51 protein-coding genes, 1 tRNA gene and 1 riboswitch (1 of these 53 only partly in view) are annotated in these 44214 nt (G+C 68.3%); of the genes, 22 read left to right on the top strand and 30 right to left on the bottom strand.

All coding sequences use genetic code 11. From position 1 onward, the window contains the following. The 9 genes in view from AC1DTW_RS19690 to AC1DTW_RS19730 are tightly spaced (at most 41 nt apart) and all read left to right on the top strand, a layout consistent with a single transcriptional unit that may run on beyond the window. Nucleotides 1-281, top strand: partial view of a hypothetical protein gene (locus AC1DTW_RS19690; RefSeq protein ID WP_477983074.1) — the 3' portion only. 103 nt of this gene lie to the left of the window's left edge; 281 of the gene's 384 nt are visible here — the last part of the coding sequence; the start codon falls outside the window, past its left edge; it ends in the stop codon at nucleotides 279-281. 41 nt (nucleotides 282-322) lie between these two features. Continuing rightward, the gene (locus tag AC1DTW_RS19695; protein WP_477983075.1) at nucleotides 323-559 is read left to right on the top strand and encodes a hypothetical protein; all 237 of its coding nucleotides are present in this window, start codon (nucleotides 323-325) and stop codon (nucleotides 557-559) included. Further along, entirely contained in the window at nucleotides 535-5379 is a 4845-nt protein-coding gene (locus AC1DTW_RS19700; RefSeq protein WP_477983076.1) for a zinc ribbon domain-containing protein, read from the top strand. Before AC1DTW_RS19695 ends, AC1DTW_RS19700 begins: the two co-directional genes overlap by 25 nt. Further along, nucleotides 5376-5981, top strand: a complete 606-nt coding sequence (locus tag AC1DTW_RS19705; protein ID WP_477983077.1) for a DUF2460 domain-containing protein — start codon at nucleotides 5376-5378, stop codon at nucleotides 5979-5981. The genes AC1DTW_RS19700 and AC1DTW_RS19705 overlap by 4 nt, the downstream gene beginning before the upstream one ends. Next, complete coding sequence (locus AC1DTW_RS19710) at nucleotides 5978-6772, top strand: LamG-like jellyroll fold domain-containing protein (protein WP_477983078.1); 795 nt, start codon at nucleotides 5978-5980, stop codon at nucleotides 6770-6772. The genes AC1DTW_RS19705 and AC1DTW_RS19710 overlap by 4 nt, the downstream gene beginning before the upstream one ends. A gap of 2 nt (nucleotides 6773-6774) precedes the next feature. Then, nucleotides 6775-7479, top strand: coding sequence for a DUF2163 domain-containing protein (locus tag AC1DTW_RS19715; RefSeq protein ID WP_477983079.1), 705 nt, complete (start codon nucleotides 6775-6777; stop codon nucleotides 7477-7479). Next, nucleotides 7479-7937 carry an NlpC/P60 family protein gene (locus AC1DTW_RS19720; RefSeq protein ID WP_477983080.1) on the top strand — a complete coding sequence of 153 codons (459 nt, stop codon included), beginning with the start codon at nucleotides 7479-7481 and terminating at the stop codon, nucleotides 7935-7937. The genes AC1DTW_RS19715 and AC1DTW_RS19720 overlap by 1 nt, the downstream gene beginning before the upstream one ends. Beyond that, nucleotides 7937-11071, top strand: coding sequence for a phage tail protein (locus AC1DTW_RS19725; RefSeq protein ID WP_477983081.1), 3135 nt, complete (start codon nucleotides 7937-7939; stop codon nucleotides 11069-11071). The genes AC1DTW_RS19720 and AC1DTW_RS19725 overlap by 1 nt, the downstream gene beginning before the upstream one ends. Then, nucleotides 11068-12534 (top strand): LamG domain-containing protein, encoded by a 1467-nt coding sequence (locus AC1DTW_RS19730; RefSeq protein WP_477983082.1) that lies wholly within the window; start codon nucleotides 11068-11070, stop codon nucleotides 12532-12534. Before AC1DTW_RS19725 ends, AC1DTW_RS19730 begins: the two co-directional genes overlap by 4 nt. On the opposite strand, the gene AC1DTW_RS19735 is transcribed toward AC1DTW_RS19730, so the two are convergent. Genes AC1DTW_RS19735 through AC1DTW_RS19800 form a run of 14 tightly spaced genes read right to left on the bottom strand, consistent with a single transcriptional unit; the run spans nucleotide 12531 to nucleotide 21835 of the window. Further along, entirely contained in the window at nucleotides 12531-13274 is a 744-nt protein-coding gene (locus AC1DTW_RS19735) for an SDR family NAD(P)-dependent oxidoreductase (protein ID WP_477983083.1), read from the bottom strand. The two genes, AC1DTW_RS19730 and AC1DTW_RS19735, sit on opposite strands and share 4 nt — an antisense overlap. Further along, the gene (locus AC1DTW_RS19740; RefSeq protein WP_477983084.1) at nucleotides 13271-13516 is read right to left on the bottom strand and encodes a hypothetical protein; all 246 of its coding nucleotides are present in this window, start codon (nucleotides 13514-13516) and stop codon (nucleotides 13271-13273) included. The genes AC1DTW_RS19735 and AC1DTW_RS19740 overlap by 4 nt, the downstream gene beginning before the upstream one ends. 3 nt (nucleotides 13517-13519) lie before the next feature. Beyond that, nucleotides 13520-14542: a ketoacyl-ACP synthase III gene (locus AC1DTW_RS19745; RefSeq protein WP_477983085.1), complete on the bottom strand. Its 1023-nt coding sequence runs from the start codon at nucleotides 14540-14542 to the stop codon at nucleotides 13520-13522. Continuing rightward, nucleotides 14539-14796, bottom strand: coding sequence for a hypothetical protein (locus AC1DTW_RS19750; protein ID WP_477983086.1), 258 nt, complete (start codon nucleotides 14794-14796; stop codon nucleotides 14539-14541). The genes AC1DTW_RS19745 and AC1DTW_RS19750 overlap by 4 nt, the downstream gene beginning before the upstream one ends. Next, nucleotides 14793-15017 (bottom strand): phosphopantetheine-binding protein, encoded by a 225-nt coding sequence (locus AC1DTW_RS19755; RefSeq protein ID WP_477983087.1) that lies wholly within the window; start codon nucleotides 15015-15017, stop codon nucleotides 14793-14795. The genes AC1DTW_RS19750 and AC1DTW_RS19755 overlap by 4 nt, the downstream gene beginning before the upstream one ends. Next, entirely contained in the window at nucleotides 15014-15541 is a 528-nt protein-coding gene (locus tag AC1DTW_RS19760) for a hypothetical protein (protein ID WP_477983088.1), read from the bottom strand. The genes AC1DTW_RS19755 and AC1DTW_RS19760 overlap by 4 nt, the downstream gene beginning before the upstream one ends. Next, nucleotides 15538-17559: a hypothetical protein gene (locus AC1DTW_RS19765; protein ID WP_477983089.1), complete on the bottom strand. Its 2022-nt coding sequence runs from the start codon at nucleotides 17557-17559 to the stop codon at nucleotides 15538-15540. Before AC1DTW_RS19765 ends, AC1DTW_RS19760 begins: the two co-directional genes overlap by 4 nt. 22 nt (nucleotides 17560-17581) lie before the next feature. Further along, a complete protein-coding gene (locus AC1DTW_RS19770; RefSeq protein ID WP_477983090.1) occupies nucleotides 17582-18559 on the bottom strand; it encodes a dTDP-glucose 4,6-dehydratase in 978 nt (325 codons plus the stop codon). Continuing rightward, the gene (locus AC1DTW_RS19775; protein WP_477983091.1) at nucleotides 18556-18759 is read right to left on the bottom strand and encodes a hypothetical protein; all 204 of its coding nucleotides are present in this window, start codon (nucleotides 18757-18759) and stop codon (nucleotides 18556-18558) included. The genes AC1DTW_RS19770 and AC1DTW_RS19775 overlap by 4 nt, the downstream gene beginning before the upstream one ends. After that, nucleotides 18756-19799: a DegT/DnrJ/EryC1/StrS family aminotransferase gene (locus AC1DTW_RS19780; RefSeq protein ID WP_477983092.1), complete on the bottom strand. Its 1044-nt coding sequence runs from the start codon at nucleotides 19797-19799 to the stop codon at nucleotides 18756-18758. Before AC1DTW_RS19780 ends, AC1DTW_RS19775 begins: the two co-directional genes overlap by 4 nt. Further along, the gene (locus tag AC1DTW_RS19785; RefSeq protein WP_477983093.1) at nucleotides 19796-19978 is read right to left on the bottom strand and encodes a hypothetical protein; all 183 of its coding nucleotides are present in this window, start codon (nucleotides 19976-19978) and stop codon (nucleotides 19796-19798) included. Before AC1DTW_RS19785 ends, AC1DTW_RS19780 begins: the two co-directional genes overlap by 4 nt. After that, nucleotides 19975-20154 carry a hypothetical protein gene (locus tag AC1DTW_RS19790; protein ID WP_477983094.1) on the bottom strand — a complete coding sequence of 60 codons (180 nt, stop codon included), beginning with the start codon at nucleotides 20152-20154 and terminating at the stop codon, nucleotides 19975-19977. The genes AC1DTW_RS19785 and AC1DTW_RS19790 overlap by 4 nt, the downstream gene beginning before the upstream one ends. Continuing rightward, nucleotides 20151-21083 (bottom strand): SRPBCC family protein, encoded by a 933-nt coding sequence (locus AC1DTW_RS19795; RefSeq protein WP_477983095.1) that lies wholly within the window; start codon nucleotides 21081-21083, stop codon nucleotides 20151-20153. The genes AC1DTW_RS19790 and AC1DTW_RS19795 overlap by 4 nt, the downstream gene beginning before the upstream one ends. Beyond that, entirely contained in the window at nucleotides 21080-21835 is a 756-nt protein-coding gene (locus AC1DTW_RS19800) for a NeuD/PglB/VioB family sugar acetyltransferase (RefSeq protein WP_477983096.1), read from the bottom strand. The genes AC1DTW_RS19795 and AC1DTW_RS19800 overlap by 4 nt, the downstream gene beginning before the upstream one ends. A 115-nt stretch (nucleotides 21836-21950) precedes the next feature. Between AC1DTW_RS19800 and AC1DTW_RS19805 the strand changes: the two genes are divergently transcribed. The 6 genes from AC1DTW_RS19805 to AC1DTW_RS19830 are packed head-to-tail and all read left to right on the top strand — an operon-like array spanning nucleotide 21951 to nucleotide 23907. Next, the gene (locus AC1DTW_RS19805; protein WP_477983097.1) at nucleotides 21951-22187 is read left to right on the top strand and encodes a hypothetical protein; all 237 of its coding nucleotides are present in this window, start codon (nucleotides 21951-21953) and stop codon (nucleotides 22185-22187) included. A gap of 14 nt (nucleotides 22188-22201) precedes the next feature. Next, complete coding sequence (locus tag AC1DTW_RS19810) at nucleotides 22202-22492, top strand: RNA polymerase sigma factor (RefSeq protein ID WP_477983098.1); 291 nt, start codon at nucleotides 22202-22204, stop codon at nucleotides 22490-22492. Beyond that, on the top strand, nucleotides 22489-22944 hold the full coding sequence (locus tag AC1DTW_RS19815; RefSeq protein WP_477983099.1) for a glycoside hydrolase family 24 protein: 456 nt from the start codon (nucleotides 22489-22491) through the stop codon (nucleotides 22942-22944). The genes AC1DTW_RS19810 and AC1DTW_RS19815 overlap by 4 nt, the downstream gene beginning before the upstream one ends. Nucleotides 22945-22960: 16 nt before the next feature. Further along, nucleotides 22961-23140 (top strand): hypothetical protein, encoded by a 180-nt coding sequence (locus tag AC1DTW_RS19820; protein WP_477983100.1) that lies wholly within the window; start codon nucleotides 22961-22963, stop codon nucleotides 23138-23140. Further along, entirely contained in the window at nucleotides 23137-23370 is a 234-nt protein-coding gene (locus AC1DTW_RS19825) for a hypothetical protein (protein WP_477983101.1), read from the top strand. Before AC1DTW_RS19820 ends, AC1DTW_RS19825 begins: the two co-directional genes overlap by 4 nt. Nucleotides 23371-23373: 3 nt before the next feature. After that, nucleotides 23374-23907, top strand: a complete 534-nt coding sequence (locus AC1DTW_RS19830) for a hypothetical protein (protein WP_477983102.1) — start codon at nucleotides 23374-23376, stop codon at nucleotides 23905-23907. 19 nt (nucleotides 23908-23926) lie between these two features. Here the strand turns inward: AC1DTW_RS19830 and AC1DTW_RS19835 are convergent, their stop codons facing one another. The 15 genes from AC1DTW_RS19835 to AC1DTW_RS19905 form a co-directional block, all read right to left on the bottom strand. Continuing rightward, nucleotides 23927-24145, bottom strand: a complete 219-nt coding sequence (locus tag AC1DTW_RS19835) for a hypothetical protein (protein WP_477983103.1) — start codon at nucleotides 24143-24145, stop codon at nucleotides 23927-23929. After that, nucleotides 24142-24384: a hypothetical protein gene (locus AC1DTW_RS19840; protein ID WP_477983104.1), complete on the bottom strand. Its 243-nt coding sequence runs from the start codon at nucleotides 24382-24384 to the stop codon at nucleotides 24142-24144. The genes AC1DTW_RS19835 and AC1DTW_RS19840 overlap by 4 nt, the downstream gene beginning before the upstream one ends. A gap of 27 nt (nucleotides 24385-24411) precedes the next feature. After that, complete coding sequence (locus tag AC1DTW_RS19845) at nucleotides 24412-24723, bottom strand: hypothetical protein (protein ID WP_477983105.1); 312 nt, start codon at nucleotides 24721-24723, stop codon at nucleotides 24412-24414. A 127-nt stretch (nucleotides 24724-24850) separates the two neighbouring features. Then, nucleotides 24851-25600: a hypothetical protein gene (locus AC1DTW_RS19850; RefSeq protein ID WP_477983106.1), complete on the bottom strand. Its 750-nt coding sequence runs from the start codon at nucleotides 25598-25600 to the stop codon at nucleotides 24851-24853. 152 nt (nucleotides 25601-25752) lie between these two features. Continuing rightward, nucleotides 25753-25828, bottom strand: a tRNA-Asn gene (locus AC1DTW_RS19855). A 34-nt stretch (nucleotides 25829-25862) separates the two neighbouring features. Next, the gene (locus tag AC1DTW_RS19860; protein ID WP_477983107.1) at nucleotides 25863-28016 is read right to left on the bottom strand and encodes a TonB-dependent siderophore receptor; all 2154 of its coding nucleotides are present in this window, start codon (nucleotides 28014-28016) and stop codon (nucleotides 25863-25865) included. A 58-nt stretch (nucleotides 28017-28074) separates the two neighbouring features. Continuing rightward, nucleotides 28075-28175, bottom strand: a riboswitch (TPP riboswitch). Between the two features lie 26 nt (nucleotides 28176-28201). Then, nucleotides 28202-29239 carry an NAD(P)/FAD-dependent oxidoreductase gene (locus tag AC1DTW_RS19865; RefSeq protein WP_477983108.1) on the bottom strand — a complete coding sequence of 346 codons (1038 nt, stop codon included), beginning with the start codon at nucleotides 29237-29239 and terminating at the stop codon, nucleotides 28202-28204. A gap of 7 nt (nucleotides 29240-29246) precedes the next feature. After that, on the bottom strand, nucleotides 29247-29570 hold the full coding sequence (fdxA, locus tag AC1DTW_RS19870) for a ferredoxin FdxA (RefSeq protein ID WP_477983109.1): 324 nt from the start codon (nucleotides 29568-29570) through the stop codon (nucleotides 29247-29249). A 60-nt stretch (nucleotides 29571-29630) separates the two neighbouring features. Continuing rightward, nucleotides 29631-30434, bottom strand: coding sequence for a uroporphyrinogen-III C-methyltransferase (gene cobA, locus AC1DTW_RS19875; protein ID WP_477983110.1), 804 nt, complete (start codon nucleotides 30432-30434; stop codon nucleotides 29631-29633). Beyond that, on the bottom strand, nucleotides 30434-31747 hold the full coding sequence (locus AC1DTW_RS19880) for a sulfate adenylyltransferase subunit 1 (RefSeq protein WP_477983111.1): 1314 nt from the start codon (nucleotides 31745-31747) through the stop codon (nucleotides 30434-30436). Before AC1DTW_RS19880 ends, cobA begins: the two co-directional genes overlap by 1 nt. After that, nucleotides 31747-32706 (bottom strand): sulfate adenylyltransferase subunit CysD, encoded by a 960-nt coding sequence (cysD, locus tag AC1DTW_RS19885; RefSeq protein WP_477983112.1) that lies wholly within the window; start codon nucleotides 32704-32706, stop codon nucleotides 31747-31749. The genes AC1DTW_RS19880 and cysD overlap by 1 nt, the downstream gene beginning before the upstream one ends. Next, nucleotides 32703-33455, bottom strand: coding sequence for a phosphoadenylyl-sulfate reductase (locus tag AC1DTW_RS19890; protein ID WP_477983113.1), 753 nt, complete (start codon nucleotides 33453-33455; stop codon nucleotides 32703-32705). The genes cysD and AC1DTW_RS19890 overlap by 4 nt, the downstream gene beginning before the upstream one ends. After that, nucleotides 33452-33997 (bottom strand): DUF934 domain-containing protein, encoded by a 546-nt coding sequence (locus AC1DTW_RS19895; RefSeq protein WP_477983114.1) that lies wholly within the window; start codon nucleotides 33995-33997, stop codon nucleotides 33452-33454. Before AC1DTW_RS19895 ends, AC1DTW_RS19890 begins: the two co-directional genes overlap by 4 nt. Nucleotides 33998-34017: 20 nt before the next feature. Further along, entirely contained in the window at nucleotides 34018-35718 is a 1701-nt protein-coding gene (locus tag AC1DTW_RS19900; protein ID WP_477983115.1) for a nitrite/sulfite reductase, read from the bottom strand. Nucleotides 35719-35797: 79 nt separating this feature from the next. Further along, a complete protein-coding gene (locus tag AC1DTW_RS19905) occupies nucleotides 35798-36565 on the bottom strand; it encodes a sulfite exporter TauE/SafE family protein (protein ID WP_477983116.1) in 768 nt (255 codons plus the stop codon). A 167-nt stretch (nucleotides 36566-36732) separates the two neighbouring features. Between AC1DTW_RS19905 and AC1DTW_RS19910 the strand changes: the two genes are divergently transcribed. Beyond that, nucleotides 36733-37623, top strand: coding sequence for a patatin-like phospholipase family protein (locus AC1DTW_RS19910; RefSeq protein WP_477983123.1), 891 nt, complete (start codon nucleotides 36733-36735; stop codon nucleotides 37621-37623). A gap of 297 nt (nucleotides 37624-37920) precedes the next feature. Here AC1DTW_RS19910 and phaP read toward each other — a convergent pair whose 3' ends face one another. Next, on the bottom strand, nucleotides 37921-38460 hold the full coding sequence (gene phaP / locus AC1DTW_RS19915; RefSeq protein WP_477983117.1) for a TIGR01841 family phasin: 540 nt from the start codon (nucleotides 38458-38460) through the stop codon (nucleotides 37921-37923). Between the two features lie 234 nt (nucleotides 38461-38694). On the opposite strand from phaP, the gene AC1DTW_RS19920 reads away from it, so the two are divergent. From AC1DTW_RS19920 to AC1DTW_RS19945, 6 genes are all read left to right on the top strand, one after another. Further along, entirely contained in the window at nucleotides 38695-39630 is a 936-nt protein-coding gene (locus AC1DTW_RS19920) for a histone deacetylase family protein (RefSeq protein WP_477983124.1), read from the top strand. Beyond that, complete coding sequence (locus tag AC1DTW_RS19925; RefSeq protein ID WP_477983118.1) at nucleotides 39627-40079, top strand: acyl-CoA thioesterase; 453 nt, start codon at nucleotides 39627-39629, stop codon at nucleotides 40077-40079. The genes AC1DTW_RS19920 and AC1DTW_RS19925 overlap by 4 nt, the downstream gene beginning before the upstream one ends. Before the next feature lie 5 nt (nucleotides 40080-40084). Then, nucleotides 40085-40801: a nitroreductase gene (locus tag AC1DTW_RS19930; protein ID WP_477983125.1), complete on the top strand. Its 717-nt coding sequence runs from the start codon at nucleotides 40085-40087 to the stop codon at nucleotides 40799-40801. Between the two features lie 8 nt (nucleotides 40802-40809). Continuing rightward, entirely contained in the window at nucleotides 40810-42081 is a 1272-nt protein-coding gene (locus tag AC1DTW_RS19935; RefSeq protein ID WP_477983119.1) for a citrate transporter, read from the top strand. Then, on the top strand, nucleotides 42078-43064 hold the full coding sequence (locus AC1DTW_RS19940) for a 2-hydroxyacid dehydrogenase (protein ID WP_477983120.1): 987 nt from the start codon (nucleotides 42078-42080) through the stop codon (nucleotides 43062-43064). Before AC1DTW_RS19935 ends, AC1DTW_RS19940 begins: the two co-directional genes overlap by 4 nt. Before the next feature lie 198 nt (nucleotides 43065-43262). Beyond that, on the top strand, nucleotides 43263-44214 hold a 952-nt coding region (locus AC1DTW_RS19945), incomplete at its 3' end, for an AsmA family protein (protein ID WP_477983121.1).

Consider the following 44214-nt stretch of genomic DNA (forward strand, 5'->3'; position numbering starts at 1 on the left):
TCACCGCGGTGCAGGAGTTGCAAGACGAGGTCGCTGGGCTCGCGCAGATTGGCCTGCGGCCCACGCCGGCCCAGATGGGCACCGTCGCGAAGATCGTGCAGTCCGCGATGGCGCGCAACTACCCATCGATGACGGTGGAGCAGGTCAACCTGATGCTCGACCTCGGCAACTACCAGGACGTGCTCGGCGCGGTGCTGGCGGTCGCCGGGTTCGAGAAGGCGGAAGGCGGTGGCTCGGGGGAAGCCAGGGCGTCGACTGGGACGCCACCTACTGCGCCCTGATCGACGCGTTCGGCTGGACCTGGGAATACATCGACCAGGAGATGACCCTGCCGCGCTACGCGGCGATCTGCGAGCACTGGGGCCGCGTGCCGCCGCTGTCGGTCAGCGCATGGGTCATCGCTCAGTGGACCGGGGCGAAGCTGGACAAGAAGGCTGCAACTGCGAAGGCCTCGCCTGAACAGAAATCGCAGGACCGCCAGGCGCTGATGGACCTGATGGCTGGCGCGGGCGGGATCGTCACGGGAAGACCTGAATGGCTGCGGGAACTGATGAAGTAAATGTCAAGTTCGGCGCGACCATCGACGACCTCAAGTCGAAGATGGGCGAGGTCACGGGCATTTTCGGCAAGGTCCTCGAGCGCTTCACCGCGATGGCGGCGGTGGTCGGCGGCGGCGCCGCCTTCAAGCACGTCATCGACGAGACGAACACGCTCAACGCCGAGGCGATGAAGCTCAGCCGCACGCTGGGCATCACCGGCGAGGACGCCGGCACGCTGAACACCGCGCTGGACGACATCGGCACCGATGCCGACACCTACACCGGCGCGTTCCTGAAGTTCAACCGCGCGCTGCGCACGAACTCCGACGAGATGCGCGCCCTCGGCGTGGATGTCGACGGGCTGAAGAACGGCCAGAAGGACTCGAACCAGGTGTTCATGGAGGCGATCCAGATCGTCGCCCAGTACAAGCCCGGCATCGATCAGACACAGGTCGCGATGAAACTCTTCGGCCGCAGCGTCGACGACGTTCAGAAGCTGATGCGCCTGAACTCCGAGAAGCTAGAGGAGGCCAAGAAGAAGAACCAGGAGCTGAACCTCGTCATCACCGAAGAGGGCGTCGCCGCCTCGAAGAAATACAAGGAGGCGATGAACGACGTCGGCGACGTGATGAAGGGCCTGGAGAAGACGATCGGCGAGGCGGTGATTCCGATCTTCACGAAGTCGGCCGAGCAACTCGCATCGATCGGGCCCGCACTTGTGGAGGGCATGAAGGCCGCCGTCACGGTGTTCGTCGAGATCTGGCAGGACCTGAGTGCCACCGTGGGCGAAGTGGTCGGCGACATCATCGACGGCATCAGAGCGGTCGGTGGCGGCATCGCCGAGATCTTCGGCGGCGAGGCGCCGAGCGCGATGCAGATCTTCCGCAACGTGCTCGCTGTTGTGCAGATCGCGTGGATTGGCTTTCGCGTCAGCTTCCAGGAGGTCGTGAACGCCGTCAAGGTCGGGCTGCAGCTGATGGGCTCCGGCATGGTGAACTTCGCCGCGGTGGCCGAGCGCGCGCTGCATCTGGACTTCGCCGGCGCGAAAGCCGCATGGCAGGAGGCCGTCGCCGACCGCAACCGGATCCTGTCCGAGGGCGTCGCCAAGGCTGTCGCGATCGCCCAGAAGGGCGCCGAGGACATGGACAAGGCGGCGATGAAGCCGCTGTCGGCGCCACAGCAGGGCACCCCGAAGGGCGCGCCGCCCGGTGGCACAAAGACCGCCGACATCGGCAAGGAAGACAAGGGCAGCGGCGAGAAGCTCGCGGCGCGCCTGGCGTTGCTGAAGGCCCAGAACGAGGCCGAGCTCAACCTCGACCAGGAGCACCTGAAGGAAGCCCAAGCGATCTACGACGAGGCGTACAAGAACAACCTGCTGTCGATCGCCGAGTACTACGACGCGAAGCTCGCGATCGAGAAGAAGGGCAACGACCTGACCCTGGCCACGAAGCGCAAGGAGCTGCAGGACGCTGCCGACGCCGAGAAGGCCGCGCAGGCAAAGTCCGGCAGCGCCGCCACGTCGCAAGACAAGGCGAAGTACGACACCCAGGCGCTGAAGTTCAAGACCGAGCAGGTCAAGCTGCAGGGCGAGATCAACGTGCTCGAGGCGCAGGGCGTCGAGGCCTCGCGCGCGATCGCGGCCGAGCGCGCGGACGCCGAGCGCAAGCTGGCCGACGACCTGGCGGGCATCAAGTCCACGCGCACGAAGGCCGCGGCAGACGACGAGATCCAGACCGAGACCGCGGTGCTCGAGCAGAAGAAGGCGCTGCGCCAGATCGATGCCGATGACGCCTTCGCGGTCGAGAAGCAGATCGAGCAGAAGAGCTACGACGCGGCGCTCGAGCAGATCAATGCGAAGCGCGCGCTGATCCACGGCGACCAGGCTCAAGCGATCAAGGAGCGGGCCCAGCTCGACGCAGACGCGGAGGCCGCCGAGCGTCAGCACCAGCAGAAGCTGTCGACCATCGATCGCGCGGCCCAGCTCGAGCGCTCGAAGTACTCGATCCAGGCACAGCAGTCGGTGCAGTCCAGCTTCGCGACGATGGTCAACGACCTGCTGTCGGGCACCAAGAAGATCGGCGACGTGTTCCGGCAGTTCGGGATCAACGTCGCGAACACCTTCACGAACCTGATCGCGCAGAAGTTCACCGACCGGCTCTTCGACGTGACGGGCGTCAACAAGCTGATGGACCAGATGGTCTCGTTCGTGACCAACGGCATCCAGAAGATCGTCATGAAATGGACGGTTGGCGAGCACGCGAAGACTGCGGCCAGCACGACCGGCGCCACCACGCGCGCGGGCGTCGCCACCACTGAACAGACCACGACCCAGGGCGTGGTGGTTGCGACCACCGCTATCGTCGAGGGCTCCGAGGCCGTCAAGACGACGGCGGTCGAAGCCGGTGCTGCGATACGCACCACGACCGAGGTCGCCGCTGCTGCTACCGGCAAGGGCCTGACGATCGGCGGTGCCATCGTCGCCATCGGCGCGAAGGCCTGGGAGGCCGCAGCGGCCGTCTATGCGGCGATTGCGGCCATTCCCTACGTCGGGCCCTTCCTCGCACCTGTGGCGGCCGTCGCGGCCGGCGCAACGGTGCTCGGCTTCATCAGCAACATCGCATCGTCGGAAGGCGGCGAGTATCGCGTCGACAAGGATCGCCTGAACATCGTCCACAAGGACGAGACCATCCTGCCCGCGCCCTTCGCTCAGGGGCTTCGCGAGCTGGTCGGCAAGGGAGGCCTGAAGCCGCTGACCGACACCTTCGAGCAGATCACCAGCGCGCTCGCGCCGGACGGCGGCCGCGACGACGCGAAGAGGGCTGCGATCGACCCGAACGCACCCGTACCAGCCGACGCGGCCACCTCGACCGTGCCGCCGGCGCCGCTGCCTGTCGAGGCACCGGTGTCGAAGGCCGCGCCGCCGGCCGACCCGATCGCGTCGCTCGCACCCGAGCAGCGCCCTGTACCTGTGGATGTGTCCACATCGCTGGCGCCGCCGCCTGCGTCCGAACGCCCGGACGTGTCGCCGTCGACCGCCGCGCCGCCACTGCCTGGCGCGAGCCAGGAGCCGGCCCGAGACGCCGCGATCGCGACCGCGCCAGTAACGATGCCGCAGGCGTCGATCTCGAGCGCCCCTGACCAGCCCGGCAAGCCAACGGAGTCGGCTGCACCGGCAGCTGCTGCGCCAGTCGCGGCGGCCGCGCCGACGCCAGACCAGATCGCCGCACCTGCGGGCAAAACGACGGCCGCTGCCGTGGCCGATATCGCCGCCACCGCGCCCGTCGCGCTTGTGGCCGAGCGCGCCGACGTTGCTCCAACTGCACCGACTGCACCAACTGCCGAGCGCGCGGAGGCTGCGGAGGTCGCCCCTGTTGCGCCGGTAGCCCAAGCTGCGCCGGCGGTCGAGACCGCAGAACGGGCTACGACGGTTGCGCCGCCGGCCGCGCCCGAGGCCCGTGCGGACATATCGCCGACGAGCGTCGCACCGCTGACGCCGAGCGCAGCCCCGGAACCGGCCCAAGGCGCGACGATCGCCGCCGCGCCGGTACCTGCGCCGCCCGCGCCTGGCGGCAGCGCTCCTGCGCGGCCTGGTGAGTCGTCGACCGAAACGTCCGCGGCGCCCGAGACGAAGATCATCGTCGAGCAGCAGGCTGCGCCCACCGCGCCCACCGCACCGGCTGCGCCGATCGCGCCGACCGCGCCAACGGTCGAGAGTGCCGAGGTCGGCCAGATCGCACCCGCTGCTGAACGCGCGGATGCTGCCGCCACGGCTGCGATCGCTTCGACCGCTTCGACCGCGAAGCCCGCGGACGTTGCCGCCGCTGCGTCGGTCGCTGGAGTCGCACCGGTCGCACCAGTCGCACCGGTGGCCGAGACCGCAGCCATGGCCAAGGCGGCCGCGCCGGCAGCGCCAGCTGCGGCCGCGAAGGATGCCCAGGCGGCTGCGGTGGCCGGCGTCGCTCCGGCAGCACCCGCAGCACCCGCAGCATCCGTTGCACCGACCGCGCCGGCCGCTCCCGTCGCTGGAGTCGCCGCGGTCGCTGAGCAGGCGTCGATTCCCACGATGGCGCTGCCGCTGGCCGAATCGCGCACGCCACTGGCGGCCGAGCAACGGCCCGTGCCGGCCGATGCTTCGATCTCGGTCGCCGCTTCCGCGCCGGCGCCGCTGGAGCGCTCGACGCCTCAGCCGCAGGGCCTGCGGCCCAGCATCGAAGCACCAGCGCCGGCGGCCGCTCCGGCTGAGCAGCCGCGTCCCGCGACGCCCACGGCGCCGACGGTGCCCAGCGCCGCCGCGGGAGCAGCGACGCCCGAAGAGCTCGCGCCTGCGCCAGCAGCTGCACCGCAAGCCGCGCCGGTAGCCGCCGCGGCGGCACCGGCAGCCGTGCCCGCGCCGGTGAGTGCCGCGCCCGCTGCGCAGCCTGTGGCGGCCGACGCTCCCGCCTCGCGCGTGATGGATCCCCCGAAGCCGGGCGTGACGGCGAAGCCTGCGGCCGAGCAACCGGCCGCGAAGTCAGGGATCCCGGCGCTCGTCGCGCGCTTCCTCGGCAACGACTCGACGAACGCCGCCGCCACGGCCACCTCGATGGCGCCGCGCGTCGACACGCCGATGGCCCAGAAGACCTGGTGGCAGGTGCCGTCGAGCCCGCTCGCGCAGATCCAGGGCATGACGCCGGCAGCCGCTGCGCCCGCGGCCACGCAGGGCAGCGACAGCGGCGGCCACGGTGCGGCGCCGGTGCAGCTGGTTGGCACGTCCGCCGGCGACTTCTTCATCGCGAATCGCAAGCACCTGCTGAAGGTGCTCGGCGACGCAGCGCGCGACAACAGGACGCCGGGAAGATGAGCGACGCCCTCTACCCGTCGCTCGCGGGCCTCACGTACGACACCGTCAAGGCGCCGCGCTTCAACACCGGCGTGCAGATCGCGGTCGACCTGTCCGAGCTGCGCGCGACCTTCGCGTCGACGCCGGTCTATGACTTCACGCTGGCGTACGACCTGCTGCGCGACAGCATCAGCCACCAGGAGCTGAAGTCGCTCGCCGGCTTCTACATGGCGCGCTTTGGCGCCTGGGATTCGTTCCTCTTCCAGGACCCCGACGACAGCGTCGCGCTCGGCCAGGCCTTCGGTACCGGCGACGGCGTGACCGAGGACTTCCAGCTGATCCGCTCCTTCGGTGACTGGAACGAGCCGACGAAGAACATTGGCAGCGCCGACATCTATGTCGACGCGGTGCTGCAGACGCCGACCACCGACTACACGCGCAGCAGCACCGGCCTCATCAGCTTCACGTCGGCGCCGGCCGCGAACACCAGCCTGACCTGGGACGGCGTCTATTACTTCCGCTGCCGCTTCACCAACGACACGACGGAATTCAACCAGTTCATGCGCCAGCTGTGGGAGGCCAAGGTCGTGCAGTTCGTCGGCACGCTCGGCACGAAGATATGAAGGCCGCGAGCGCCGACCTGATCGCGCTGCTGGCGGGCTCGAACCGGTTCGACATGTGGGACGTGTACACGTTCACGCTGGTCGACGGCACCGTGCTGACGTACTCGAGCCGCGACGCGAGCGCGCTGCCCACGCGCAACAACAACATCGTGCTGAGCCTGAGCTTCGAGCAGGGCACTGGGAACGCTGGAAAGACGATCAAGGACAGCTCGGTCTTCGCGCAGATCTGCAACACGGTCACCGCGGTCTCGTCGGCGAACCTGCCGCTGGTGCAGAACGGCTCGCTGGTGATCACGCCCGGCACGTACATCGACTACCCGAAGACGGCGCTGTTCGGCTTCGGCAGGAAGCCCTGGACCTGGGAGGCGCGGATCCGCGTCGCGGCCTTCGTCACCAGCCAGGGCAACTGCCTCTTTGATTTCAGAGAGCACCAGCACGAGGACGGGGCAATGTTCATCCGCGGCACGGCGCCGCACACGCTCATCTACTGGGACGGGACGACGGAGTCTCCTTCCGGTGGCGCGGAGAACATCCCGCTAGGCGTGCCGGTCGAGTGCTGCGTCAGCTACGACGGCGAGACGGTGCGCACCTTTGTCGACGGCCGCCGCATCGCCGAACAGGTGCGCGCACTGGACTTCGGCACATCGAACCCGTTGCGCATCGGCGCGAACTGGGAGAACGACCCGGATTCGCAATCGAGCATGAAGGTCGACGAGGTCCGGGTCACGCGCGGCGTGTGCCTGTACCGCGAGGACTACGACCCCTCGCGCGGCTTTTTCCCGAGGCCCTGACCATGACCGATCCCATCATCAAGCGCGGGACCGTCCGGTCGATGATCGGCGTCGAGGTCGACGAGCTCGACGTGAAGATGCTCGTGAACTCCGACGTCCAGATCCAGGGCGTCGCGCTGACCCAGTTCGCCAAGGCCGGCGGTTTCGACGGCGCGCGGCTCTCCGTCGACCGCTCCTTCGCGGCTGCGCCGGGATCGACGGCGTGCGGCTCGCTGAACGTGTTCACCGGCCGCGTTTCCGATATCGCCATCACCGGTATCGAGATCGCGATGCTCGTGAAGTCGGACCTCGAGTTGCTCAACGTCCAGATGCCTCGCAACCTGTACATGGGGCAATGCGTCAACACGCTGTACGACGCGCGCTGCGGGCTCAGCGCCGCGGCGTTCACAGTCACCGGAAACACCACGGCGAACAGCGCGCGCAACAGCGTCAACTGCAACCTGGCGCAGGCCGCGGGCTACTTCAACCTCGGCACGATCAAGTTCATCAGCGGCCTGAACGTCGGGGTGATCCGCTCGGTGAAGCTGCACACGACCGGCGTGATCGTGCCGTCGTTCCCGTTCCCGTTCGTGCCGGCCGCCGGCGACCTGTTCCAGACGAAGCCCGGCTGCGACAAGCTGCGCACGACTTGCAACTCGGCGAAGTTCAGCAACGAGGCGAACTTCGGGGGTAAGCCGTTCATCCCCGCGCCGGAGCTCACGTACTGATGGAAGCCTGGCGCGCCGCGATCCTTGCCGAAGCCGAGACCTGGCTTCTCACGCCCTGGCATCACAAGGCGCGCGTGAAGGGCGGCGGCGTCGACTGCGGGCAATACATCATCGCCAGCTACATCGGCGCGAAGCTCGTGGCGCACTTCGAGACCGGCGACTACCCGGCCGACTGGATGCTGCACCGATCGGAGGAGCGCTATCTCGGCTGGGTCGAGAAATACCTTGATCCGGTCGACGCGCCGCTGCCCGGCGACGTGGTCGCGTGGAAGTACGGCCACTGCTTCTCGCACGGAGCGATCGTCGTTGAGTGGCCGAGGATCCTGCACGCCTATCGACGCGAGGGCGCCGTGGTCTGGGGCGACGGCACGAAGGGCGACCTCGCGCGCGAGCACCTGAAGGGCGGCGGCAGCGCGCCGCGCGACGTGCGCTTCTACTCGATCGCAGGGAGGCTCTGATGGCAGGCCTCTTCGGCAGCAAGACGACGATCACCAACACCGACACGAAGATCGGCGCGCTGCGCATCCAGAACTCGAGCCAGGGCCTGCCGGTGCCGATCGTCTTCGGCAAGACGCGGATCCCGGCGAACCTGATCTGGTACGGCGACTTCACCGCGGTGCCGCACACCGAGACCACGACCAGCGGCGGCAAGGGCGGCGGTGGCGTCGAGACGCAGAACACCAGCTACACGTACACGGTGGGCGTGATCTTCGGCCTGATGGAGGGCCCGTCGGCGAACGGCGCGAACTTCATCGGCACGGTCTGGGCCGACAAGAAGGTGACCGATCCGGTCGCGCTCGGCCTGTCGCTGTTCGAAGGCTCGTACACCCAGACGCCCTGGTCCTTCCTGGTATCGAACCACGCGAACGAGGCGCTCAGCTATCGAGGCCTCGCCTACGCGGCGCAATCGGCGTTCGACCTGGGCAGCAGCGACGGCTTGCCGAACACCTCGTTCGAAGTGATCGGCCTGGTCGGCACGTCCGATGTGAACCCGGCCGACGTGCTCGACCCCTACCTGACCTCCAACAAGTTCGGCGCCGGCTGGCCCAGCGCGCAGCTCGGCGACCTGACGGACTTCCGCGACTACTGCGCCGCCGCTGGCTTCCTGGTGTCGCCAGCGTACACGGCGCAGGCGCCGGCATCGCAAGGCGTCGCCGAGCTGTGCCAGGTCGGCAACTCGGCGCCGGTGTGGTCAGAGGGCGTGCTCAAGATCAAACCCTACGCCGACGAGCCGGTCGGCAGCTACACGCCGGACCTGACCGTCCAGTACGACCTCGGCTACAGCGACTTCCTCGCCGAGCCTGGCCAGCCGCCGGTCAAGATCCTGCGCAAGCGCCAGGCCGACGCGTTCAACCAGGTGCAGATCGAGTGCCTCGACCGCGCGAACCAGTACAACACGACGGTCGTCGAGGGCAAGGACCAGTGGAACATCGAGACCTACGGGCTGCGCCCGATGGCGCCGATCACCGCCCACGCGATCTGCGACGCGAACATCGGCCGCACCGTGGCGCAGACCATCATGCAGCGCCAGCTCTACGTGCGCAACACGTACGAGTTCACCGTCGGGTGGCGCTATGCGCGCCTCGAGCCGATGGACATCGTCTCGCTGACCGACGCGCTGACGGGCCTGGACCAGACGCCGGTGCGGCTCACCTCGATCGAAGAGGACGAGAACGGGCATCTCGCGATGACCGCCGAGGACCTGACCGTCGGCGTGTCGACCCCGGGCAGCTACGCGACCCAGCCCAGCAGCGGCAGCACGCCGGCGGCCGCGGTTGATCCCGGCGACACCTATGCGCCGGTGATATTCCAGCCGCCGCTGGCGCTGAGCCTGACGCCGCAGGTCTGGATCGGTGCGCAGGGCGGCGACGAGTGGGGCGGGGCGCAGGTCTGGGTCAGCACCGACGGCGGCAGCTCGTACGCGCGCGCCGGCGCGATCACGAACCCGGCGCGCTACGGCGTGCTGACCGCGAACTTCCCGACCGGCGTCGACCCCGACGTCACACACACGCTGTCGGTGGACCTGACGGTCTCGCGCGGCACGCTGAGCGGCGGCACAACTTCCGACGCCGATGGCCTGGTCACGCTGTCCTATGTCAGCGGCGCCAACGCGGCGTTGCAAGAGCTGATCGCCTACTCGGCCGAGACGCTGACCGCGCCGAACGCCTACGACCTCACGACCTACATCCGCCGCGGCCAGGCCGGCAGCTCGATCGCAGCGCACGTCGCCGGCGCCAAGTTCATGCGCCTCGACGACGCGGTGCAGAAGTTCGACGTGTCGCCGTCGCTCTACGGGACGACGCTCTACATCAAGCTGCTGAGCTTCAACAAGACCGGCGGTGGCCTGCAGGCACTGTCGGACGTGACGCCCATCACCTTCAACCTGGTCGCGCAGGCCGCTACCGGCAACGGCTATTCCTTCATCGCGGACCGCTCGACCGCGAACGTCGCGGATCCGGGCGCCGGGAAGATGCGGTTCAACAACGCCGCGCAGTCGCTGGCGAACCAGGTCGTGTTCGACGCGCAGACCAACGACGGCGCGAACATGGTGAACTACTTCGCCAGCGTCGGCAGCGCCGGGTACATGGAGCTGCGCGACCTGGCGGACACCAACAAGTGGGCCAGCTACACGCTGACCAGCTCGAACGCGCCGGCCGGGTATCAGGTCTTCGGCGTCACCTACAAGGCCGGTGGCGCCGAGATCCCGAACGGCGACACGGTCATCGTCAGCTTCAGCCCAACACCGCCGACCGGCGTGACCAGCGTCGGCCTGTCGATGCCGGCGGCGATCTTCAGCGTCTCGAACACGCCGGTCACGACGACCGGCAACCTGACCGTCACGCTGATCGCACAGAACGCGGCGACTTTCCTCGCCGGGCCTCTGACCGGCAACGCCACGGCGCCAGCGTTCCGCGCGCTCGCGGCCACCGACTTCAACGGCGGCGCGAACGCGAGCAACACGACCGTGCTCTATGGCGACTTCGTGTGGCGTGCGCCTCCGGCCGCCGGCGGCATCGGCAACATCGCCTTGACGATGCCCGCGATCTTCTCGGTCGCGAACTCGCCGCTGACCGCGAACGGGACCCTGGCCGTTTCCCTCGCGAACCAGAGCGCCGGCCTCGTGTGGGCCGGGCCGTCGAGCGGCAACGCCGCCGCGCCGTCCTTCCGCAACATCGTGCCGACCGACCTCGGCAATGCGGTGGTCGCGAACACCTTCCTGGCCGGGCCGTCGAGCGGCGCCAACGGCAACGCGAGCATGCGCGCGCTGGCCGGCGGCGACATGCCCCGGCTGACGGTCAACACGCAGACGGCGAACTACACGCTGGTGCTGGCTGATGCGAACGTCGCCTGGATCGACGTGAACAGCGCGAACGCCGTCGTCATCACGGTGCCGAGCGCCGCCAACGTCTCCTTCGCGAACGGTGTTTCGATGCTGCTCAACCGTCGCGGCGCGGGCAATCTCACGATCTCGGCGCAGGCCAACGTGGTCGTGGCGAACTCCTCATCGAACACGGCCCGGGCGCAGAACTCCACGCTGGGCCTGTTCATGCGCGCGCCCGACCAGTGGGTGCTGTTCGGCGACACGACATGAGCATGCCGACGCTGGCGCATGGTCAGCGCATCGCCGTCAAGCGTTCCGGATATCGCTCGCGACTCAAGCAGCGCGGCTTCATCACGCCCGCGATGCTCGGCGTCGTGGCGGGTAGCCGGCCGCGCGGCGGCGTCGGTCCGAGCCCGGACCCGACGCCGTCCAACGTCATGTTCCTGCTCCACGGGACGGCGACCCCCTGGTACGACGTCGGCTACGTCGGCTACGGCGTGGAGAACCGCGGTGCGACCGTCGAGACCACGATCAAACCGACCTGGAGCTCTGGCAGCTTCAAGACGACGGGTACCAGCACCGGCGCGCGGGCGCCGAACGACTCAACCGGGCCATTCAACCTCGGCGCGGCCTTCATGGTCGAGGCCTGGGTCTACAGCGCGTCCGACGGCGGCACGCGCTGCCGCATCTTCGACACGCGCACCGGCACGGGCGCCACCAACGGGTTCGTCTTCGTCGTCCAGAGCTCGACCGGCTACCCGTTCTTCCAGTACAACGGCACGGCATACGGCGTGTCGTCGCCGACGCCCACCGGCAACGTGCCCCTCAGCACGTGGACCCACGTGCGCGCGACCTACGACGGGACGACGCTGCGCATCTTCGTGAACGGGACGATCACCTGGAGCTCCGCGGTCTCGATCAACATCACGAACAGCTCGCACATGGCGATCGGCAACTCGCCAGGCATAGTCGACGGGAACACGTCCTACCTGTGCGACATGCGCGTCGTGAAGGGCGAGGCGGTCTCGACAGCGAACTTCGCCGTCCAGACGGCCCCGCTGTCCGACTCCGGCGCCACCATCTCGCAGCAGACGAACGTCGCCTACTCGAACGTGCTGTGGCGCTTCCCGTTCGACTCCGACGTGGCCGACAAGAGCACGTACGCGCGGACGGTCACCCAGGTGGGCGGCGCGAACTTCGACACCAGCGTCAAGAAGTTCGGCGCCGGCTCGCTGCTGCTCGGGAGCGGCAAGTGGCTGACCTTTCCAGACGCCAGCGAGCTCGACATCGGGACGGTCGACTACCAGTTCCAGTGCTGGGCGTACCGCAATGGGTCGAAGTCCAACGACCCGACGATCTTCTCCAACTACACGAGCTCGTCGACCGGGTACTCGATCAGCATCAACGCGTCGACCAAGGTGCCCTACTGGAACGAGACCGGCGACGGCGTCGACGGCGCCTTCGTCACGGCGCTCACGGACGTCACCTGGGTGCACGTCGCCGTGGGCCGGAAGAACGGCGTCCTGTACACGTTCATCGACGGCGTGCTGGAGCGCTTCGTGTCCTCCAGCCAGAACGTGCTCTCCGCGGGCACCCAGTTTATAGGGCTGCCGAACGCGTCGTTCACGGCCTATTACTGGATCGGCAACCTGGACGACATGCAGCTGGCCAAGGGGGAGTGCCGGCTGTTCAGGTCGTTCCTGGTCCCGACCGCGGCGCTCCCAGTTTCTTAAGCCGCGAGGTACCCACCGTCGACGACCACCGTCGATCCGGTCGTCCACCGCGCCGCATCGCTCAGCAGGTGCAGCACTGCGTCGCGCACCGCCTCGACCTCGCCAATGCCCAGCGGATGCGCTGCCGCATAGGCGTCCTGGCCAGTCTGGGGCAGGCGCTTCGTGATGCGATCGTGCATCGGCGAGCGGAACGCGCCGGCCGCCACGCAGTTGACCCGTATGCGGCGCGCAGCGAGCTCGACGGCCGCCGACCTTGCCATGCCCTCGATCGCCGCCTTCGAGGCGCTGTAGGCTGCCATTCCGGCCGTCCCGCGGTGCGCGGCTACCGACGACATCAGCACGATCGACCCGCCATCTGCCATCACGCCCTTCGACGCCGCCGCACGCAGGATCGCGAAGGCGCTGTCGGCGGCCATCATGGCGGCGCGGTACTGCTCGTCGCTGGTCATTCGCAGCGGGGCGACCAGCTCGGCGCCGGCGCAGTGGACGATGCCGTCGGCGGCGCCGAACTCCGGCGCGCACTCACGGATGACATTGGTAAGCTCGGCCGGATTGTTGAAGTCGGCATGCTTGCGACCGATCCGAAGCAAGTCGGCGCCGGTGGCAAGCAGAGCTGCCGCGATCGATAGGCCCAGGCCTGACGTCGCGCCGGTGATCAGGTAGCGCCGGCGCGCGTGCTGCACATGGACCACGGCGATCAGCCCGGGATCCTCTCGCATCAGATCGGCCGCGGTCGTCATGCGTCGGGTACCGCGACGCGAACACCGCTATCGAACGGCTCCAGCGCATCGCGCCACGCGTCTGCCTGGGCGACCATGCCGGCCGCGATCGACTCGGCGGACAGCGGCTCGTTCTCCATCCCGGCGAACCGGATCAGCGCGACCACCGGCGCCATGTTGTTGGCTATCACCCGATCCTTGCGGTCGATGGCCCGCTGCAGATCGGCCTCGTCAGAGTGGGTCCAACGCTCGATTTTTCCCATGGTTCACACCTCGATCAGTTCAAGGACCTGCATGTGCTCGCACCAGATGCTCGCGCCAGCCCAAGCCCAGCCCGCTCCGAAGCCGAAGAGCGCGAGCCGCGTGTAGCCCTTCTGGACCGATGCCGCCATCACGTCGTCGCTGGCGCACATCAGCAACGGAATCGACGCGCACGAGCAGTTGCCGAAGCGCGCGATGTTCGTCGGGATCTGTTCTCTCTCGAAGCTGTCGAGCAGCTTCGCCTTCTTGACCAGGTGGTCGAGCATGAATCGATTGGCTTGGTGGAACAGCAGGTAATTCGGCTTGTCGAGCGCAAGCACATCGGCCACCAGCTGCGGGACGCGCTTCAGCGTGAAGTTGAAGACCGCTGCGCCGTCCATGTGCAGGTGCGGCCCTTCGATCCGCTCGCCGAGCGTGATCGAGCCGTGGAGGTTGCAGCAGAGCTTGTCGGCGCCCATGCCGGCGGTGCCGAACACGAAATTCTGCTGGTCGAATGACTGCACATCATCGCCGCCTCCGAAGATCGCCGTCGCGCTGCCGGCGTCGCCGAACAGCGGCGCGGTCGCTCGGTCGGCTGGATCAGCGATCGTGCTGGTCGCGTCGCCCACCAGCAGCAGGGCGCGCTGGCCGGGCTGCAGCAGTCGCATCGTGGTCCACAGGCCGTAGACATACCCGCTGCACGACCAGTTGATCTGGAGGCAGGCGCACGACACCGGCAACCCCAGCTCGGCGGCGATGCGGTACACATCGGCCGGTACCGCGCCCTCCGGGGTCTGGGTGACGTAGACCAGCACGTCGATGCTCGCCGGCGCCCACGCGAGGCCTTCGAGCAGCCGCTTCGCCGCGTCGGTGCAGAGCGTGCGCGCCGACTGGCCAGCGCCGACCCAGCGCCGCTCGAGCACGCCGGTCAGCTTCGCGGCTTCGTCGGCAGCAACTGGGTCTGGGCAGTCGGCGTTCGTGATGACGCGCGCCGGCACCGCAGAGACGACGCCGATGATCGAACCACGGGCGGTGGCGTGGCCGTTCATTGCGGTAGCGCCTCGTCGCCGTCGACCGCGATGTAGAGCGGCGGATGCGTGACACCCATCACCAGGAGGCCGATCGCCTTCCCGGCGTTCAGGCGCCCCAGTTCTTCGGTGGTCGGCAGCCAGTAGGAGACGACCGCGTTCGTGCCGTCGCCATAGCGCACGCGCGTGATCGGCAGCGCCATGCAGTCGTCGATCGTGGCACCCGGCGGCGCGCGCAGCACGTCGTTGTTGCTCGGGTGCTGGTGACGGTTCACGCCGCGGCCTCGACGCCCGCCAGCTTCAGCACGTCGGCCACCGTCACGCACGCCGCGAGCGCTTGCCCGTCAACCTCGACGCCGGCCTTCTCGTCGAGCAACGCGATCGTGCAAACCACGGCGAGCGAATCCCACGATCCGGCGTCGGCGAGAAGAGTCTCCGGCGCGACGGCCGGGACCTCGAGGATCTCGGCGATGCCGGTGAGTAGTTGCTGTTTCATGGAGCGCCTTCCTGCATTTCGGGCGCTTTGTCACCCGGCTGATTCGTGGATTCGTCAACCTCGGCCGCCACCAGGCCGGCATCGATCAGGATCTGCCGCACCTGTGCGTTCTCGCCCGCGACGCGCGCGCGATGCACCTCGACCAGCACCCGGTCATACGGCACCGACAGCGCCGCGCAGATGCCGCGCACCGTCAGCTCGAGCATGACGGCGCCGCAGCTCACGGTCTCCCAGCTGCGCAGCATCAGGCCCTTGTCCATCACCGCGCGGCCTTGCTCGATCAGCGCCTGGCTCGCCTCGACGAAGTCCGGCACCGTCGGCTCGCGGTTGAAGCGGAGCAGGGCGGTCGCGACGGTGCACATCGTCTCGGCCGACAGGTGCACGAGCTCGGGCAGGTCGTTGACGAGCAGCGCGCTGTGGATCAGCCGGTCCGTGGCCTCGCGCAGCTCCTTGCGCGTCGGGTTGCTGGGTGCGTCGGGTTCGACCGCGACGGATGCCCGAAGGGTGTCGAGCTCAAACCTCATGACCGTGCCTCCGCAGGTAGGCGACCAGGTCCTCCCAGGCCTTCGGCATGCCGTCCTGTTCGATCAACTTGGCCAGCGAACGGCACCAGCGCGTCGTGCTCTCCAGCTCGACCGCGTCCGCCTCCATTTGGGCCTTCGCTGCCAGGAGCAGCGCCCTCAGTTCCGGATCCATCGGCCGAGCCTCCGTGCGTGACGTAGATGCGCGTCATCGTATCGACGAACGCCGTGCGCCGATCCTCCGGCGGCTCGCCGAAGAACTCGCCCTGCAGGTCGAAGCCGAGAAGGTGGTCGCGCAGGGCGTTGCGTGCGCCGTCGTCGCCGATCAGCCGCACGGCCTCGGCCACATAGTCGTCGCGCGACTTCGCGACCAGCGACTCTGGCAGGCCGGCGCGGCGGATCATCATCGCGTCGAAGCGTTCGTGGGGCTCATCTCCCAGCAGCGCGACCAGCGGGATGCCGAGGATCATGCTGTCGATGTTCGAATTGGTGCCGCCGAACGGGAAGGTGCACAGGTGCAGGTGGCACTGCCGCAGGTGGTTCAGGTACTGGTTGTACGCAGTGCGCTCGTAGATCTTCGCCACGATCCGGTCGCCGTCGTTCGGCAGCCAGTCGCGGATCTCGCGTGCGGCCTGGTGCAGGTTGATGCCGAGCATGTTGACGAAGAAGTGGAACTCGACCTGGCGGCCGGCCTGTGCCTTGATCTCGCTCAGCGTTCTCAGGAAGGTCGCGTTCAGCTTGCACAGCATCGCCGGCACCGCGATGTGAACCGTCTCCGGCGCGTCCTCGCGCAGCGCTTCCGGAAACTCTGCGTCGGGTCGCATGATGAAGCGCGCCGAGCCGTTCGGGTACTCGACGATCTTCTCGGTGAACAGCGCCGGGTCGCCGATCGCCCCCTCGTCGCACAGCACGTAGTCCATGCACGGCGAACGGCTGCTGGCCGGGTGGCCCAAGGTCATCAGCTGGATCGGCGCGAGCCGCACGCTGGCCAGCACGACCCACCACATCGCCATGCCGATACTCGGGTGATAGATGATGTCCGGAGCGATGCAGGTGACCTTCGCGACCAGGTCCTCGATCGACAGCTGCGCCGGCACCTGGTGCCACTCGTCGAACTCGGCCTTCCCGATCTCGTCGATGTCCATCTCACGGCTCATGCCGACCAGGCGAAAGCGCGTGCGCAGCTGCCTGATGATCGGCGCGTAGCAGCGGTACATCGCGTGCAGGCTGGTGAACCACTCGATGCAGATCAGGATCGTCGGCTTGTCGCCGCTGGCGATCGTCGTCGCGCGGCGATCGGCCAGATCCTGCTCGGTCGGTAGCTTGATGCCGCGGTCGACGAACATCTGGGCGAAGAGGCGATGCATCGTCGCCTTCGCGTCGTGCTTGTCGCGGCGCAGCCCATAGCTGGTGTACATGTAGCTGTCCGACAGGGTCGGCAGGATCGCGTCGGATGGTTTCACCGCGGCGAACAGCCCGTGCATGCCGAGCAGCGCCTCGCGCCGATCCTGCGCCTGCACCGCGGTGGTCAGCAGCGGCGAGATCATGCCGGCCCACAGCGCAAACGTGACCTGCGGCGAGCGCCGGAAGGTCTCCTCGAAGTTGAGGGCGAAGCCGCTGCGGAGCGAATAGGTCAGCAGGAACTTGAGCACCCCAGCGCCGTCGGTCAGGCGCAGCTTCGCGGTGGGCTCGGTCGGGTTGGCGGCGATCTGGGGCAACAGGTGATCCGAGGTCTCGAACGCACTGGCGCGAAACAGCAGGTCCGTGACGGCATGCTCGGACGCCAGGTGATCGAAGCCCTCCTGCGACAGCATGAACTTGGGGTCGGCGATCAGTGCGACCACCGCGGCGCAGAAGCGCGTGTACAGCACCGTCTTGACGCGCGGGTCCGGAACGTAGCCGATGAAGTCGGCGCCGGCCTTCAGGCGCCGCAGCGCGACCAGCAGCAGGTGCCCGGCGTGCTCATGGTCGCGCGTGTAGACCGCCTTCTCGAACGCCTCGAGCTGGACGTTCTCGATCATCGTGATCGGGTGGGGCTTTGCTTCAGTGGCCATAGTCGAGTTCATAGGTCGGGTTGTCGAGGTACCAGCGGATCGTGTCGGCCAGGCGCGGCTCGATCTGGTGTCCGGGGCGCCAGTGCAGGCGCCACTGGGCCCGGTTGACGGCGGACGAGTAGCGGGCATCATTGCCAGGGCGATCCGGGACGAACACGATCGGCGGCTGCGTCTCGGGCCCGAGCAGGTCCTCGCCGACCAGCCGCGCGATCTGCAGGTTCGAGCGCTCGCAGCGGCCGCCGAAGTTGTAGGTCTCGCCCGGCGCGCCGTGCACCAGCGCGGCCAGCAGGCCTTCGCAGTGGTCGTCGACGTGCAGCCAGTCGCGGACGTTGCCACCTCTTCCATGTAGCGTCATCGGCTCGCCGGCCGCGCACTGCCGGACCAGCGTCGGGATCAGCTTCTCGGGATGCTGGCGCGGACCGTAGTTGTTCGAACTGTGCGTGATGATGGTCGGCAGGTCGAAGGTGCGCCGGTACGAGCGCACCAGGTGGTCGCTGGCGGCCTTGCTGGCGGCGTACGGGTTGTTCGGCGCGTAGGGCGACGCCTCGGTCCAGGACGCTTCATTCGGGCCCAGCGAGCCGTAGACCTCGTCGGTCGACACGTGCAGGAAGCGAAACCGTTCGTCGTGGTCCTCGGCTCGCCAGTACTCGAGCGCGACCTCGAGCAGGTTGTTCGTGCCCATCACGTTGGTGCGCAGAAACTCGTCACGGCTCTCGATCGAGCGCGCGACGTGCGACTCGGCGGCCAAGTGCACGACGGCATCCGGGCGGAACGCTTCGAAGATCACCTGCATCGCCCAGCGGTCGCAGATGTCGGCGCGGTGCAGCGCGCGGTTCGGCTCAAGGTTCGCGCGGCGGCCGGCGTAGTTCAGCACGTCGACGATCTCGACCTGGTGGCCGGCGCGCTCGGCAGCCTCTACGAAGTGCGAGCCGATGAACCCGGCCCCCCCGGTCACAAGTAGCCTCATTCTTCGTAGCCCTGCAGATCAGCGCAGGCGGCGACCATCGCGCCAATGTCCCCGGCTGCGGCAGCTTGTTCGGCATTCGCAAGCGAGACGCGCAGCATCGCCACCAAGAAGGCGCCGGGCGCGCCGATGGATAGCGCGTTCTCAAGGATGCCCCGGCAGCGCGCTTGCTGGCGCGGCAGTTCGTCGGCGAGCGTGTTCATTCGATGATCCTTTTCAGGGTGCTGCACACGTTGGTGACGTCGGCCTCGGTGAGGAACGCGTGGTATGGCAGGCCGAGCAGGTGCTCGCGCAGCGTCTCGGTCACCGACATCGGCCCCCACTTCGCGCAGCTGAAGAACTGCGCGCGCTCGTCGAGGAACGGCCGATACCAGAGCTTCGCTTCGACGCCGGCGCGCGCCAGCTCGTCCTGCGCTGCGGCGGCGCTCACGCCTTCCGGCAGCAGCACCGGCAGCAGCGTGCGCATCGGTTGTTTGCCGCGCTGCAGGCATAGGCCCGACGGCAGGTGTTCGGCATACCAGCGGTCGACATCGGTGCGCCAGCTGGTCACGTGACGCAGCGACGCCAGAGCGGCTGCTGCGTGGTACTCGCTCATCCGCGCGTTCGTCCCGCCGGGCCCGAAGTTCGCCAGCGACGCGACGCGCTCTCCGAGCAGCAGGTCACTGGTCGCGATCACGCCGCCCTCGCCAGCGCCGAGCGCCTTGGTCGCGTTCAGGCTGTACGAGACGATGATCTCCGGTACCGGGCTGGTCTTCTGCCCGTAGATCGCGCCGGCCGCATCGATCAGCACCGGCAGGTTTGTGCGGTAGTTGAATCGCTCCCACGGCTCGATCGGCACCGGCAGGCCGAACGCCGCGATCGGGATCACGGCGCGGATCGAGCGGTCGTTCGCCACGAGCTGGGCGGCGAGACCCGCGTTCAGCTGCCAGGTGGCGGGATCGACGTCACACAGCACCGGCACGTGGCCGGCATTGACCACCGCCTGCGCGGTCGCGACGAAGGTGACCGCCGGCATCAGCACGCCAGCGCCGCGCGGCAGCTCCAGCGCGCGCAGCGCCAGCTCGAGAGAGACGGTGCCGTTCGCGACCACGGTGCACGGCGAGCGCGTCAGCGCAGAGAGCTCGAGCTCCAACCGCTTCACCAGCGGGCCGCCCTTGACGTAGACCCGCGCCTCGTCCATCTGCCGCAGGTACGGCAGCAGCTCGTCTGCCGTCGGCATCGACGGGATCAGCACCTTGATCATGCTTCCACCAACTTCTGCAAGATGCTCACCAGAATCCCGACCGGGACGTAGACCCAGTACAAGAGCCACATCACGTCGGACGCGCCAACGCGCATGAGGATCTGGTACACGAGGGAGTACCAGATCGGAACCACGATGAACGTGCTGAGGAGCGCCGAGATCACCCTGATTTCTTTCATCCGATCACCATCACCCTTCCGTGCCCGTTGCAGTTCGGGCAGATCGTGAAGACGCGCTTGCGGCCGCCATCGCAGGTCGGGCAGGGGAGATGCCGCAGGCTCAGCAGCGGCTTCGGCGTCGTGAAGCCATAGATCGACGCCACTGCGCTGGCGATCTTGTTCGGCAGGACGGTCACAGCTCGCCGCCTTCGCTGTCGGTCATCGGATGCCACTCGAGCAGCTCGGGACGCTTCCAGGCAGCAGCTTTGCGAAATTGCGCGATGCGTTTCTCGCGCGGCCCGAGCTGGCCAGCGAAGTTCGCTGGCACGCGCGCGCACACCTCGGCGTCTTCGCGGAACACCTGCTCGTTCAGGCGCGCGACCGAGTCGAAGAACTCCGGCATCGGCCGCGTGGTCTCGGCGGCGTAGAGCCTGTGAACGAAGTTCGTGCGGCCATCGGCGCGCGGGAAGTAGTGCTGCAGGCTGTAGCTCCAGCCGCGGGTGCTCGACAGGCACGAGTACGGGAACAGGTGCGCGTGCACGTAGTCGAATCGCTGCTCGTGCTTGAAGAAGCGCGTCAGGTGGCCCAGGCGCTGCGCTTCGGAGGAGAACTCCTCCATCGACGAGCCGTTGTCGAAGAGCTGCAGGTGCTTCTGCACCAGCGCCAGCTTGGCCAGTGAGTCGGTGTGCACGTGGGCGACGTGCTCGAAGTCGAGTGCGTTCTCGACCGCGACGGTCCAGTGGCAGTCCATGACGAACTGCAGCGTGCTGTGCAGGCGCAGCGGCGGCACAGCGGCGAGGAAGTCGAAGATTGCCTCCGGGGCGCAATGCGGAGCGTGAGGCGGCGCATCGGACACGAGCAGCCAGTCGCCAATTTGACCGGTTTCGAAGCGCTTGACGTTGCCGGCCGTGGTGAGGCGCCCGTGGTACGCGCAGCGCGGCTCGCGGTTGCCGCGCAAGCCGTCGAAGATGCGCGCGCCGCGATGCCCGCACCGGTTGTCAAAGCCGACGATCTCGCCGGCGATGTTGGCCAGCGCGATCTCGCCGTCGGCCTTCCACGGCAGCAGCACATAGTCCCCCGGCTCGGCGAGCTCAGAGAGATGGGCGACGGGGTGCCAGTGGCTCATGCGATCTGCCGCGCCGGATTGCCGAACACCGTCGCACCCGCCGGCACGTCCTTGACGACCACTGCGCCGGCGCCGATCACCGCGTCGTCGCCGATCGTCAGCCCGGGCAGCACACGCGCGCCGCTGCCGAAGAAGACGCGATCGCCGACCTTGACCTTGCCCGTGATGTCGACGTGCGAGCTCAGCGTGCAGAAGTCGCCGAGCACCACGTCATGGCCGACGCCGCTGTACGTGTTGACGATCACCGATCGGCCGAGCACGGCGTTCGCCGATACCAGGCAGTGCGGCAGCAACAAGGAGCCGGCGCCGATCTCGCACTCGCCGGTGATGGTCGCTGAGCACGCGATGAAGGTCGCGCCGTCGACACCGAGCTGTGCGGCGATCGCGGCGCGCATCGCGGGCCCGGCCACGGCTAGATAGAGCTCGTCGTCTTCGCGCGCCTCGTCCTGGTATCCCGACAGCGCGCCCAGCCAGGTGCACACGAACGCGGGTACCAGGTCGTCGATGAAAGTGATCGAGTTCGCGCAGCCGTCCATGCGCAACCAGCCCATCAGCTCGCGGCCCAGCGCACCAGCGCCGGCGATCACGATGCGCTGGCGCGGCAGCTCCGCGCCTGACTTGCGCAGGCGCTTCAGCGCCCGAAACACGGTGCTCGGATCGACGCCCTCGGCGCGCGCTGCCGCGGTGATCGCTTCGCCCGAAGTGTGGCGCCTGAGCGCGCGTTCTGTGCCTGCCGTGATGCGTCCTGCCATGGGCGTGCATCCTGCATTGCGCGCATGGCGTAGCGCAATGGATCGCGCGCCGTTCAAGCGCGCAAACGCGCTAGTTTGCGTCGGCGTGTAAATGCCCGGTCCATAGCATCGCGGCATGAGCGACGACACCACGATTAGCCACCCGATGCTCAAGGGCGTCAGCGCTGTCGTCGTGACCGCAGGAGGTCTGACCTGGGGCGAAATCGCATCGATCCTTGCAGGCATCTACACGCTGTGCCTGATCACCGAGTGGGCGTGGAAGAAGCTGGTGAAGCCGCTCGCGATCCGGAAGGGATGGATCAACGGTAAGCCGCGCCCCTTCCTGGAATCGACGGGTCGCGGCGACCTGTAGCGGCGCGGACCGACATGGGCATCGCCGAGAACCTGGCCATGGCCGAACGGCTGCCCGAGAAGCGGCAATGGTTGATCGACCGCATCAACGCGATGCCGCTCGGCGACCAGCGCGCGCTGTCACTGCGCTTCGAATTCGGCATGAACACCAACGAGATCGCCGCCACGCTGGGCTGGTTGCCGCGCGAGGCGATGGCATCGCTGAACCGCTCGATGCGCATCCTGCAGGGCGCGTTCGAGCCGCCGCGCACCGAGCCGGGTGACGGGGTCGGGCCACTGCAGCTGAATGGAAAGCCCATCCCATGAGCCCGAACCTCAAGGCCTTCCTGGACATGATCGCCTTCAGCGAGATCGGCCCGAAGCTGCTTGCCGCCTCCGACAACGGCTACGACGTGCTCGTCGGCGGGACCCGGTTCATCGGCTACGCCGATCACCCGCGCAAGCTGGTGTGGTTGCCTCGCCTGAACATCAACAGCACCGCAGCGGGCCGCTATCAGCTGCTGGCGCGGTACTTCGACGCGTACAAGGTCCTGCTGAAGCTGCACGACTTCTCGCCGACCAGCCAGGACGCGATCGCGATCCAGCAGATCAAGGAACGCCGCGCGCTGCCGCTCATCGAGTCGGGTGACTTCTCGGCGGCCGTCGATCGCGTGTCGAACATCTGGGCGAGCCTGCCGGGCGCGGGCTACGGCCAGCACGAGAACAAGCTTGCGGCGCTGCAGCAAGCCTACGTCGATGCCGGCGGCGTCGTCGCATGAGTGAGGACGGTGCATCGTGGCCATCTTCAAGCATCCCGACGGCACGTATCACCGGTACCCGTACGTGAAGCCGTCTGAGCCATCGAAGCCGCAGGGCGACCAGCCCGGCGAGTGGAAGCAGGTCCAAGGTGCGCGCCGTGGCATCGAGATCCATCGCGACGGCAAGACGATGCGCAACACCGCGCCGACGTCATGAGGATCTTCCATAGCATCGATGCCGCCCGCGCCGACGCGCACCCGGGCGTCTACGTGATGGCCAGCACCGGCCCGGTCTACGCGCTCATGTCGGTCGGCGAGCGCGAGCGCGTACTCAACGACCCGGCAACAGAGCGCGCCTGGGCCACCGTCGAGCGCACCAAGCCATTCCACGACGTGACGCTCGAGGCCGACACCGGCTGGCACGACGACGACCTCAAGGGAGCGTGACCCGTGGAGTGGAAAGACATTGCGGCCACCGTCGCCAAATCCGCCCCGATGCTCGGCGGCCTGCTCGGCGGCCCAGCTGGTGCTGCGATCGGCGCCGTCGGCTCGATGATCGCGTCGGCCCTCGGCGTCGCTCCGACGCCCGACGCGGTGAGCCAGGCGCTCACGGTCAACCCCGATGCCGCGGTCAAGCTGGCGCAGATCGAGAAGGATCGGCAGGTGGAACTGCAGGGTCTTGTCGTGCAGGCGGCCGCGAACCAGCTTGCCGCCGAGACCTCCTCGATCCAGGCCGTCAACGCGACAATGCAGGCCGAGACCAAGTCGGAGCACTGGGCCTCGTGGTCGTGGCGGCCGTTCAACGGCTTCATCTTCGGGGTCAGCTTCTTCGGCGTGTACTTCGTGCTGCCGTTGTGCAAGATCCCGGTGCCGTCGATCCCGTTCGAAGCATGGACGGCGATGGGGGCGATCCTCGGCGTCGCATCGTGGTTCCGGGGCAAGGCCCAGGCGGATCCGGCGAACCCGGCCGCGGTGCGCGGCTGACCTGGAGCGCGCGCAGGGTCTAGCCGGGAAGCTTCGCCCGCGTGTTGATGCTGGTCGAGTCCATCGCCCGCTCTTCGGGCGTTTCGGGTATTTGTCGCACTTCGCACGAGCCCGGGACTCGCACCGCCTCCGGGTGACGGGCGAGGGCGGTCACCTCGTCCATGTGGTGTCGGGTCTTCACCTTCTTCGTGCCCTGGAGGTTCCAGATCGTCCAGAGCCAGTATTCGACGCGCTTCATGGCTTCCGGTTGGCCCACTGCCGCGCCGCCTCGCGCGGGTCCATCTCGCGGTGCACGGTCCATTGGTCAACCGCGACGACGCGCGCGAACTTGCGGCCGATGTCCGGGCGGAAGTCAACGATGAGCGCGGCCTCGAACCGGCTCAGCCAGTCGTCCTTCGTCAGCGCCGGCGTCGGCGCCTCGGGCGCAGGCGGTGCTCGAGCTGCTCGCGTCGATCGAGTCTTGGCGTCCTTCGTCATTGGGTGTACTGCGCGGAAACAAGCCTTCTAGATGGACATGTCAAAGCCGGTGGTAACGCCGAGGTCACGTAGGTCGTCAAGTCGTCGGTCGATGGACAGCTTGGCGACCGTCCGCGCGTTTTCCTCAGCGTGAGCAGAGGTGTCGAATACTGCTTCAGGGAACTCCTGCCACGCAGGTTCAGCGTTCCGCGGCTGAGCCAAGAAGCTGGCCTTGAATTGCCTACCAGACGAAAGGAGCACTGCATCGATGTCCATCCAATCTGTCTGTGGCATCGGGACTTCAGCCCACCGAGTGGTGATGGAACAGCCCTTGTAGTGCGAATGCTGTCTGTTCGTCATGGTTCCCTCCCTGGACGCAACTTTTCATCATGCGCTCGGACGCGCAGGCCGGTGTAAGGCAAACCCCTTCAGGAAGCGCGCTGGCGTGCTCATCGTCGGGATGGCTGGCCTGACCGGTGGAAAGGTGTTAAGGCGCCGGCGGGGACGCGGAGTCTTGTGGATTCGGGAACACCCAAGGAGTGAAGATTGTCAGGATGTCCTGAGCGGCCTTCAGCAGCACTGTGTGCGGCAGCGGGAACCCGCCGAGATTGACCTGCAAAAGGTACTCAATGTCGGCATCCACTGGCTGCGACATGGTCGTTGGCATGCCAATCGGGTGAGAGCCGTCCAGCGTGTTGGCGACGCGTCTGATCATCTGCTCGGTGGTGATGCGCACGACATCGGGGTCGGTACTGCTGCGCCGCATCCGCACGCATTCGCCGTCAAGCCACCTTGGAAAGTTGACGCGGGCGATCGACTCGCCGCCGCTTTTCAGTTGGCCCGGCGCGTCGATGTCTCGAACGATCAGAATGTGGCTGACTTCAGTGGTCTCGATTTGACCGTAAGCATCAGCGTTTGGCTTGACGTTAGCGCCGACGTGCCAGTTGCCGCCTCCCAAGACGGCGGGGGCTCCGCCAAGTCCGAATAGCCCTCGCATACGAATGCCCCCGGGAAGCAGGGCCAGGACAAACGGTCTTGGGCCGATGGTCTGCTTCAGCTTGCGTGCGGGCGACGCGTTTCTGAACAGCATCGTCGACGAGGACTTTGGCAAGGTGCCTGGCAACTGGCTCCGCAGGTCGGCCCAGATGCGAAGCAAGTGCGAGAGGTCGAGCAGTGCGACAGCGTCGTACGTCTGCAGCGCCATCTCGTAGTGGCGCCTCAGGCGTTCCAGTTGCATTGGGAGATTGCTTGTCGCCACAGTCCGCCTTTCGGTCATCGGACGCAGCGGGTACCCAGCGCCGGGCACTGGATATTAGGCAACGCCCAATATCTACCTAATATCCGATCCCAACGAAAAGGGGCCTGTATTGCTACAGGCCCCGTCGTTATTGGCTCCCCGACCTGGGCTCGAACCAGGGACCTACGGATTAACAGTCCGGCGCTCTACCAACTGAGCTATCGAGGAACAGCCTTGCATTATAGCTGGCTTTCCCAGGCCCTCAGAGATCGACCTGCACCGACAGCCGCACGGTGCGGGGCGCCATCGGGTACAGGTAGACGTGGCTGAACTCGTAGGGCGACTCGCGCCACGCGCGCTTGTCGAACAGGTTGTCGACCCCGGCGCGCCACGTCGCCTGCGCGCCGGCGAGCTTGGTCTGATAGCGCAGCGCGGCGTCGACGCGCGTCCAGCCGGGCGTCGTCGCGCTGTTGTCGGGCAGGACCATGCGCCGGCTCTCGTGCGTCAGCCCGGCCTGCAGGTTCAGGCCGGGCAGGGTGGCGACGTCGTAGGCGGCCTGCAGCTTCAGCGTGCGTGCCGGGACATTGGTCGGCTCCATGCCGTCGAGGCCCGCGACCTGGCTGCCTTCGACCCGCGCGCGCAGCCACTGCGCACCGCCGCGCAGGGCCCATGGGCCCTGGCGCCACGCGGCGTTGGCTTCGACGCCGCGGTGGTGTGCGCGGCCGTCGAGCTGCGTGGTGCAGGTGTTCGCGACGTCGCAGAAGTCCTGCGTGCGCGGGCGCCGGATGTCGAACGCCGCGAGATTCCATTCGAACGCGTCGCTCGCGCCCTTCAGCCCGATCTCGGCCTGGCGGCTCTTTGTCGTGAACACCTCACCGGCATTGGTGTAGTTCGTTCGGTTCGGCACGGCGCTCGATTCGACCCCCTGGCCCCAACTGGCATAGACCAGTTGATCGCGCGCGAACGCGTAGCTCAGCGCGATCGACGGCGTCGTGAACGCATCGGAAAAGTCGCTCGGGACCGTGCCATCGGTACGAACGCTCTCGCGACGGATGCGCGTGTGGCGCAGGCCGAGCCAGGCGGTCAGGTTGTCCGTCAGCGTGATCGCGTCGCGTGCGAAGAGCTCGGTCGAGCGCTCGGTGAGGTTGGTGTTCGGCACGGTACCGAGTTGCGGCAGCGTCGGGATCAGCGTGAGGCCGTCGACCGTGCCTTCGCCGACGATCGTGCCGTCGTCCACGCGCGGCTGCAGGCGGCTCTTGAAGCGTGACTCGAGCACGCCGAAGGCGAGTTGATGCTTCAAGGTGCCGGTGCTCGCCTTGCCCTCGACGGAGAGCTGCACGGTGTCGGTGGTGCGGCGTTCGTTGTCGCTCTGGTAGGCGTAGTAGTCGAAGCTGCCGTCGGAGCAGTAGCGGTCGAAGTTGCCTTCCTTCGAGCAGCCGAACGGGAAGGCCAGTCGGTCATCGGTGCGCAGCCGCTGCGTGGCGGCGTGAGCGATGAACTTCCAGTCGCTGCCGAGCTTCTGCTGCCAGCGCAGCGACGCGGTCGTCGCGTTGAACACGACCGGCAACGACCATGGCTGGTTGTTCAGGCTGATGCGCGGGTCGCCGGGCTGCGGCACGGTGTTGCCGAGCATGCTGAAGCCGGGCTGGCTCGGTTGCGAGCGGTGACTGGTCTCGACCTCGGCCTCGAGCAGCGCATCGGGGCTGATGCGCCAGTCGGCGGCAAGCGCGAACAGGTTGCGGTTGCCTCGGCTGTCACGCACCATCGGGTCGAGGTGCGCGGCCGCGGCGTTCAGGCGCACGCCGAAGGCCTGGTCGGCGCCGAAGCGCTGGCTCAGGTCGAGCGCGCCGGTCACGCTGCCGGGCTGGCGCCACTCGAGGCTCACCGAGCGCAGCGGCGCGTCGAGCGGGCGCTTGACGAGGTAGTTGACCAGGCCGCCGGGCGCGCTGGTGCCGGCCTGCATGCCGCTGGTGCCCTTGAGGATCTCGATGCTCGCCTTGTTGTCGAGCGGGATCGAGGTCTCGGCGCTGATCGGCAGCCCGTCACGGCGGAAGTTGAAGCGGTTGTCGAGCACGTAGCCGCGCACGGTCAGAGAGTCCCAGTAGCCCTCGGCGTTGTAGGCGTCGCTGACCGCCGGGTCGATCGCGGTCAGGTCCGAGAGGCGCTGCGTGCCGCTGTCCTTCAGTTGCTCGGCGCCGAACACGCTCGCCTGGATCGGCGTCTTCGCGAGCGGCGTGTCGCCCCAGCCGCTGACGTTGACCGGCGGTGTCGCGCGCCCGGTGACGGTGATCGGTGGCAACTGCGTGGTCGGCGGCGTGGGCGATGGCGCGGTCTGCGCGCCCGCCTGTGCCGCAACAAGCCATGCGGCAGCGGCGATCGGAGAGAGAAGGCGGTGTCGTGTGGTCAAGCGTGCCATCGTGGTTCCGTGGTCGATGGCAGGTCGGCGGGCCCAAGGGAGCAGCACGCGAGGTGATGCGGCCTGGGCCGTGCTTCCCTGCGCGAGGATTACCTCAATCAGGTTCAAAGGGACTGTCTCAGTCGGGCCGGTCACGGCCCAACACCCCTAGCGAATGCCGCGCGGCGAACCGCGCGACGGGCGAATTATGGCTCAGGCGCCGGCGCGACGCCGAGTGCCTTGTGCAGCCGCGGGCTGGTGGTCGTGTACTCGAGGTGCACGGGCTGGTCCGGGAACACGCGCGCGGCCGCGCCGAAGGCCGCGAGCGTGGCCTCGTGGAAGCCGCACAGGATCAGCTTTTTCTTGCCGCGGTAGGTGTTCACGTCGCCGACCGCGAAGATGCCGGGCACGCTGGTCTCGAAGGTCGCGGTGTCGACGACGAGCTGCTTGCGCTCGAGCGCCAGGCCCCAGTCGGCGATCGGGCCGAGCTTGGGGCTCAGGCCGGTGAGCACGAGCAGCGTGTCGACCGGCAACGACCGCGCAACGCCATCGACGCCGAGCACCCGCAGCGCCGTCAGCCGGCCATCCGCCTGCTCGATGCCGGTCGCCTGCGCAGCGACGAACAGCAGGCGCTGCTCGGTGCGCAACTCGCGCACTTGCGCGACCGTCTCCGGCGTGGCCTTGTTGAATTCATCGCGCCGATGCATCAGCGTGACGCCGGCGATCGGCGCGAGGCGCAGCGCGCAGTCGAGCGCCACATCGTCCTCACCGATCACGACGATGCGCCGGCCGGCCAGCGCCGCGAGATCGTCCGGCGCGCTGTAGAAGACCTGCGTGCTCTCGAACGCCCGCAATCCATCGACCTTCAGGCGCCGCGGCTGGAACGAGCCGACGCCGCTGGCGATGAACACCGCCTTGGCGCGCCAGCGCGTGCCGGCGGAACTCTCGATCAGAAAGTGCCCATCGGCGTCGCGCTCGACCGCATCGACCTGCTGGCTGAAATGAAACGTGGGACGGAACGGCTCGATCTGCTTCAGCAAGCTCGCGACCAACTCACGCGCGGTGCACCGCGGGGTCGCGGGGATGTCGTAGATCGGCTTGTCGGCGTAGAGCTCGATGCACTGGCCGCCCGGCACCGGCAGCGAGTCGACCACATGCGCGCGCATCTCGAGCAGGCCGAGCTCGAAGACCTGGAACAGGCCGACCGGCCCGGCGCCGATGACGAGCGCATCGGTCTCGATCATCGTGGCCTTATTTGACCAGCTCGCCGAGCTTGCCGGTCTTGTCTTTCCACTCGTCGGCGTCGGGCAGCGGACCCTTGCGCTTCGTGATGCTCGGCCAGTTCTTCGCGAGTTCGGCATTCAGCGGGATCATGTGCTGCTGGTCGCCGGGCACGTCTTCCTCCGGCACGATCGCGTTGACCGGGCACTCGGGGATACAGACCGCGCAGTCGATGCACTCGTCCGGGTCGATGGTGAGGAAGTTGGGGCCTTCGCGGAAGCAATCGACCGGGCACACATCGACGCAATCGGTGTACTTGCAGCGGATGCACGATTCGAGGACGACGTGGGTCATGGTGAAGCTCGGGTGATGTGGGGTTGCAGCGGCGCGTGGGCCGGCAAGGAAAGAAGGATTTTAGGGCTTCGCGCTGACCGCATCGATCGGCTTGCCGACGCGGCCGGCAGCGCGCCCGCTCGCGCGGGCCGGCGCCGGGTTCGGCGCGGGGCTGATCGCGGCCGCGCCGGCGCCGACCGTCACGACCGTCGGCCGGCCGGCGTGCAGCATCGCGGCCTGGCCGAGGCTCGCGACGCTGTGATCGCTGTGCAGATGATCCGGCCAGCCGGCGCGCGAAACCACGCTGACCGGCGTGTCGGCGGGCCAGCCGGCCGCGAGCAGGCGGCGCGACAGCGCGGCAAGCTGCTTGCCGGCCATGTAGACGACTTCGGTGTCGGCGCTGCGCGTGGCCTGCAGCTGGCCTTCGCGTGTCATCGCGGTGGTCAGGCTGACGCTGCGACCGTGGCCGCGCCGTGTCAGCGGGCGCTGCGTCGCGGCGGCGGCGGCGATCGCGGCGGTCACGCCGGGCACGACCTCGCAGGCGATGCCCGCGCGCGCGAGCGCCTCGAGCTCTTCCTCGAGGCGACCGAACACGCTCGGGTCGCCGCCCTTCAGGCGCGCGACGAGCTCGACCTCCCGCGCGTGCTTGACGAGCAGCGCGTTGATCGTCGTCTGGCCGGTGCTGTCGCAGAAGCCGCGCTTGCCGACGTGAACCCATTTCGCGCTCGGCGCGAGCGCACGCAGCGCGGGGTCGGTCAACGCATCGAACAGCACGACGTCTGCCTGCTTCAGGCGCGCTGCACCGCGCACGGTGATCAGGTCGGCCGCGCCGGGGCCGGCGCCGATGAAGACGACCCGGCCCTGGCCTGTGCGCGCGTCGCGCATCAGGCCGCCTCCTTCACGAGCAGCGCGCCGCTGGTGCGGTTGCTGGTCGGGTCGACGATGATCAGCGAGCCGCCGACGCGGTTCGACGCGTAGGCCTCGACCGGCAGCGGCTGCTGCGTCTCGATCACGACATGCCCGATGTCGTTGACCGCGAGTTCGTGCGCGTCGGTCGCCAGCAGCGAGTGGATGTCGAGCCGGCTCTCGATTGCGGTGATGCGTGCCTGCACCCAGCGGTTGCCGTGGCGCACCGAGTACTTGCGGCCGATCACCGCCGGTTCGGTGTCGAGCCAGGCGAGCGTGGCCGAGAAGCGGTTGGTCTCGTGCACCGTACCGGGTGTCGCGATCCAGTCGCCGCGCGAGACATCGAGCTGGCGATCGAGGCTCAGGCCCGCCGACTGACCGGCCTCGGCGAAGTCGACCAGCTCGCCGGCGACGCGCACCTCGGCGACGATGGCCTTCTGCCGGCTCGGGAACAGTTGCACCTCGTCGCCGGCCTGCACGCGGCCATGCGCGATGCGGCCCCACAGCGTGCGCGGCTGGTCGCCGACGCCGCTCTTGTCCGGTCCACCATCGCGGGCCACGTACTGCACCGGGATCAGCAAGTCGCCGACCTTGCGCTCCTGCGCGGTCGGCAGGCTCTCGAGCAGCTGCAGCAGCGACGGGCCGTCGTACCAGGGGGCGTCGAGCGGCTGGGTCACGTTGTCGCCGCGCAGTGCCGAGACCGGCACGATGCCGGCGACTTCCATCTTCGCTTCGTCGGCGAACGCGAGCAGCGAGGCGCGCACGGCTTCATAGGCCTGCCCCGGATCGTCGACCGCGTCGAGCTTGTTGATCGCGAACACGATGCTCGGCACGCGCAGCAGCTGCGCGAGCAGCGCATGGCGCCGCGTCTGCGCGAGCAGCTTGACGGGGTTCGCCGCGGTTGCCAATCTCGTGTCGAGCTTCGTGATGTCCACCAACACGACCGCCGCATCGCTGCCGGCCGCGGCCGTCACCATGTTGCGGGTGTACTGCTCATGGCCCGGCGCGTCGGCGATGATGAACTTGCGCTGCTTGGTGGCGAAGTAGCGGTAGGCGACATCGATCGTGATGCCCTGCTCGCGTTCGGCCTCGAGGCCGTCGGTGAGCAACGAGAGGTCGATCGGTGCGCCCGCCGCGCGCTTCTCGAGCGTGTCGAGCTGGTCGGCCAGGATCGCGCGCGAGTCGTACAGCAGCCGGCCGATCAGCGTGCTCTTGCCGTCGTCGACCGAGCCGGCGGTCAGGAACCGGAGGGCGCGGTGGTCTTTCACCGGCGGGGCTTGCAGCGTGCTCATCAGAAATACCCTTCCTTCTTGCGCCGTTCCATCGACGCGTCCGACGTGCGGTCGTCCATGCGGGTCGCGCCGCGTTCGCTGACCGTCACCTGCAGGGTCTCGGCGACAATGTCGGCGGCGCTTGCGGCCGGGCTCTCGACCGGGCACGTGCAGGTCATGTCGCCGACGGTGCGAAAGCGCACCTCGACCTTCTCGGACGTTTCGCCCGGCAGCAGCGGCGTGACCTCGGTCAGCGGCACCAGCAGCCCCTTGCGGCGGATCACCTCGCGGTCGTGCGCGAAGTACAGGTTCGGCAGCGGGATGTTCTCGCGCGCGATGTAGAGCCAGACGTCGAGCTCGGTCCAGTTGCTGATCGGGAACGCGCGCATGTGCTCGCCGGGCTTGATGCGCGTGTTGAAGAGCGTCCAGAGTTCGGGGCGCTGCTCCTTCGGCTGCCACTGGCCGAAGCTGTCGCGGTGGCTGAAGATGCGTTCCTTCGCACGGGCCTTTTCTTCGTCGCGGCGGGCGCCACCCATCAGCACGTCGAAGCGGTGCTCTTCGATCGCCTCGAGCAGCGCGACGGTCTGGTGGCCGTTGCGCGATTCGAGCGGATGCGAGAGGCGCACGGTGCCGCGCGCGATCGAATCCTCGAGATGGCCGACGACGAGCCGCTCGCCCATCTCTTCGATGCGCCGATCGCGGAACTCGATCACCTCGGGGAAATTGTGCCCGGTGTCGACGTGCAGCAGCGGGAACGGCAGACGGCCTTCGTACTCGCCCTGCGCATTCTTGCGCTTGAAGGCCTTCTCGGCCAGGCGCAGCACGACGCACGAATCCTTGCCGCCCGAGAACAGCAGCGACGGCCGCTCGAACGCGGCGACAGTTTCGCGCAGGATGAAGATCGCTTCTTCCTCGAGCCAGTCGAGGTGTGTGTGATCGAGCTCGGGCAGCAGTTGCTCGACTTTCAACGGTGCGTTCATGGGTGTGATCCGATCATCGAAACCTGGGATTCATCGTGGACATGCAGGCCGCATTCCTTCGCGCCTTCGTCTTCCCACCACCAGCGGCCGGCGCGGAAGTCTTCGCCGACGGCGATCGCGCGGGTGCAGGGTGCGCAGCCGATGCTCGGGTAGAACTGGTCGTGCAGCGGGTTGTAGGGCACGTCGTTCGACGCGATGTAGTGCCAGACGTCGGCCCAGCTCCAGTCGGCGAGCGGGTTGAACTTGGCACGGCCCTTGTCGTCCTGCTCGGCAAACTCCACGGTGCCGCGGTTCGCCGATTGCTCGCGGCGCATCCCGGTGACCCAGGCGCTGCGCTCCTGCAGCATGCGCGACAGCGGCTCGAGCTTGCGGATCGCGCAGCAGGCCTTGCGCAGCTCGATGCTGTCGTACATGGCGCGCTCGCCGTTCTTGCGCACGAAATGCACGACCGATTCGTGCACCGGCTCGAACACATCGACCTCGAGCGCATAGCGCGACTCGATCTGCCCGATCAGGCCGACAGTCTCGGCATGCAGCTTGCCGGTCTCGAGCGTCGCGATGGCGATCGGCAGCCGGTGGCGCGCGATCAGGTCGGTGATCACCATGTCTTCGGCGCCGAGGCTGGTGGCCTGGACGATGCGCATCGGGTGCTCGGCCGCGGCGCGCCGCAGCAGCGCGAGCGCGCTCGCGACGCGGCCATCGAAGCCGGCGGACTCGCGCGCGTACAGCGCAATCGCTTCGCCGCTCATATCGAGGCTCCGGCGTGCAGGAACTCGTCCTGCGCGCGCACCAGCGCGGCGCCGGTGCCGGGCGGCTTCGCGAACAGCGGCAGCGGGTCGTCGGCACCGCCCTGGTAATAGCCGGGAAAGAAGCTCAGCGCGCGGTGCGCGGCGTCGAGCGACTGGTCGGCGCGCAGCACCGCGGCGTCGAAGCCGGTGCGCGCGAGCAGCAGCACCATGTCGACCAGCACCTCGCCGGTCGCGCGCACCTCGCCCTTGAAGCGGTAGCGCGCGCGCAAGGTGTGGGCCTGGCTGTAGGCGCGGCCGTCGACCCACTTCGGGAAATTCAGCTGCACCAGGCTCAGGCGCGGCAGGTCGGCGGCGATCTCCTTGACCTCGGCGTCGTTCGCGAGCTTCACGCCGACCGGCATCTGCTGCGGCCACTGGGCGCGAAACGCGTGCCATTGCTCGACGCTCAGCAGCAGGTACGGCACCGGGTTGATGCAGGCCGCCGGGCCGTCCTCGCCGCCGAGCGCATGCCATTGGTCCTTGTGGGGATCGATGAACTTCATGGGGTTCGTCCTTGGTCGATTCAGGCGGCGTGCGCGGTCGCGGTGCTGCGGCGCACCGCGTTCGCGGAGGCCTTGAACGGCTCGAGGCCGACACGCTTGACGGTGTCGATGAACAGCTCGTTCGCCGCGCGCTGGCCGCGATAGGTCTCGACCACCGACTCGATCACGTCGGCGACCTCGTCGGCCGCGAACGACGGGCCGATCACCTTGCCGGGCACCGAGGCGCCGCTGATGGTCGAGCCGTCGGAACCGCCGAGCGAGACCTGATACCACTCCTTGCCGTCCTTGTCGACGCCGAGGATGCCGATGTGGCCGCTGTGGTGGTGACCGCAGGAGTTGATGCAGCCGCTGATGTGCAGGTCGATGTTGCCGATGTCGTAGAGCTCGTCGATCTCGTCGAAGCGCTGCATGAGCTCCTCGGCGATCGGGATCGAGCGCGCATTCGCGAGTGCGCAGAAGTCACCGCCAGGGCAGGCGATCATGTCGGTCAGCAGGCCGATGTTCGGCGTCGCGAAACTGGCGTCGCGCGCGGCCTGCCACAACGCGTGCAGGTCACGCTCGAGCACCCAGGGCAGCAGCAGGTTCTGGTCGTGCGTGACGCGCAGCTCGCCATGGCTGAAGCGCTCCGCGATCGCGGCGGCGGCGTCCATCTGGTCGGCGGTCGCGTCGCCCGGCGCCTGGCCGGCGCGCTTCAGCGACAAGGTCACCGTGCGATAGCCGGCGAGCTTGTGCCCGTGCACGTTGCGTTCGAGCCAGCGGCCGAAAGCCTTCGGTGCGTCGAACGCCGCGCTCGGCGCTTCGTTCACCGCGGCAACGCCCTCCGGCAACCGGAAGCCCTGCGCCACACGGTCGAACTCGGCCTGCGGCAGAAGGTGGGCCGTGCCGGCCACGTCGTTCTCGAGGATGTCGTTGAACTCCTCGTTCACCGCATCGATGAACTTCTGGCCTTCGGCCTTCACGAGGATCTTGATGCGCGCCTTGTAGAGGTTGTCGCGCCGGCCGTAGCGGTTGTAGACACGCACGATGGCCTCGATGAACACGAGAATCTGCTGCCACGGCAGGAACTCGCGGATCGTGATGCCGATGATCGGCGTGCGGCCCATGCCACCGCCGACCAGCACCTTGAAGCCGACCGCGCCGGTTTCGTCCTTCAGCAGCTGCAGGCCGATGTCGTGCCAGCCGATCGCGGCGCGGTCTTCGGTCGCGCCGGTGATCGCGATCTTGAACTTGCGCGGCAGGAACGCGAACTCGGGGTGCAGCGTGCTCCACTGGCGCAGCAGCTCGGCGTAGGGGCGCGGGTCGACGACCTCGTCGGGCGCGACGCCGGCCAGCGCGTCGCTGGTGATGTTGCGGATGCAGTTGCCGCTGGTCTGGATGCCGTGCATGTCGACGGCCGCAAGCGCGTCCATCACGTCGGCGGCCCGGGTCAGCGGGATCCAGTTGAACTGCAGGTTCTGGCGCGTCGTGAAGTGGCCGTAGCCGCGGTCGTACTCGCGCGCGATCGTGCCCAGCGTGCGCAGCTGCGCGGCGCTCAGTTCGCCGTACGGCACGGCGATGCGCAACATCGGCGCATGGCGCTGCACATACCAGCCGTTCTGCAGGCGCAGCGCGCGGAACTCGTCTTCGGGCAACTTGCCCGCGAGGTTGCGTTCGAGCTGGTCGCGGAATTGTGCGGCGCGTTGGTGGACGAACTGCTTGTCGAATTCGGTGTACTGATACATCAGGCCTCCTGCCGGGCCGCCCCAAAGGGGGCCTGCGCCCCCGCGGGGGGCAACGAACGAAGTGAGTGTGGGGGTCGCATCAGGTGATCACTTTCAATCCGGCGCTCACGAGGGCGAGGCACAGCAGCGTGCGCACGAATGTTTCGGGCATCCGGCGGGTCAGCTGCGCGCCGATCCAGATGCCGGGGATGGAGCCGATCAGCAGCGCGCCGAGCAGGCCCCAGTTCACATGGCCCAGGGTCGCGTGGCCGATGCCGGCGACGAGTGTCAGCGGCACCGCGTGGGCGATGTCGGTGCCGACGATTTGATGCGATTTCAGGCGCGGGTAGAGCAACAGGATCAGCGTCGCGCCGATCGCGCCCGCGCCGATCGAGCTCAGCGACACCAGCACGCCGAGGATCAGCCCGCAGCCGACCGTCAGCCACGGCTTGCGATGCTCGGGGATCCAGCGCTCGAGCCGCAGGCCCAGGCCCTGCCAGACGCGCTTGTAAGCCACGGTCACCGCCGTCAGCAGCAGCGCGACGCCGAGCGTCACGGTCAGCGCGGCGGCCCAGCCCTTGGTCACGCCGGTCAGGTGCATCAGCGCGATCGTCGCCAGCGACGCCGGGATGCTGCCGGCCAGCAACAGCCCGGTGATGCGCCACTGCACATGGCCGGCCTGGTGGTGCGAGGCCGAGCCCGCGGTCTTCGTGATCGCGGCGAACCACAGGTCGGTGCCGATTGCGACCGCCGGGTGCAGCCGGAAGACCGACAGCAGCAGCGGCGTCATCAGCGAGCCGCCTCCCACGCCGGTCAGCCCGACAATCGCGCCGACGCCGAAGCCGCTGACAATCGCGATCCAGTCCATTCAGTTCATGCGCCCGCAATGGCGCCACAGCAGCGCCGAAGTACGGGAATGTACGGAGCGCTCATATATTCTGGAAGAACATTATCAATTTTTGCTTATTCGATAGAGACATAAAGGCGAGCCCGGTCTCACCGGCTCGCAGGCGCTGGCTCCGAGCCGGCACGGGCCTGGCATTGGCAGCGCTGGCCGGCTGCCAGACGGCGCCTCGGCCCGCGCCGCAGGCGGCCCCGACGGTTCCGCAGCCACCACCGCCGCCCGAGCCGGTTCCGATCGCTGCGCCGAAGCCACCGCGCATCGGCCTGGCGCTCGGCGGCGGCGCGGCGCGCGGCTTTGCGCACATCGGCGTGATTCAGGTGCTCGAAGAGAACGGCATCAGGCCGGACGTCGTCGCCGGCACCTCGGCCGGCAGCCTGGTCGCGGCACTCTACGCCTCTGGCAAGAGCGGGGCGCAGCTCGCGGCGCTGGCCGAGTCGATGGACGAATCGGCCTTCGCCGACTGGTCGTTCCCCGGCCGCGGGTTGATCCGTGGCGAGGGGCTGGCGAAGTACGTCCGTGCCAACACCGGCGGGCTGCGCATCGAGCAGATGCGCATGCCGCTCGGCATCGTCGCGACCGACCTCGACAGCGGCGAGGCGATCCTGTTCCAGCGCGGCGACCCCGGCATCGCGGTGCGCGCGTCGAGCGCGGTGCCGGCCGTGTTCCAGCCGGTGCGCATCGGCTTGCGCGAGTATGTCGACGGCGGGCTGGTCGCACCGGTGCCGGTGCGCTTCGCGCGGCAGATGGGCGCTGACCTGGTGATTGCCGTCGACATCTCGGCCGCGCCCGACGGCAACGCGACCGGCGACGCGGCGCGCATGCTGCTGCAGACCTTCGCGATCATGGGCCGCAGCATCAACAGCTACGAGCTGCGCGACGCCGATGTGCTGCTGCGGCCGAAGCTGGCGCAGGTCTCCGGCGCCGACTTCACGGTGCGCAAGCGCGCGATCCAGGCCGGGCGCGAGGCCGCACTGGCACAACTCGCGCTGCTGCGCGAGCGCATCGCCGCGAAGACCCGCTGAACACACGGATGCCTGGCGCCGCGAAGCGGGCCGAGCGCCGGGCCGCCCCAAGCCGGCCCGCATCCCCTCGGGGGATCGGGCGCCGTACCCGGCGACCGAGGGGCTCCAGAAAATCGGCCCGGTGCATCGCTGCAGCGGGCCGAAAGGTACCTTGAGTGATCAGAGGGTACCGAGGAGACAACCTTCAGGAAGCCGCAAGCCAAGGCCCGCGGTCCCGTTCAGATGGACCTGGTACCGTGGAAGTTCAAGCCGTCAACAAAAGTTTACCGAGCTCGAGTTCCGACCCCGATGGCGAGCTCAGGCAGCGCGCTTGACCTTGGTGGCCTTGGTCGCGGTGGCGCTGATCGCCTGGAAGTTCGCTTCGGCGGTTTCGGTCGCCTGCTTGACGGCCTTCTGCACGCCTTCGAACGCGTTGTTCGCGGCGGCGACGGCCGACTTGACCAGCGCAACAGCGTTTTCGCTGCCGGCCGGGGCGTTCTTGACCGCGCTGTCGACGACCGACAGGAACTTCGACTGCGCTTCGGCGGCGGTGGCTTCGGCAACCTTCGTGACTTCGGCGCCGGTGGCGGCGGCGATGTCATACAGGTGACGGCTGTACGCGGCGGCCTTTTCGGCGGCCGGCTGCAACAGGCTGGCTTGCAGCGTCAGGAACTCTTGCGCGTCCTTGGCCGACAGCGCGGCCTTGGTGTTCTCGGCGGCTTCGCCGATCGCGGCACGCGCCACTTGCAGGTTCAGCTCGACGAGCTTCTCGACGCCTTCGAAAGCCTTGTTGGTCAGGCCGAAGAGGACTTCGACATTCGACTTTTGGGCGGCCATCAGTTGTTCGGCGGTCATCATGGTGAGAGTCTCCAGAAGGTGGGGTTGAGAGGGAAGTGGGTCACTGCGTGGGATTGCTCTCGCGCAGAAATGCTGCACTGCAACATGGACGCTAGTGTAGTGCGCGTTTGTGGCACTTTCAAGTCATTTTTGCTGCGGTGCAACAATCTAGTCGGGAACCTCTAGGGGTGCCCCGCGCCGCACCATGCCGGGGGCACCGGCACAATCGCGCGAGCCATGCCGACGCCCGCTGCGATGCAAGCCTTCTACGCCGACCAGTTCGTGTTGCCGCTGCCGGCCGGGCATCGCTTTCCGATGTCGAAGTACCGCCTGTTGCGCGAGCGGCTCGACGGCCTGGCCGACCTGCAGATGTGCCAGGCCGTGCCGGCCAGCGACGGCGAGCTCGCGCTCGCGCACACGCCCGACTACCTCTCGGCCATCGTCAACGGCACGCTTGGAGCCGCGCAGCAGCGCGAGATCGGGTTCCCGTGGACCGAGGCGATGGTCGAGCGCGCGCGGCGCTCGGTCGGCGCGACGATCGGCGCCGCGCGCGCCGCGCTCGCGAGCGGTGTCGCGGCGAACCTGGCCGGCGGCACGCACCATGCCAGCGCCGACAAGGGCGGCGGCTACTGCGTCTTCAACGACGCCGCGGTGGCGGCGCGGCTCATGCAGGCCGAGGGCCACCGCACGCGACGACAGCTGCTGCGCGTCGCGATCGTCGACCTCGACGTCCACCAGGGCAACGGCAGCGCGTCGATCTTCGCCGAGGACCCGACCGTGTTCACGCTGTCGCTGCACGGCGCGAAGAACTTTCCGTTCCGCAAGGCGCGCAGCGACCTCGATGTCGAGCTCCCCGACGGCTGCGGCGACGAGCCCTACCTGCGCGCGCTCGACACCGCGCTCGACACGCTCTGGCGCCGCCACGAACGCGCGCCACCCGGGCTGATCTTCTACCTCGCCGGTGCCGACCCGCACGAAGGGGATCGGCTCGGCCGCCTGAAGCTGACGACCGCGGGATTGGCCGAACGCGACCGGCGCGTGCTCGCCGCGGCGCGCGAGCGGCGCATCCCGGTCGCGTTGTCGATGGCCGGCGGCTACGGCCGCGATGTCGACGACACGGTGCGCGTTCACCTCGGCACGATCGCCGCCGCGATCGCGAGCTGGCGGCAATGGAACAATGCGGCGCCATGAGCACAGATTGCCCACCCCGTGGCCGCGCGGCGCCGCAGCCACGCGACGCCTATCGCCACTTCAGCGGCATCTCGACGCGCTGGATGGACAACGACGCCTACGGCCACATCAACAACGTCGTCTACTACAGCTACTTCGACACGGTCGTGAACCGCTACCTGATCGAGGCCGGCGCGCTCGATGTCGAGCGCAGCCCGGTGATCGGGCTGGTCGTCGAGACCCACTGCAACTACTTCGCGTCGCTCGCCTTCCCTCAGACGGTCGAGGCCGGGCTGCGGGTCGCGCAGCTCGGCACGTCGAGCGTGCGCTACGAGATCGGCCTGTTCGGTGCCGGCGAGCCGCTGGCCGCGGCCTGCGGGCATTTCGTCCACGTCTATGTCGACCGCGTCACGCGCCGCCCCGCGCCGCTGCCGCCCACCCTGATCCACACCTTGCAAGGACTGCTGTGACCACATTGGACCCCGCGTCGGACCCTGCGCCGACCCCCGAGCAGACCGCCGCGGTCGACACCGCGATCCGCACGCGCCGCTCGCTGCGCGCGTTCCTGCCGACGCCGGTGCCGCGCGCGGCGATCGAGCAGATCCTCGCGGTCGCTGCGCGCGCGCCTTCGGGCACGAACACGCAGCCGTGGAAGGTCTACGTGCTGACCGGTGGCGCGAAGATCGAACTCTCGCGCAAGCTCACCGCCGCCTACGACGACCCGGCAGAGCGCGCTCGGCACACCGAGGAGTACGCGTACTACCCGACCGAATGGAAGTCGCCGTTCATCGACCGCCGCCGCAAGGTCGGCTGGGACCTGTACGGCCTGCTGGAGATTGCGAAGACCGACAAGGCGCGGATGCATGCGCAGCACCGCCGCAACTACGAGTTCTTCGGCGCGCCGGTCGGCCTGATCTTCACGATCGACCGCGTGATGCAGCAGGGCAGCTGGCTCGACTACGGCATGTTCCTGCAGAGCATCATGGTCGCCGCGCGCGGCCGCGGTCTCGACACCTGCCCGCAGGCCGCGTTCACGCAGTTCCATCGCATCATCAGCGCGCATGTCGGCGCGTCGGCCGACGAGCAGGTCGTCTGCGGCATGTCGCTGGGCTGGGCCGACCCCGACGCGATCGAGAACACGCTGGTGACCGAGCGCGAGCCGGTCGCCGCATTCACGCGCTTCATCGAATGAGCGCCGCCATGACGGCGGTTCCCTCGGTCCTCGGCATCCCGATCGACTTCATCCTGTTCGCGCTGACGCTCGCCGGCGTCGCGCTGTTTCATCACCACACGCTCCGCGTCGCGGTGATCGGGCTGCTCGTGATCACCGCGTACAAGCTCGGCTTCAGCGGCTTTCGCGGCGTGCCCGGCGTCGACGGCCTGTTCGCGCTGCTCGGCCACGAGTGGGTGACGGTCGCGAACCTGTTCGGCCTGCTGCTCGGCTTCGCGCTGCTCTCGAAGCACTTCGAGGAGAGCCAGTTGCCGGCCGTGCTGCCGCGCTACCTGCCGGACGACTGGAAGGGCGGCTTCGTGATGCTGCTGCTGGTATTCGGCCTGTCGGCGTTTCTCGACAACATCGCCGCCGCGATGATCGGCGGCACGATGGCGACCGTGCTGTTCAAGGGCCGGCTGCATGTCGGCTTTCTCGCCGCGATCGTCGCCGCGTCGAATGCCGGCGGGGCGGGCAGCGTGGTCGGCGACACCACGACGACGATGATGTGGATCGCCGGCGTCTCGCCGCTGCAGGTGCTCGAGGCCTATGTGGCGGCCGTGCCGGCCTTGGTCTTCTTCGGCATCGTCGCCGCGCGCCAGCAGCATGCGTACCAGCCGATCACGAAGGAGCCGCCGGCCGGCATCGTGATCGACGGCTGGCGCCTCGCGATCGTCGCGGCGATCCTGCTCGCGGCGATCGGCGCCAACGTGTACTTCAACCTGCGCCATCCCGAGGTGCTCGATCACGCGCCGGTCATCGGCATCGCGGTCTGGGTCGCGATCGCGCTGACCGGCTGGGTGCGCCGGCCCGACTGGAGCCTGCTGCCCGGCGCGACGCGCGGCAGCATCTTCCTGCTCTCGCTGGTGCTGTGTGCCTCGATGATGCCGGTCGAGCATCTGCCCAGCGCATCGTGGCCGACGGCGCTCGGACTGGGCTTCGTCTCTGCCGTGTTCGACAACATCCCGCTGACCGCGCTGGCGCTGCACCAGGGCGGCTACGACTGGGGCTTTCTCGCCTACGCGGTCGGCTTCGGCGGTTCGATGATCTGGTTCGGTTCATCGGCCGGCGTCGCGCTCGCCGGCATGTTCCCGCAGGCGCGATCGGTCGGCGCCTGGATCGTGGGCGGCTGGCATGTCGCGGTCGGCTACCTGATCGGTTTCGCGATCCTCCTGTCCACGCTCGGCTGGCATCCGGATGCGCTGCATCGCAGCGCGCCGGCGCCGGCCGCCCATTCCGAAAGCAACGAAAGCAAGCCATGAAGCCCGCCGTTCTTGTCTGCCGCGCCGTCTTCCCGGACATCGTCGATCGCCTGCGCGAACACTTCGAGGTCGAGACCAACGAGGCCGACGTGGTCTGGTCGCGCGCGGAACTGATCCAGCATCTGCAGGGCAAGGCCGGCGTGTTCATCACCGGCACGCAGCCGATCGACGGCGCGCTGCTCGACGCCTGCCCGGCGCTGCGCGCCGTCTGCAGCATGGCGGTCGGCTACAACAACGTCGACGTGCCGGCCTGCACCGCGCACGGCGTGCTCGTCAGCAACGCGCCCGACGTGCTGACCGAGACCACCGCCGACTTCGGCTTCGCGCTGATGATGGCCACCGCGCGCCGCATCGCCGAGGGCGAGCACTTTCTGCGCAGCGGCGCCTGGACGAAATGGAGCGTCGACGCGTTCGCCGGCGCCGACGTGCACGGCGCCACGCTCGGCGTGCTCGGCATGGGCCGGATCGGCCAGGCGATCGCGCGGCGCGGCGCGCTCGGCTTCGGCATGAAGGTGATCTATCACAACCGATCGCGGCTCGACGCCGCGGTCGAGGCCGGACTCGGCGCGCGCTGGGTCGACAAGGAAGCCGTGCTGCGCGAGAGCGACCACCTCGTGATCGTCGTGCCGTACAGCGCCGAATCGCACCACCTGGTCGGTGCCACCGAGCTCGCGCTGATGAAGCCGACCGCGACGCTGACGAACATCGCGCGCGGCGGCATCGTCGACGACGCTGCGCTCGCGCAGGCGCTGCGCGACAAGCGCATCGCGGCCGCCGGCCTCGACGTGTTCGAGGGCGAGCCGAGCGTGCACCCCGATCTGCTGACGGTGCCGAACGTCGTGCTGACCCCGCACATTGCGAGCGCGAGCCTGCCGACGCGCCGCGCGATGGCGCATCTCGCGGTCGACAACCTGATCGCCGCGCTCGGCTTCGGCCCGCACGCCGGCCGACCGCCGAGCGCGTTGAACCCGCAGCTGCTTTGACTTTGTAGGAACGCGCCCACAGCCGAAGGCGCCCAGCCCCGATGCCGCAGGCCGCGCCACGCGTGCCAGCATCGGGCCATGAAGCAGGCGAGCGCAAGGTCGGTTCGCGGGCTCTGGATCGCCGGTGCAACCGTCGCCACCATCGTCATCGCCGTCGGAATCTGCGAGACGACGGGCTGGCCATTCCTGGCTGCACCGATGCAGCAGTGGCTGAGCGAGACGCTGCAACGCCGCGTCAGCCTCGCTGCCGATCCGGCGACGCGTCCGACGATCGCGATCCACCTGCTCGGCGGCATCGACATTCGCGCCGCTCACATCGAGATCGGCGCGCCGCGCTGGAGCCAGACGCCCTACATGCTGCGTGCACGCGACGCGCACATGAAGCTGGGTTATGGCGACATCTGGCGCGCCCGAGGCGGCGCGCCGCTGCACGTGCGTGAGCTGCGCGCCGTCGCGCTCGACGGCCAGATCGAGCGCCTCGCCGACGGCCGCGCGTCGTGGCAGTTCGGCCCGCACACCGACGATCCGGACACGCTGCGGCGGCCGACACAGATCCCCCTCTTCGGTCGCCTGCAGGTCGAGTCCGGCACACTGGTGTACCGCGATGCGCTGATGGCCGTCGACCTCGATGCGCGCTACTCGCTGGTCGACCGGAGCCAGGTCCCGGTCCCTGACGGTGCGGCCCCGCGCCGCGCCGCCGGGCTGGTGTTCGACGCGCAGGGGCACTATCTCAAGCAGCCGCTGCGCATCGGGCTGCAGACCGCCGGCGTGCTGCCCGTGATCGCCGAGGACGCCGCGTCGCTCGCGTTGCCGGTCAAGCTCGACGCGCACATCGGCGGCGCCCACATCCTGTTCGACGGCACCGCGACCGACGCACTGCACCTGACCGCGCTGAAGGGGCGCTTCACGGTGCAGGGGCCGTCGCTCGCGGCGCTCGGCGATCCGCTGCACGTGACCTTGCCGACGACGCCGCCGTTCCGTGCCGAAGGCCTGCTCGCAAAGCAGGGCCTCGTGTGGAACGCCATCGTCGACACCGCGACGATCGGTTCAAGCCGGGTCGGCGGCGCGTTCACCTACGACCCGCGGCCGGCGCGGCCCGAGCTTGCCGGCCGGCTGGTCGGCCCGCGGCTGCTGCTCGCCGACCTCGGGC

The sequence above is a fragment of the Rhizobacter sp. P5_A1 genome (genome assembly GCF_056400745.1).

Coding starts and splice junctions, on each gene's coding strand:
- AC1DTW_RS19715 (WP_477983079.1), top strand. CDS start 6,775: ATGACCGATCCCATCATCAAGCGCGGGACCGTCCGGTCGATGATCGGC.
- AC1DTW_RS19850 (WP_477983106.1), bottom strand. CDS start 25,600: ATGCAACTGGAACGCCTGAGGCGCCACTACGAGATGGCGCTGCAGACG.
- phaP (WP_477983117.1), bottom strand. CDS start 38,460: ATGATGACCGCCGAACAACTGATGGCCGCCCAAAAGTCGAATGTCGAA.
- AC1DTW_RS19730 (WP_477983082.1), top strand. CDS start 11,068: ATGAGCATGCCGACGCTGGCGCATGGTCAGCGCATCGCCGTCAAGCGT.
- AC1DTW_RS19815 (WP_477983099.1), top strand. CDS start 22,489: ATGAGCCCGAACCTCAAGGCCTTCCTGGACATGATCGCCTTCAGCGAG.
- AC1DTW_RS19800 (WP_477983096.1), bottom strand. CDS start 21,835: ATGGCAGGACGCATCACGGCAGGCACAGAACGCGCGCTCAGGCGCCAC.
- AC1DTW_RS19720 (WP_477983080.1), top strand. CDS start 7,479: ATGGAAGCCTGGCGCGCCGCGATCCTTGCCGAAGCCGAGACCTGGCTT.
- AC1DTW_RS19825 (WP_477983101.1), top strand. CDS start 23,137: ATGAGGATCTTCCATAGCATCGATGCCGCCCGCGCCGACGCGCACCCG.
- AC1DTW_RS19770 (WP_477983090.1), bottom strand. CDS start 18,559: ATGAGGCTACTTGTGACCGGGGGGGCCGGGTTCATCGGCTCGCACTTC.
- AC1DTW_RS19760 (WP_477983088.1), bottom strand. CDS start 15,541: ATGAGGTTTGAGCTCGACACCCTTCGGGCATCCGTCGCGGTCGAACCC.
- AC1DTW_RS19860 (WP_477983107.1), bottom strand. CDS start 28,016: ATGGCACGCTTGACCACACGACACCGCCTTCTCTCTCCGATCGCCGCT.
- AC1DTW_RS19705 (WP_477983077.1), top strand. CDS start 5,376: ATGAGCGACGCCCTCTACCCGTCGCTCGCGGGCCTCACGTACGACACC.
- AC1DTW_RS19795 (WP_477983095.1), bottom strand. CDS start 21,083: ATGAGCCACTGGCACCCCGTCGCCCATCTCTCTGAGCTCGCCGAGCCG.
- fdxA (WP_477983109.1), bottom strand. CDS start 29,570: ATGACCCACGTCGTCCTCGAATCGTGCATCCGCTGCAAGTACACCGAT.
- AC1DTW_RS19735 (WP_477983083.1), bottom strand. CDS start 13,274: ATGACGACCGCGGCCGATCTGATGCGAGAGGATCCCGGGCTGATCGCC.
- cobA (WP_477983110.1), bottom strand. CDS start 30,434: ATGCGCGACGCGCGCACAGGCCAGGGCCGGGTCGTCTTCATCGGCGCC.
- AC1DTW_RS19890 (WP_477983113.1), bottom strand. CDS start 33,455: ATGAGCGGCGAAGCGATTGCGCTGTACGCGCGCGAGTCCGCCGGCTTC.
- AC1DTW_RS19865 (WP_477983108.1), bottom strand. CDS start 29,239: ATGATCGAGACCGATGCGCTCGTCATCGGCGCCGGGCCGGTCGGCCTG.
- cysD (WP_477983112.1), bottom strand. CDS start 32,706: ATGAACGCACCGTTGAAAGTCGAGCAACTGCTGCCCGAGCTCGATCAC.
- AC1DTW_RS19905 (WP_477983116.1), bottom strand. CDS start 36,565: ATGGACTGGATCGCGATTGTCAGCGGCTTCGGCGTCGGCGCGATTGTC.
- AC1DTW_RS19740 (WP_477983084.1), bottom strand. CDS start 13,516: ATGGGAAAAATCGAGCGTTGGACCCACTCTGACGAGGCCGATCTGCAG.
- AC1DTW_RS19925 (WP_477983118.1), top strand. CDS start 39,627: ATGAGCACAGATTGCCCACCCCGTGGCCGCGCGGCGCCGCAGCCACGC.
- AC1DTW_RS19805 (WP_477983097.1), top strand. CDS start 21,951: ATGAGCGACGACACCACGATTAGCCACCCGATGCTCAAGGGCGTCAGC.
- AC1DTW_RS19755 (WP_477983087.1), bottom strand. CDS start 15,017: ATGAAACAGCAACTACTCACCGGCATCGCCGAGATCCTCGAGGTCCCG.
- AC1DTW_RS19895 (WP_477983114.1), bottom strand. CDS start 33,997: ATGAAGTTCATCGATCCCCACAAGGACCAATGGCATGCGCTCGGCGGC.
- AC1DTW_RS19780 (WP_477983092.1), bottom strand. CDS start 19,799: ATGATCAAGGTGCTGATCCCGTCGATGCCGACGGCAGACGAGCTGCTG.
- AC1DTW_RS19785 (WP_477983093.1), bottom strand. CDS start 19,978: ATGAAAGAAATCAGGGTGATCTCGGCGCTCCTCAGCACGTTCATCGTG.
- AC1DTW_RS19845 (WP_477983105.1), bottom strand. CDS start 24,723: ATGACGAACAGACAGCATTCGCACTACAAGGGCTGTTCCATCACCACT.
- AC1DTW_RS19880 (WP_477983111.1), bottom strand. CDS start 31,747: ATGAGCACGCTGCAAGCCCCGCCGGTGAAAGACCACCGCGCCCTCCGG.
- AC1DTW_RS19765 (WP_477983089.1), bottom strand. CDS start 17,559: ATGATCGAGAACGTCCAGCTCGAGGCGTTCGAGAAGGCGGTCTACACG.
- AC1DTW_RS19840 (WP_477983104.1), bottom strand. CDS start 24,384: ATGACGAAGGACGCCAAGACTCGATCGACGCGAGCAGCTCGAGCACCG.
- AC1DTW_RS19710 (WP_477983078.1), top strand. CDS start 5,978: ATGAAGGCCGCGAGCGCCGACCTGATCGCGCTGCTGGCGGGCTCGAAC.
- AC1DTW_RS19810 (WP_477983098.1), top strand. CDS start 22,202: ATGGGCATCGCCGAGAACCTGGCCATGGCCGAACGGCTGCCCGAGAAG.
- AC1DTW_RS19700 (WP_477983076.1), top strand. CDS start 535: ATGGCTGCGGGAACTGATGAAGTAAATGTCAAGTTCGGCGCGACCATC.
- AC1DTW_RS19695 (WP_477983075.1), top strand. CDS start 323: ATGACCCTGCCGCGCTACGCGGCGATCTGCGAGCACTGGGGCCGCGTG.
- AC1DTW_RS19835 (WP_477983103.1), bottom strand. CDS start 24,145: ATGAAGCGCGTCGAATACTGGCTCTGGACGATCTGGAACCTCCAGGGC.
- AC1DTW_RS19725 (WP_477983081.1), top strand. CDS start 7,937: ATGGCAGGCCTCTTCGGCAGCAAGACGACGATCACCAACACCGACACG.
- AC1DTW_RS19775 (WP_477983091.1), bottom strand. CDS start 18,759: ATGAACACGCTCGCCGACGAACTGCCGCGCCAGCAAGCGCGCTGCCGG.
- AC1DTW_RS19935 (WP_477983119.1), top strand. CDS start 40,810: ATGACGGCGGTTCCCTCGGTCCTCGGCATCCCGATCGACTTCATCCTG.
- AC1DTW_RS19920 (WP_477983124.1), top strand. CDS start 38,695: ATGCAAGCCTTCTACGCCGACCAGTTCGTGTTGCCGCTGCCGGCCGGG.
- AC1DTW_RS19745 (WP_477983085.1), bottom strand. CDS start 14,542: ATGAACGGCCACGCCACCGCCCGTGGTTCGATCATCGGCGTCGTCTCT.
- AC1DTW_RS19940 (WP_477983120.1), top strand. CDS start 42,078: ATGAAGCCCGCCGTTCTTGTCTGCCGCGCCGTCTTCCCGGACATCGTC.
- AC1DTW_RS19900 (WP_477983115.1), bottom strand. CDS start 35,718: ATGTATCAGTACACCGAATTCGACAAGCAGTTCGTCCACCAACGCGCC.